General features: G+C 67.7%; 51 protein-coding genes and 1 pseudogene (1 of these 52 cut by a window edge). 34 read left to right on the top strand and 18 right to left on the bottom strand.

What is annotated here, in order from left to right; genetic code table 11:
* The 3 genes from F615_RS0108105 to F615_RS0108095 form a co-directional block, all read right to left on the bottom strand.
* Positions 1–552, bottom strand: partial view of a glutamate synthase subunit beta gene (locus F615_RS0108105; RefSeq protein WP_019560678.1) — the 5' end (the start) only. The gene continues 915 nt to the left of window position 1, outside the view; 552 of the gene's 1,467 nt are visible here — the first part of the coding sequence; the start codon lies at positions 550–552; its stop codon lies off the left edge, out of view.
* A 23-nt stretch (positions 553–575) separates the two neighbouring features.
* Complete coding sequence (locus F615_RS0108100; protein ID WP_019560677.1) at positions 576–5,327, bottom strand: glutamate synthase-related protein; 4,752 nt, start codon at positions 5,325–5,327, stop codon at positions 576–578.
* 133 nt (positions 5,328–5,460) lie between these two features.
* A complete protein-coding gene (locus tag F615_RS0108095) occupies positions 5,461–6,156 on the bottom strand; it encodes a transposase (protein WP_026330142.1) in 696 nt (231 codons plus the stop codon).
* Between the two features lie 112 nt (positions 6,157–6,268).
* Here F615_RS0108095 and F615_RS0108090 point away from each other — a divergent pair, with 112 nt between their 5' ends.
* Positions 6,269–7,441 carry an FAD-dependent monooxygenase gene (locus tag F615_RS0108090; RefSeq protein WP_019560675.1) on the top strand — a complete coding sequence of 391 codons (1,173 nt, stop codon included), beginning with the start codon at positions 6,269–6,271 and terminating at the stop codon, positions 7,439–7,441.
* Positions 7,442–7,512: 71 nt separating this feature from the next.
* Here the strand turns inward: F615_RS0108090 and F615_RS18005 are convergent, their stop codons facing one another.
* Positions 7,513–9,006, bottom strand: coding sequence for a sensor histidine kinase (locus F615_RS18005; protein WP_169452420.1), 1,494 nt, complete (start codon positions 9,004–9,006; stop codon positions 7,513–7,515).
* Positions 9,007–9,281: 275 nt separating this feature from the next.
* On the opposite strand from F615_RS18005, the gene F615_RS0108080 reads away from it, so the two are divergent.
* The 5 genes from F615_RS0108080 to F615_RS0108060 all read left to right on the top strand — a co-directional run bounded on the left by F615_RS0108080 (position 9,282) and on the right by F615_RS0108060 (position 11,982).
* Complete coding sequence (locus tag F615_RS0108080; RefSeq protein WP_019560673.1) at positions 9,282–9,920, top strand: response regulator; 639 nt, start codon at positions 9,282–9,284, stop codon at positions 9,918–9,920.
* Between the two features lie 124 nt (positions 9,921–10,044).
* Positions 10,045–10,473, top strand: a complete 429-nt coding sequence (locus F615_RS0108075; protein WP_083932424.1) for a response regulator — start codon at positions 10,045–10,047, stop codon at positions 10,471–10,473.
* 83 nt (positions 10,474–10,556) lie between these two features.
* Positions 10,557–10,949, top strand: a complete 393-nt coding sequence (locus F615_RS0108070; protein ID WP_019560671.1) for an ElaB/YgaM/YqjD family protein — start codon at positions 10,557–10,559, stop codon at positions 10,947–10,949.
* 17 nt (positions 10,950–10,966) lie between these two features.
* Complete coding sequence (locus tag F615_RS18000) at positions 10,967–11,455, top strand: phage holin family protein (RefSeq protein ID WP_019560670.1); 489 nt, start codon at positions 10,967–10,969, stop codon at positions 11,453–11,455.
* The gene (locus F615_RS0108060; protein ID WP_019560669.1) at positions 11,452–11,982 is read left to right on the top strand and encodes a hypothetical protein; all 531 of its coding nucleotides are present in this window, start codon (positions 11,452–11,454) and stop codon (positions 11,980–11,982) included. Before F615_RS18000 ends, F615_RS0108060 begins: the two co-directional genes overlap by 4 nt.
* Positions 11,983–12,017: 35 nt before the next feature.
* Here F615_RS0108060 and F615_RS0108055 read toward each other — a convergent pair whose 3' ends face one another.
* Complete coding sequence (locus tag F615_RS0108055; RefSeq protein WP_019560668.1) at positions 12,018–12,845, bottom strand: carbon-nitrogen hydrolase family protein; 828 nt, start codon at positions 12,843–12,845, stop codon at positions 12,018–12,020.
* A gap of 28 nt (positions 12,846–12,873) precedes the next feature.
* Complete coding sequence (locus F615_RS17995) at positions 12,874–16,974, bottom strand: YhdP family protein (protein WP_051090211.1); 4,101 nt, start codon at positions 16,972–16,974, stop codon at positions 12,874–12,876.
* Positions 16,975–17,090: 116 nt separating this feature from the next.
* Between F615_RS17995 and glnE the strand changes: the two genes are divergently transcribed.
* The 3 genes and pseudogenes from glnE to F615_RS19185 all read left to right on the top strand — a co-directional run bounded on the left by glnE (position 17,091) and on the right by F615_RS19185 (position 21,165).
* The gene (gene glnE, locus F615_RS0108045) at positions 17,091–19,841 is read left to right on the top strand and encodes a bifunctional [glutamate--ammonia ligase]-adenylyl-L-tyrosine phosphorylase/[glutamate--ammonia-ligase] adenylyltransferase (protein WP_019560665.1); all 2,751 of its coding nucleotides are present in this window, start codon (positions 17,091–17,093) and stop codon (positions 19,839–19,841) included.
* Positions 19,817–20,449 (top strand): rhombosortase, encoded by a 633-nt coding sequence (rrtA, locus tag F615_RS19390; RefSeq protein WP_019560664.1) that lies wholly within the window; start codon positions 19,817–19,819, stop codon positions 20,447–20,449. Before glnE ends, rrtA begins: the two co-directional genes overlap by 25 nt.
* A 57-nt stretch (positions 20,450–20,506) precedes the next feature.
* Positions 20,507–21,165, top strand: a pseudogene (locus F615_RS19185) (glutathione S-transferase family protein).
* A 4-nt stretch (positions 21,166–21,169) separates the two neighbouring features.
* On the opposite strand, the gene sugE reads toward F615_RS19185, so the two are convergent.
* Both sugE and F615_RS0108025 read right to left on the bottom strand, forming a co-directional pair.
* Positions 21,170–21,484: a quaternary ammonium compound efflux SMR transporter SugE gene (sugE, locus tag F615_RS0108030; RefSeq protein ID WP_019560663.1), complete on the bottom strand. Its 315-nt coding sequence runs from the start codon at positions 21,482–21,484 to the stop codon at positions 21,170–21,172.
* 107 nt (positions 21,485–21,591) lie between these two features.
* Complete coding sequence (locus F615_RS0108025; RefSeq protein WP_019560662.1) at positions 21,592–22,470, bottom strand: diiron oxygenase; 879 nt, start codon at positions 22,468–22,470, stop codon at positions 21,592–21,594.
* A gap of 821 nt (positions 22,471–23,291) precedes the next feature.
* Here F615_RS0108025 and F615_RS0108020 point away from each other — a divergent pair.
* The 9 genes from F615_RS0108020 to F615_RS0107980 are packed head-to-tail and all read left to right on the top strand — an operon-like array spanning position 23,292 to position 31,212.
* Complete coding sequence (locus tag F615_RS0108020) at positions 23,292–24,608, top strand: NAD(P)/FAD-dependent oxidoreductase (protein ID WP_019560661.1); 1,317 nt, start codon at positions 23,292–23,294, stop codon at positions 24,606–24,608.
* A complete protein-coding gene (locus F615_RS0108015) occupies positions 24,605–25,384 on the top strand; it encodes a DUF1365 domain-containing protein (RefSeq protein ID WP_026330140.1) in 780 nt (259 codons plus the stop codon). Before F615_RS0108020 ends, F615_RS0108015 begins: the two co-directional genes overlap by 4 nt.
* A complete protein-coding gene (locus tag F615_RS0108010) occupies positions 25,381–26,616 on the top strand; it encodes an SAM-dependent methyltransferase (protein ID WP_019560659.1) in 1,236 nt (411 codons plus the stop codon). Before F615_RS0108015 ends, F615_RS0108010 begins: the two co-directional genes overlap by 4 nt.
* Positions 26,613–27,170, top strand: coding sequence for a chalcone isomerase family protein (locus F615_RS0108005; RefSeq protein ID WP_019560658.1), 558 nt, complete (start codon positions 26,613–26,615; stop codon positions 27,168–27,170). The genes F615_RS0108010 and F615_RS0108005 overlap by 4 nt, the downstream gene beginning before the upstream one ends.
* A complete protein-coding gene (locus F615_RS0108000; protein WP_083932422.1) occupies positions 27,167–28,462 on the top strand; it encodes an MFS transporter in 1,296 nt (431 codons plus the stop codon). Before F615_RS0108005 ends, F615_RS0108000 begins: the two co-directional genes overlap by 4 nt.
* Positions 28,459–28,992 carry a DUF3833 domain-containing protein gene (locus F615_RS0107995; protein WP_019560656.1) on the top strand — a complete coding sequence of 178 codons (534 nt, stop codon included), beginning with the start codon at positions 28,459–28,461 and terminating at the stop codon, positions 28,990–28,992. The genes F615_RS0108000 and F615_RS0107995 overlap by 4 nt, the downstream gene beginning before the upstream one ends.
* A 9-nt stretch (positions 28,993–29,001) precedes the next feature.
* A complete protein-coding gene (locus tag F615_RS0107990; protein ID WP_019560655.1) occupies positions 29,002–29,775 on the top strand; it encodes an SDR family NAD(P)-dependent oxidoreductase in 774 nt (257 codons plus the stop codon).
* Positions 29,776–29,812: 37 nt separating this feature from the next.
* Positions 29,813–30,250, top strand: coding sequence for a nuclear transport factor 2 family protein (locus F615_RS0107985; protein ID WP_019560654.1), 438 nt, complete (start codon positions 29,813–29,815; stop codon positions 30,248–30,250).
* Positions 30,247–31,212: an NAD(P)/FAD-dependent oxidoreductase gene (locus tag F615_RS0107980; RefSeq protein WP_019560653.1), complete on the top strand. Its 966-nt coding sequence runs from the start codon at positions 30,247–30,249 to the stop codon at positions 31,210–31,212. Before F615_RS0107985 ends, F615_RS0107980 begins: the two co-directional genes overlap by 4 nt.
* 2 nt (positions 31,213–31,214) lie before the next feature.
* Here F615_RS0107980 and corA read toward each other — a convergent pair whose 3' ends face one another.
* From corA to F615_RS0107965, 3 genes are all read right to left on the bottom strand, one after another.
* Positions 31,215–32,177: a magnesium/cobalt transporter CorA gene (gene corA, locus F615_RS0107975; protein WP_019560652.1), complete on the bottom strand. Its 963-nt coding sequence runs from the start codon at positions 32,175–32,177 to the stop codon at positions 31,215–31,217.
* 229 nt (positions 32,178–32,406) lie between these two features.
* Complete coding sequence (locus F615_RS0107970; RefSeq protein ID WP_019560651.1) at positions 32,407–33,618, bottom strand: patatin-like phospholipase family protein; 1,212 nt, start codon at positions 33,616–33,618, stop codon at positions 32,407–32,409.
* Between the two features lie 61 nt (positions 33,619–33,679).
* Positions 33,680–34,291 (bottom strand): TetR/AcrR family transcriptional regulator, encoded by a 612-nt coding sequence (locus F615_RS0107965; RefSeq protein ID WP_019560650.1) that lies wholly within the window; start codon positions 34,289–34,291, stop codon positions 33,680–33,682.
* A 180-nt stretch (positions 34,292–34,471) separates the two neighbouring features.
* On the opposite strand from F615_RS0107965, the gene F615_RS0107960 reads away from it, so the two are divergent.
* Together F615_RS0107960 and htpX are read left to right on the top strand one after the other, a co-directional pair.
* A complete protein-coding gene (locus F615_RS0107960; RefSeq protein WP_019560649.1) occupies positions 34,472–34,918 on the top strand; it encodes an SH3 domain-containing protein in 447 nt (148 codons plus the stop codon).
* 80 nt (positions 34,919–34,998) lie between these two features.
* The gene (gene htpX, locus F615_RS0107955; protein WP_019560648.1) at positions 34,999–35,874 is read left to right on the top strand and encodes a protease HtpX; all 876 of its coding nucleotides are present in this window, start codon (positions 34,999–35,001) and stop codon (positions 35,872–35,874) included.
* 165 nt (positions 35,875–36,039) lie between these two features.
* On the opposite strand, the gene F615_RS19875 is transcribed toward htpX, so the two are convergent.
* Positions 36,040–36,165 carry a hypothetical protein gene (locus F615_RS19875; RefSeq protein ID WP_445662436.1) on the bottom strand — a complete coding sequence of 42 codons (126 nt, stop codon included), beginning with the start codon at positions 36,163–36,165 and terminating at the stop codon, positions 36,040–36,042.
* Between the two features lie 172 nt (positions 36,166–36,337).
* Between F615_RS19875 and F615_RS0107945 the strand changes: the two genes are divergently transcribed.
* From F615_RS0107945 to hprK, 4 genes are all read left to right on the top strand, one after another.
* A complete protein-coding gene (locus F615_RS0107945) occupies positions 36,338–38,158 on the top strand; it encodes an aminopeptidase P family protein (RefSeq protein ID WP_019560646.1) in 1,821 nt (606 codons plus the stop codon).
* A gap of 341 nt (positions 38,159–38,499) precedes the next feature.
* On the top strand, positions 38,500–38,853 hold the full coding sequence (gene hpf, locus F615_RS0107940; protein ID WP_019560645.1) for a ribosome hibernation-promoting factor, HPF/YfiA family: 354 nt from the start codon (positions 38,500–38,502) through the stop codon (positions 38,851–38,853).
* 227 nt (positions 38,854–39,080) lie between these two features.
* Positions 39,081–39,551, top strand: a complete 471-nt coding sequence (locus F615_RS0107935; RefSeq protein ID WP_019560644.1) for a PTS sugar transporter subunit IIA — start codon at positions 39,081–39,083, stop codon at positions 39,549–39,551.
* 83 nt (positions 39,552–39,634) lie between these two features.
* Positions 39,635–40,594, top strand: coding sequence for an HPr(Ser) kinase/phosphatase (gene hprK / locus F615_RS0107930; RefSeq protein ID WP_019560643.1), 960 nt, complete (start codon positions 39,635–39,637; stop codon positions 40,592–40,594).
* A 23-nt stretch (positions 40,595–40,617) separates the two neighbouring features.
* Here hprK and fur read toward each other — a convergent pair whose 3' ends face one another.
* Positions 40,618–41,052, bottom strand: a complete 435-nt coding sequence (fur, locus tag F615_RS0107925) for a ferric iron uptake transcriptional regulator (protein ID WP_026330138.1) — start codon at positions 41,050–41,052, stop codon at positions 40,618–40,620.
* A 121-nt stretch (positions 41,053–41,173) separates the two neighbouring features.
* Between fur and F615_RS0107920 the strand changes: the two genes are divergently transcribed.
* From F615_RS0107920 to holA, 5 genes are all read left to right on the top strand, one after another.
* Positions 41,174–41,707, top strand: a complete 534-nt coding sequence (locus F615_RS0107920) for an outer membrane protein assembly factor BamE (protein WP_019560641.1) — start codon at positions 41,174–41,176, stop codon at positions 41,705–41,707.
* Positions 41,708–41,768: 61 nt separating this feature from the next.
* A complete protein-coding gene (dapB, locus tag F615_RS0107915; protein ID WP_019560640.1) occupies positions 41,769–42,572 on the top strand; it encodes a 4-hydroxy-tetrahydrodipicolinate reductase in 804 nt (267 codons plus the stop codon).
* Positions 42,573–42,592: 20 nt separating this feature from the next.
* Positions 42,593–45,262 (top strand): leucine--tRNA ligase, encoded by a 2,670-nt coding sequence (leuS, locus tag F615_RS0107910; protein ID WP_019560639.1) that lies wholly within the window; start codon positions 42,593–42,595, stop codon positions 45,260–45,262.
* Positions 45,249–45,755: an LPS-assembly lipoprotein LptE gene (locus F615_RS0107905; RefSeq protein ID WP_083932421.1), complete on the top strand. Its 507-nt coding sequence runs from the start codon at positions 45,249–45,251 to the stop codon at positions 45,753–45,755. Before leuS ends, F615_RS0107905 begins: the two co-directional genes overlap by 14 nt.
* Before the next feature lie 9 nt (positions 45,756–45,764).
* Positions 45,765–46,895, top strand: coding sequence for a DNA polymerase III subunit delta (gene holA, locus F615_RS0107900; protein WP_026330137.1), 1,131 nt, complete (start codon positions 45,765–45,767; stop codon positions 46,893–46,895).
* A 27-nt stretch (positions 46,896–46,922) separates the two neighbouring features.
* On the opposite strand, the gene F615_RS0107895 is transcribed toward holA, so the two are convergent.
* Genes F615_RS0107895 through F615_RS17980 form a run of 5 tightly spaced genes read right to left on the bottom strand, consistent with a single transcriptional unit; the run spans position 46,923 to position 51,697 of the window.
* Positions 46,923–47,447 (bottom strand): CinA family protein, encoded by a 525-nt coding sequence (locus tag F615_RS0107895; RefSeq protein WP_019560636.1) that lies wholly within the window; start codon positions 47,445–47,447, stop codon positions 46,923–46,925.
* Entirely contained in the window at positions 47,447–48,007 is a 561-nt protein-coding gene (locus tag F615_RS0107890; RefSeq protein WP_019560635.1) for a phosphatidylglycerophosphatase A family protein, read from the bottom strand. The genes F615_RS0107895 and F615_RS0107890 overlap by 1 nt, the downstream gene beginning before the upstream one ends.
* Positions 48,004–48,963: a thiamine-phosphate kinase gene (gene thiL / locus F615_RS0107885; protein WP_019560634.1), complete on the bottom strand. Its 960-nt coding sequence runs from the start codon at positions 48,961–48,963 to the stop codon at positions 48,004–48,006. Before thiL ends, F615_RS0107890 begins: the two co-directional genes overlap by 4 nt.
* Positions 48,964–48,965: 2 nt before the next feature.
* Positions 48,966–49,634 (bottom strand): response regulator transcription factor, encoded by a 669-nt coding sequence (locus F615_RS0107880; protein WP_019560633.1) that lies wholly within the window; start codon positions 49,632–49,634, stop codon positions 48,966–48,968.
* Positions 49,631–51,697, bottom strand: coding sequence for a two-component system sensor histidine kinase NtrB (locus F615_RS17980; protein WP_019560632.1), 2,067 nt, complete (start codon positions 51,695–51,697; stop codon positions 49,631–49,633). The genes F615_RS0107880 and F615_RS17980 overlap by 4 nt, the downstream gene beginning before the upstream one ends.
* Positions 51,698–51,970: 273 nt before the next feature.
* Between F615_RS17980 and F615_RS0107870 the strand changes: the two genes are divergently transcribed.
* The 5 genes from F615_RS0107870 to F615_RS17975 all read left to right on the top strand — a co-directional run.
* Positions 51,971–54,268, top strand: a complete 2,298-nt coding sequence (locus tag F615_RS0107870) for an NADP-dependent malic enzyme (protein WP_019560631.1) — start codon at positions 51,971–51,973, stop codon at positions 54,266–54,268.
* 296 nt (positions 54,269–54,564) lie between these two features.
* On the top strand, positions 54,565–54,915 hold the full coding sequence (locus tag F615_RS0107865; protein WP_019560630.1) for a guanyl-specific ribonuclease: 351 nt from the start codon (positions 54,565–54,567) through the stop codon (positions 54,913–54,915).
* Positions 54,916–54,945: 30 nt separating this feature from the next.
* The gene (locus F615_RS0107860) at positions 54,946–55,341 is read left to right on the top strand and encodes a barstar family protein (protein WP_019560629.1); all 396 of its coding nucleotides are present in this window, start codon (positions 54,946–54,948) and stop codon (positions 55,339–55,341) included.
* Between the two features lie 41 nt (positions 55,342–55,382).
* Positions 55,383–55,511, top strand: a complete 129-nt coding sequence (locus tag F615_RS20645) for a hypothetical protein (protein WP_019560628.1) — start codon at positions 55,383–55,385, stop codon at positions 55,509–55,511.
* A 221-nt stretch (positions 55,512–55,732) separates the two neighbouring features.
* On the top strand, positions 55,733–55,972 hold a 240-nt coding region (locus tag F615_RS17975), incomplete at its 3' end, for a hypothetical protein (RefSeq protein WP_033371099.1).

Genomic DNA, 55,972 nt, shown 5'->3' with positions numbered 1-55,972 from the left:
GTAGCGCAGCAGGCCGCCGATGCGGTCGTTCTTCTCGAACACGGTCACGTCGTGGCCGGCGCGGGCCAGCTGCTGGGCTGCGGCCAGGCCGGCCGGCCCAGAGCCGACGATGGCCACTTTCTTGCCGGTGCGTCGCTGGGGCGGCTGAGGCACCACCCAGCCTTCGGCCCAGGCGCGGTCGATGATGGCATGTTCGATGGACTTGATGCCCACCGGGTCGTCATTCACGTTGAGCGTGCAGGCCGCCTCGCAGGGCGCCGGGCAGACACGGCCGGTGAACTCCGGAAAGTTGTTGGTCGAGTGCAGCACGTCCAGCGCTTGGCGCCATTGGCCGCGATAGACCAGATCGTTGAAGTCCGGAATGATGTTGTGGATCGGGCAGCCGTTGTTGCAAAACGGCGTGCCACAGTCCATGCAGCGCGCGCCCTGGATCTTGGCCTCGTCTTCCTTGAGGCCAATGACGAATTCCTTCCAGGTTTTCAGCCGCTTCTCGACCGGCTCATAGCCCTCTTCGAGGCGTTCGTACTCGAGGAACCCAGTGACTTTTCCCATGTGTTGAACTCCTGACGTGGGGCTCAGGCCTTGGCCTTGGCGGACTTCTTCGATGCATCGGCCGCCTTGGCACGCTCGATGGTGTGGGCCGCTTCGGTGCGCGCATGCAACTCACCCAGGGCCCGCTTGTATTCGTGCGGGAAGACCTTGACGAATTTCGCACGCGCTTCTTCCCAGTGGTCGAGGATGTCGCGCGCACGCTGCGATCCGGTCCAGCGGTTGTGGTCCTGCACCAGCTTCTTGAGCAGTTCCTCGTCGGTCTGCCCCTTGTGCCAGATCGCCGGATCGACCGTGGCGCGTTGCTCGGCCGCCGGCAGCACTTTCTCCAGGCTGACCATCGCCGTGTTGCAGCGCTTGGCGAATTGGCCATCCTCGTCATAGACGTAGGCGATGCCGCCGCTCATGCCGGCGGCAAAGTTGCGGCCGGTCTTGCCCAACACGACGACGGTGCCGCCGGTCATGTATTCGCAGCCATGGTCGCCCGTGCCCTCGACCACCGCCGTGGCCCCGGACAGACGCACCGCAAAGCGCTCGCCGGCCACGCCGCGGAAGAAAGCCTCACCGCTGGTGGCGCCGTACAACACCGTGTTGCCCACGATGATGTTGCGCGTGGCATCGCCGCGGAAGTCGATGCTGGGACGCACCACCACGCGGCCGCCCGACAAGCCCTTGCCGGTGTAGTCGTTGGCATCGCCGATGAGGTACAGCGTGATGCCCTTGGCCAGGAAGGCGCCGAAGCTCTGGCCGCCAGTGCCCTCCATTTGGATGTGGATGGTGTCATCGGGCAGGCCGTCGGGATGGCGGCGGATCAACTCGCCCGAGAGCATCGCGCCGACGGTGCGGTTGACATTGCGCGCGGTCTCGATGAACTGCACTTTCTCGCCTTTGTCCAGCGCGGGACGCGAACGCTCGATGAGGCGCACGTCCAGCGCGCGCTCCAGCCCATGGTCCTGGGACTCGACATGGTGGCGCGCCACCTCGGGTCCCACCTCAGGCTGGTGGAAGATGCGGCTGAAGTCCAAGCCGCGGGCCTTCCAGTGCTCGATGCCCCGACGCATGTCGAGCAAGTCGGAGCGACCGATCAGGTCGTCGAACTTGCGAATGCCCAGCTGGGCCATGATCGAGCGCACTTCTTCGGCCACGAAGAAGAAGTAGTTCACCACGTGCTCGGGCTTGCCGGCGAACTTGCGGCGCAGCACCGGGTCTTGCGTGGCCACGCCCACCGGGCAGGTGTTGAGGTGGCACTTGCGCATCATGATGCAGCCCTCGACCACCAGGGGCGCGGTGGCGAAGCCGAATTCGTCGGCCCCCAGCATCGCGCCGATGACCACGTCGCGGCCGGTCTTCATCTGACCATCGGCCTGCACGCGGATGCGTCCGCGCAAGCGGTTGAGCACCAGGGTCTGCTGGGTCTCGGCCAAGCCCAGCTCCCAGGGCGTGCCGGCATGCTTGATGGACGACCAAGGCGAGGCACCGGTGCCACCGTCATGGCCGGCGATCACGACATGGTCGGCCTTGGCCTTGGCCACACCAGCGGCGATCGTGCCCACACCGACTTCGGACACCAGCTTGACCGACACGTCGGCGCGCGGGTTGACATTCTTGAGGTCGTGGATGAGCTGGGCCAGGTCCTCGATCGAGTAGATGTCATGGTGCGGCGGCGGGCTGATGAGGCCCACGCCGGGCACCGAGTAGCGCAAAAAGCCGATGTACTCGGACACCTTGCCGCCCGGCAATTGGCCACCTTCGCCGGGCTTGGCGCCCTGCGCCATCTTGATCTGGATCTGGTCGGCGCTCACCAGGTACTCGGTGGTCACGCCGAAGCGGCCCGAGGCGACTTGCTTGATCTTCGAGCGCAGCGAGTCGCCGGCCTGCAGTTCGTAGTCGACCTCGATGACCTTGTGGCCCAAGACATCGGACACCTTGGTGCCGGCCTGGATGGGGATGCCTTTGAGCTCGTTGCGGTAGCGCGCCGGGTCCTCGCCGCCTTCACCCGTGTTGGACTTGCCGCCGATGCGGTTCATCGCGATGGCCAGCGTGGTGTGGGCCTCGGTGGAGATCGAGCCCAGCGACATCGCGCCGGTGGCAAAGCGCTTGACGATCTCGGCGGCGGGTTCGACCTCCTCGATGGGGATGGCCTTGCTCGGATCGAGCTTGAACTCGAACAAGCCGCGCAGGGTCATGTGGCGGCGCGACTGGTCGTTGATGATTTGCGCGTATTCCTTGTAAGTGTCGAAGCGGCCCGCGCGCGTGCTGTGCTGCAGCTTGGCGATGGCATCCGGCGTCCACATGTGCTCTTCGCCGCGCGCGCGCCAGGCGTATTCGCCGCCGACGTCGAGCATGTCGCGCAGCAGCGGGTCGTCACCGAAGGCAGCCATGTGCATGCGGATGGCTTCTTCGGCCACTTCGAACACGCCGATGCCGCCCACTTGCGAGGCCGTGCCGCGGAAGTACTTGTCCACCATTTCCTTCTTCAGGCCGATGGCTTCGAAGAGCTGCGCCCCGCAATAGGACATGTAGGTGGACACGCCCATCTTGGACATGATCTTCGACAAGCCCTTGCCGATGGCCTTGACGTAGTTGGAGATGGCTTTTTCGGCCGACAGCTCCCCCGGCAGCTCGGCATGCATGGCCGCCAGCGTCTCCATGGCCAGGTAGGGGTGCACGGCCTCGGCGCCATAGCCGGCCAACACGGCGAAGTGATGCACCTCGCGGGCCGAGCCGGTCTCCACCACCAAGCCGGCCGTGGTGCGCAGGCCTTCGCGCACCAAATGGTGATGCACGGCCGACAAGGCCAGCAAGGCCGGGATGGCCACCTGGGTGCGGCTCATGTAGCGGTCGGTGATGATGAGGATGTTGTGGCCGGTCTTGATGGCGTCCACGGCTTCGGCGCACAGCGAGGCGAGCTTGGCCTCCACCCCCTCACGCCCCCATTGCAGCGGATAGGTGATGTTCAGCTCGTAGCTCTTGAATTTGCCGCCGGTGTGGCGCTCGATCTGGCGCAGGCGCGCCATGTCGTCGAAGTCGAGAATGGGCTGCGAAACCTCCAGACGCATCGGCGGGTTCACCGCGTTGATGTCCAGCAGGTTGGGCTTGGGGCCGATGAAGGACACCAGCGACATCACGATGGCCTCGCGGATCGGGTCGATCGGCGGGTTCGTGACCTGGGCGAACAGCTGCTTGAAGTAGTTGTACAGCGGCTTGTTCTTGTCCGACAGCACGGCCAGTGGCGAGTCGTTGCCCATGGAGCCGATGCCCTCCTCGCCGGACTGCGCCATCGGACTCATCAGGAACTTCAGGTCTTCCTGCGTGTAGCCGAAGGCCTGCTGGCGGTCCAGCAGCGATTCGGTGAACTTCGGCGGCTCGCCCACCACGTCGATCGAGTCGAGCTTGATGCGCACGTTCTCGATCCACTGGCGGTACGGCTTGGCCGAGGCATAGAGGTTTTTCAGCTCCTCGTCATCGATGATGCGGCCCTGCTCGAAGTCGATCAGGAACATCTTGCCCGGCTGCAGGCGCCACTTCTTGACGATCTTGTTCTCGGGAATGGGCAGCACGCCCGACTCCGAGGCCATCACCACCAAGTCGTCGTCGGTGACGATGTAGCGCGCCGGACGCAGGCCGTTGCGGTCCAGCGTGGCGCCGATCTGACGGCCGTCGGTGAACACCATCGCGGCCGGACCGTCCCAGGGCTCCATCATCGCCGCGTGGTACTCGTAGAAGGCGCGGCGGCGCTCGTCCATCAGCGTGTGCTGCTCCCAGGCCTCCGGGATCATCATCATGGCGGCATGGGCCAGCGGATAGCCCGCCATGGTCAGCAGCTCCAGCGCATTGTCGAAGGTGGCCGTGTCGGATTGGCCTTCGAAGCTGATCGGATAGAGCTTTTGCAGATCGTCGCCGAGCACGGGCGATTTCATCACGCCTTCGCGGGCGCGCATCCAGTTGAAGTTGCCCTTGACGGTGTTGATCTCGCCGTTGTGGGCCACCATGCGGTAGGGGTGGGCCAGCGGCCACTCCGGGAAGGTGTTGGTCGAGAAGCGCTGATGCACCAGGGCCAGGGCCGAGACCACGCGCGGGTCGCGCAAGTCTTTGTAATAGGTGCCCACCTGGTTGGCCAACAGCAAGCCCTTGTAGATCACCGTGCGGCAGCTCATGCTGGGCACGTAGTACTCGCGCGAGTGCGTGAGCTTGAGACGCTGGATCGCGCTGGAGGCGGTCTTGCGGATGACGTAGAGCTTGCGCTCCAAGGCATCGGGCACGATGATGTCCGGGCCGCGGCCGATGAAGATCTGGCGGATCACCGGTTCTTTCTCGCGCACTGCCGGCGACATCGGCATGTCTTTGTCCACCGGCACATCGCGCCAGCCCAGCAGCACTTGCCCTTCGGCCTTGACGGCCCGCTCCAACTCCTGTTCGCAGGCCAGCCGCGAGGCATGCTCCTTGGGCAAGAAGATCATGCCCACGCCATATTCGCCCGGCGGCGGCAGCTCCACCCCCTGCTTGGCCATCTCGGCACGATAGAACTCGTCGGGGATCTGGATCAGGATGCCCGCACCGTCGCCCATCAGCTTGTCGGCCCCCACGGCGCCGCGATGGTCGAGGTTTTCGAGGATCTTCAAGCCCTGCTCGACGATGCTGTGAGCCTTGTGGCCTTTGATGTGGGCCACGAAGCCCACGCCGCAGGCATCACGCTCGTTGCGGGGGTCATACAGGCCCTGTTCGGCCAGGGCACGAATTTCTTCGGGGGTGGCTCCCCCCTGGGCGGCCTGTGGCATGGCGCACTCCGAGTCATCGTTAGGGATGACCCGAGCGTACTGCAGGCCCGACAGGACTTCAAGCGCAATTAAATGGGGTCAGACTCCAATTATTTTCATCACCAATACGGTGCACAAATTAATGGGGACAGTCTTATGGGGGCGGCGATTTGCGCGGCCGGCCGCGCGGGCGCGGTTGCAGCGGCCGCCCCGCCTTTTCGGCCAGGTCGGCCAGGAACTCCGCGCGCCCCAGCGCCCAGCCGCGCCCGCAGGCCGCCTCCAGCTCCTGGATGCGCCGGGCGCCCAGCCCCTCTTCGGTGCGCCGCGCGTAAGCGGCTTCGCGGTCGAAGGGGGTGTTGCCCAGGCGCCAGATCTCGGCGTGCTCGCTCAGCAAGGGGTCACGCTGCCGCCCCAGGTGGTGGGGCAGGCTGGACCAGGCCCAGTCGTGCGGCCGGGCGCACAGGCCCAGGCGCACTGGCAGGGCTTCGATGTATAGGCACAGGTCGATGAACCCGGTTTCGGGCTCGACGATGGTGACCCGATAGCGGCCGTCCCACAGGCTGCCGCTGCGCGCATGGCGACGGTTGAACCACGCACCATGGCGCCGACCGATGGACTGCATCATGCGGGACAAGCCCTCGGCGGTGTCGGGCACCACCAGGAGCTGCACTTCACGCGGCACCAAGACATAGGCATGCACGGCCACCCCGTGGGTGCGGGCTGCCTCGCGCAGGGCCTCGAGATAGGCGCGATGGTCGGCCTCGTCGCCGAACACCGGCTGTCCAGGGTGCGCTCGCTGGATCACATGGTGGGGCAGGCCGGGCAGGACGAGGCGGGGCAGTCGGGCCATGGGCAAGGCCAGGTCGGCGGGTGGGGTTGCGGCGATGATATCGGTGCAGGGCCGCCCTATCATCGCCATACCGGCAGGCTTCCGTGTCGCCCTGCCCCAGGTGTTGCTACCCATGTCCGCCGATCTGCACATTGCCGTGGTCGGCGCCGGCCCCTGCGGCTTGGCGCTGGCCTTGCTGGCCGCGCGCGAACTGCCGCACGCGCGCCTGACCGTCTTCGATGCCCGAGCGCCCGAGCATGACGTGGGGGCCGATCCCCGCACTTTGGCGCTGTCGCTGGGCAGCGTGCAGTTGCTGCAGCGCCTGAAGGTCTGGCCCGCGGCGGCGGCCGAGCCCATCCGGCGCGTGCATGTGTCGCAGCAGCAACCCTTGCTGCTGGTGCGCCGGCAGCCCGAGGTGGTGATCGATGCGCTGGAAGAAGGCGTGCCGATGCTGGGGGCGGTGCTGCGCTATGGCCGCTTGGTGGCCCCGCTGCAGCAGGCCTGGGCCGACGCCTGCGCCGCCCAGCCGCAGCGTCTGGCCCTGCGGCTGGGAACCCCGGTGCGCTCGCTGAAGACGCTGCACGGCGCCGTGGAGCTGGACGCCGACATCGCCGAACGCTTCGACTTGGCGGTGGTGGCCGAAGGCGGGGTGTTTGCCGCGCAGGCGCGCAAGGCGCTGCGCCACGACTATGCGCAAACCGCCTGGGTCGGCCAGGTCACGGTGCGTGGGTTGCCCGCCGGCACGGCCTATGAGCGTTTCACCGCCCACGGGCCGGTGGCCTTGCTGCCGCTGGGGGGCGAGGAGGCCGCGCTGGTGTGGTGTGTGCCGCAGCAGGACGATCCCGTGCAGCCCTTGAACGATGCGCAGCGCATCGCCGTGCTCAACCACGTGCTGCACCCAGACACCGGGCGCGTGGTGGCCATCAGTCCGCTGAAGGCGTTCGCACTGGGGCTCAATGCCGAACGCAGCTTGGTGCAGGGTCGCACGGTGCGCATTGGCAATGCGGCGCAAACACTGCACCCGGTGGCCGGCCAGGGCCTGAACCTGGGTCTGCGCGACGCCTTTGAACTGGTACGACGGCTGCGCCGCTCGGGCGGCGACGTGGACGCCGCACTGCGGCGCGCGGAATGGGCCCGCGCGGGGGACCGCTGGGGCACGATCGCCGTCACCGACTTCCTGGCGCGCAGTTTCGTGTGGAATCTGCCGGGCTTGGGGGCAGCCCGCGCGCTGGGGCTGGCTGCGCTGCAGCGGATGTCGCCGGCCAAGTCGCTGCTGGCGCGGCAGATGATGTTCGGCCGACGATAGGCCGCTGCCCCACGGCGCGCGGGCGCACCGACACGGCACTGCCGGCATGGCTGCCGCCGGCGGGCCGGCGTTCAGATGTCGGTGTCGTCCGCGGCCTCGGGCACGGGCGTCAAGGGAATTTCGACCGTCAGCACCGTGCCGCCGCCAGCCGCAGGCCCGATCTCGAAGCGGCCGCCAAAGGCATCGACCCGGTGTTTCATGCCGCGCAGTCCGTGGCTTTTGAGCTTGCGTGTCTGCGCCGGGTCCAACCCCACGCCATCGTCGCGCAAACGCAGCAGCAGGCGGTCGCCGCGGGTTTCGAGCACCAAGTCCACCCGGCTGGCGCGGGCGTGTTTTTGCACATTGGTCAGGGCCTCCTGCACGAGCCGAAACACCGCTAGGCTGCGTTCGCGGTCGAGCTCGAGGGCCTCGGGCAGATCGCGCTCGATGTGCAGCCCCGACTGGGCTTGCACCTCGTCGGCCAGGGTCTCCAGCGCAGCCACCAAGCCCAGGTGGCTGAGGGTCGAAGGCATCAACCCTTCGATGACACGGCGTTTGATCTGCACGCCTTGCTCGAGGTTGGATTGCACGCGCTGCAAGGCCTCGATCGCTTCTTGCGGCAGCTGCAAGCCGCGCCGCAGCAGCAGGCCGACCTCCATCTTGCTGGCCGTCAGCAGCGCTCCGAGCTCGTCGTGCAGCTCGCGCGCCAGCCGAGCCTTTTCCTGCTCGGCCACTTCCTGCAAGTGGGTGGCCAGCTCCGACAACTCACGCGTGCGCAGCCGCACCGCGCGCTCCAGCCGATCACGCTCCTGTTGCAAACGCTGGGCCATGCGCTGCTCCTCTTCGAACTCGCCGCGGTAGGCCTGAAAGAGCAGCACGAGCAGCATCAGGCCTGCGACCAGCGTGCCCAGCGAGACCCAGCGCTGACGCTGCAATTCGCCGGCCGCCTCGGCCTCGGCGCGTTCGAGCAAGGCACGCTCGCGCGCGACCATGCGGCCGATGGCTTGGCGCAGGCTGCCATCGGACACGGGACTGGGTTGCAGCACCGCGTCGATCTGTGCGGGCGTGGCGCTGGGCCCCAAGGCATCGAGCCGCGCCAGTTCTTCGCGCTCGGCGTCGATGTAGCGCAAGGCCACGGCCAGATCCTGCGGGTCGGCATGCGGCAGGCCGCCTTCGAGCAAAGGCTGGTACAGAGCGACGATCTGCTGCAAGGTGGAACGGTGGCGCCAGAGGCTGTCGGGCGTGCGTGTCAGCAGATACTCGGCCTGCGTGGCATCGGCCCGAGCCGCGAGGAAGGCCAGGCTGTCGAGGTTGGCGGAGAACACTCGTGAGCCTTTGAGTTCGGCATAAGTGTGGGCCAGCCGCTCATAGCCGCGCTCGGTGATCCACAGCATGCCCACCCCCAAGGCCAGGGCCAAGGGCAGCGCCAGCTTGAGCACGGCCAGCCGACGCAGCAGACGCGCCGGCACTTGGCCGGAGCGCGCCGCGGCGGCTTGCAGGTCCTGGTGAATCCGACGCAGTCGGCGCAGCACCTCGCGCCACACGCCGCGCAAGGACCAGGAGGACGGAGCAGAAAAAGGCCTCATCGATGTCAGCGGATTCCGACAGACCGCCCGGCATGCAGGATGACACCGGCCGTCGCCTCGCGTTTCTACCATGAGGGCATCGGTGGTGGCAGCTTGGGCCCGCAGCGGCCGCATCGCCACGGACCCCTCCGCCGGCTCATGTCCTTGGGGCTTGGCGGCTCGGTAGGGTGCGCCCTCCACTTTCTTGCCATTCAGAGGTCCACATGCCCCAGCCCGACTTGGCGAATCCCGCCGTGCTGTGCCAGACTGGGCATCCTGCGGCTTGGCACCTTCGCATGCAACGCAAACGCCTGTTGGTGGCCGACGATCATCAGATCGTGCGCGCCGGCCTGCGCCAGTTGATCGACGCCGAACCCGACCTGGTCGTCGGCGGGGAAGCCTCGACCAGCGCCGAGACCTTGGCCCTGTTGCGCCACAGCGGCTGGGACTTGGTGCTGCTGGACATCTCGCTGCCGGACCGCACGGGCGTGGACACGCTGCGCCTGATCCGCCACCATGTGGGCGAGGTGCCGGTGCTGATCGTCAGTGCCTTCCCGGAAGAGCAGTACGCCATCAATCTATTGCGCGCCGGCGCCAACGGCTACTTGAAAAAGGATGCCGATGGCGCAGAGATCTTGCGCGCCATCCGCGTGGTCTTGCAGGGGCGGCGCTATGTGAGCCCGGTGGTGGCCGACCTGATGACCGAGCGGATGGACCAGCCCGGGGCTGGGCCGGCCCACCAGGATTTGTCCGAACGCGAATTCCAGGTGCTGTGCAAGCTGGCCTCGGGCATGTCGGTGACGCAGATCGCCGACGAACTCTTCATCAGTGTCAAGACGGTGAGCACATACCGTGCGCGACTGCTGGCCAAGCTGCAATTGTCGAGCAATGCCGAGCTGACGTACTACGCGGTGAAGAACGGGTTGATCCAATAGCGAGCGTTCAATAGCCAGCGTTCAATAAGCAGCGTCCAAATCAGCAGCGCACGCGTCGCCGGGATGAGCACGTAGGCCCGCGCCTACAGACGTGCACGGGCTGCTGCGCTAGGCTCAGACCATCATGCATGCGAGCGCATCCACTGCCGCCCCTCCGCGCGTGCCCGAGCGCACGGTGTTGGTGATCGAGGACTCGGCCTTGATCCGCGAGCGCCTGGTCGAGTTGGTGCACAGCTGCGAGGGCTTCCGGGTGACGGCTCAGGCCGACACCGAAGCCGCCGCGTTGAGCGCGCTGCGCGAGCAGGCCTTCGATGTGGTGGTGGTGGATTTGCAGTTGCGCGAGGGCAGCGGCTTCGGGGTGTTGAGCGCGCTACAGCATCTGCAACCGCGGCCGCTGACGATGGTGTTGACGAACACGGCCTCGCGCGCGGTGCGCTTGCGCTGCTTGGCTCTGGGGGCCGAGCATTTCTTCGACAAGTCTTATGAATTCGACCGTGTGGCGCTGGCCCTGGACGCTTTGCGTGCGCAAGCCCCACCGCACAAGACCCCATGACGCGCTGCGGTGCCGCGCGTCGCGCCACCAACCCTGCCTAGAATGGGTTGGTCCTCCCTTTTCATTGACCACAGGAGAACGCCATGTCTGCCAATGCCCCCACCGAAGCCGCTGCCGCTGCCGCCGAACGCACTGAACAGGCCGCCCGCCGCGTGGCCCGCGGGGTGAGTCAGGCGGCGCAAGACAGCGCCAGCACCCTGGAGCGCGAATGGGCCGATCTGAAGGCCGATCTGGCCGAGCTGATGTCCAACCCGGCCGTGCGCGACCTGCCCGAGGTGCGAGCGCTGAAGGAAAAGCTGCAGGCCTCTTTGCATCGGGCCAGCGAGGCCGTGGCCGACGTCACGCATGACATCACCCAACGGGTGCGTCACACCGCGGCCATGGCCGATGAATACGCTCACGAGGAGCCCTGGAAGGTGGCTGGCATCGCCGCCTTGGCCGGCCTGCTGGTGGGTGTGTTGATCGCCCGCCGCTGACCCACCGAGTCAGCCCCATGCTGGCGCGGCTGTTCGCCCCCCAGATCGATGCGCTGATCGAGCGGCTACGGCGCGTCTTGGCGCTGGGCGTCGAGGTGGCGGTCGACCGGGTCACCCTGGCCCAGCTCGAATGGCAAGACGAAAAGCGGCGCCTGGCGCGGCTGTTCGTCAGCCTGCTGGCGGCAGTCTGGCTGGCCGGCCTGACCGTCAGCTTCCTCGGCGCGCTGGTCATCATCGCCTGCTGGGACACGCCCTGGCGCGTCGCAGCGGCCGCCGGCGTGGTGTTGGTCCTGGGCGTGGGCGCGGCATGGGCCATCTTCCAAGTGCGGCGCCTGCTCGAGCAAGGGGATCAGGCCTTTGCCTTGTTGCGCCGCGAGCTGGCGGCCGATCTGGAGACCCTGCGACGCTTGCATGAGGGCCAGGGGCCGGCGGTGGCCCGTCCTGCGCCCACGCCGCCCAGCGACGATGCCCGCCCTTGGACGCCTGAGAGTCCACCATCATCATGAGTGCGCCCCCGCCGAACCGAACGCCCGAACAAGAGCACCGTGATGCCCAGCGCGAGCTGTTGCTGTTGCGCATGGCGCGCCAGCGAGCGCAATTGCGTGCGCTGGTGGCACCGCGCGCAGCGGCCGCGCCCGGGCCTGCGAGGCCAGCCGGCGCCCCCGACCTCGGCCCGGGCGATGCCGATTGGCCGGCCCACCCGCGCTTGAGCCCGGCCTTCCCGCGCAGCCAAAGCCTGCGGTGGATCCTGGCCAACCCCAAGGCGGTGGCCGTCGCGGGCTTGGTGGCCGCCATGGCGCTGTGGGTCGGCCCGCGTCGTCTCGGGCAGACGCCCGTGTCGGTCACACGCGCGGCCGTGGGCTTTCTGCGAGGCATGCGCGAGGGCCTGGCATGGCTGCAACCGCTGCTGCCGCTGCTGGGCCTGTGGCTGAGCCGGCCGCGGCCCGCACGCCCGGCACGCCGCCCGCCGCCTTGGCCGCGCGAGCGCAGCCCCCATCGCCGGCCACCGGCCGACGATTCGCCGTTCTTCTAAAGGTCTAAAGGCCCTCGTGAACGACCGGCCCGGGATCACAGCCGGCGATGCGCCAAGGCCGGCAAGCGTTGACGCACTTGGGCGATGCGTGCGGGATCGAGCTCAGCGCAGGCCACCCCCTCCCCCTCTTCCACGCGCGCCAGCACCTCGCCCCAAGGGTCGATGATGAGCGTGTGTCCGAAGGTGCGGCGCCCGTTCTCGTGGCGCCCCCCTTGGGCCGGCGCCATCACATAGCACTGGTTCTCGATCGCCCGCGCACGCAGCAGCACCTCCCAGTGAGCCTGCCCGGTGGTATGGGTGAAGGCCGAGGGCACGGCGATCAAGTCGCACGGCGGGCGCATCAGCGCCCGGTACAGCTCGGGAAAGCGCAGGTCATAGCAGATGCTCAGCCCCAGGCGCAGCGCCACCCCCTGGCGCGACTGCAGGTCCACGGCCACGGGCTGGTCGCCGGCACGCAGCACCACGGCTTCGTCGTAGAGCTTGTGGCCCTCGGGACCATGTTCCTCATAGCGAAACAGATGGATCTTGTCGTAGCGCGCACGGCAGCGACCCTGGGGATCGAAGACGAGGGTGGTGTTGGTGACGCGCTGCGCCTGCTCGGTGCGCAGGGGCAGGCTGCCGCCGATCAGCCAGAGGCGGTGCTCGCGTGCAGCCTGCGCCAGCGCTTGCTGCCAAGGCCCGTGTCCCGGCGGCTCGGCCAGGGACAGCTTGTCGGTGTCGCTGTGGCCCATGAAGGCGAAATTCTCGGGCAGGCCCACGAGTTCGGCCCCTTGCGCCGCGGCCTGCGCGATGAGGTCGCGGGCACGTTCGAGGTTGTGGGCCGGGCGAGTGGAAGACACCATCTGGACCGCAGCAATGCGCATGGAGACTCCTTCCTTGGGGATCGGGGGTTCATCCCCCCGGCAGCGCAGGGCTGGGCGCCCCGCTGGTGGCCGCTGGCGCCGTCGACGAAGCGGCGCGGGGGACGGCCAACACCTGAGGGTCACTCCACGAGCCCGTGATGCGGAATTCACGGGTGTTGGCCTCGATCATGGGTTTGCGCAAGAAAAGCTGCGCCAGGAAGGTGCCCAGGCCCACGGCCGGATTGATCGCGGCATACACCAGCGAGGCGCCGCCGGCGTTGATCTCGGGCACCACGACCACGCGCAGGTCCTGGGTTTCGTGCCGCAGGTCGGCACGGCCTTCCATCAGCACCGCAGCGGCCACCCCCCGCATGCGCAGGTTGTCGGTGTGGGCCACGCCACGCTCGATGCGCACATCGCCGCCGAAGTCGTCAAAGGCGAAGCCTTCGCTGAAGACATCGCGGAAGTCGAGCATCAGCCGCCGAGGCAAGGCCTGCAGGCTCAGCACGCTGATGAGCCGCGCCGCGCCAGGGTCGGCTTTGAGGAAGCGGCCGCGTTCGACATCGACGCGCAGCTGTCCTTCCAGGCTGGCCAGGTCGGGAGCCAGGGGCGGACCCTGCCAGCCGATGCGACCGCTGGCGCGCCCTTGGCCGCCGCTGAGCACGCCGGCCTGCCCCCATTGCTCCAGCAGGCTGCCGCTGTCGGTCACGTCCAGCTCGAAGTCCAGTTCGGTGCGGGCCGTGGCCCCGCCGAGGCCATCGCGCACGGCCAGCCAAGCACCGCTGGCCCCGAAGCGAGCCACGGCGTTTTGCAGCGACAGTCGCCGCAGCCGCCATTCACGGAACTCGCCGGTGCGACGGCTCTCGGCCTGCACTTCCAGACGCCCCAAGGCACGCGAGCCCCAGCGGAAGTCCTCGACCTCGATGTCCAGGGCGGGTGCTGCACGGTCCGAGCCGAACGGCGTGGCCGCCGGTGTTCCATCGCCAGGATCGGCCTCGGGCCAATTCAGACGGGCCAGCCGGGCTCGGAGCTGGCCGCCGGCGGCCCCAGGCTGCCATTCGATGCGGCCTTCGAGCTGTTCGCTGCGGACCTGGCCACGCCAGCCTTCACCGGCGCGTTCGCCCGTCAGACGCACGGCCGTGAACCGCCGGCCCGCGGCCTGCACCGCCGCGCTGCGCAGCTCGATGCGATCGGGCGCATAGTCCGCCCCCGGCGCCTCGGCGCTGGCCAGACCGGCTTCGAAGCTTTCAGCCACGGCACGCCAGCGGTCCATGTCGAGCTGGGGCAAGGCCACCCGGGCACGCACGCCGCTGGCCGGCAGCGGCAGGGCCTCGCCCAGGCCGATGGCGCCGGCCAGCACGCGCGTGGGGGTGCCTTGGGTCGCGTCGCCCAGCGCCCGGCGGTAATGCACCCACAGCGATTGACCGAGCTGCACGCGCACCTGGTCGCGTGGTGTGCGGCCCGGCTGCAGGCTGTCGGCCTCGACGGTCTGCGTCACTCGCAAAGGCCAGGGCCGCGCCGCGGGCTTGTCCAGCGGGGCGGGCAGGGTCGAGGCCAGTCCGGTGAGGTCGCTGCTGAGGCTCAGCTCGGGCCAGCCTTGCACCAGACCGAACTGGAGCCGGTAGGCCGTCTGGCCTTGCAGGTGCTCGGCCAGATAGGGCAGCAGCCCCAGTTCACGCACTTCGCGCAGGCCAGCGGCGCTGGCCGTGCCTTGGCCTTCGAAGCGCACACTGCCATCGCGCATGGTGCCGCCTTCGAACTGCAGCTCCCCCCCCAACACCCGGGCCGAGGCGCCATGCACCGTGAAGCCCTCGTCGGAAAAACTCACCTCGCCGCGGGCGCGCGCCAGCACGGGCGTGTCGGGTCGCAGCCGCAGGTCGTTGCCGTCCAAACGGACGCGCCCCTGCACGCGAGCCTGCGACGGATCGTCCAGCGGCAGTTGCACCGACAAGCGCAGCTGCGCCAGGCCGCTGCCGCTGGCCTGGGCCAGCGCATGATGCGTCCACTGCCCCACCGGCGTGTCATTCACGAAACGCAAGGCATCGGCCAAAGGCCCGCTGCCACCTCCGCTCAAGCGCAGCACGGGCTGATGTGCCAAGTCCTCGATGCCGCCGTTGACGTCTTGCAGTTCGAAGCCGAAGAGCCGAGCCCGGGCCTGTCGAATTTGCATCGAGTGCCGATCGAACACGAGCTCGCCATGCACATGGGTGAAGGCCGGCCAGGGCGAGGCTTGCCCCTCCTGGCCGGGCACGTAAGCAAAACTGGCCTGCTCGATGCGCGAGGCAATGCGGAAAGTGCCGTCTTGGCCGGGTGCATAGGGGAAGTCCCACAAATCACCCTGCACGCGGAACTCCACCTCGCTGGCGCGGCCGGCCATCACGGCGCGACGCACATAGTCACGCACCGAGGCGGGCAGTTGGCGCGGCAGATACCGCCAGATGCGCGTGGCCTGGGCCTGGTCGAGGCGGCCCTGCAGATCGAGCACGCCGGGCAGCCGCGCCCCGCGGCCCACGCCGGCGGCCGCGCCGGTGCGCCATGTCCCAACGAAGCGCCCCTGGGCATCTGCATTGGCAAAGTGCGCGTCGCGCACCTGCACAGTCACGGCCGGGCCATCCTCGCCGGCCGTGAGGGTCCAGGCCAAGTCGGCCTGCAGCTCGTCCAGCGGCACGCGCGGATCGTCGAACACGCCCGGGAACACCAAGGCGCCTTGACGCATGTGCAACCGGGCCGAGCCCCCGGACTCATGGGCTTGGAAGGCCAAGTCGGCCCCTTGCAACCCGGGACGCCCCACCGTCGGCCCCGCGGCCTGCGCGGCCAGGCTCACGCCGAACAACTGGCCACTGACCCGGTACGCCCGTGGTGCACGCCAATCGCCCTGCCATTGCAGCGACAAGGGTTCAGCCCGACCGGCCGGCTGCACTTCGGCCAGTCCGGCACGCAAGCCCGCCGGCAGGGGCAGCCGTTGTGCCAACGCGGCCAAGGCGGCCACATCGGCGCGCGGCAGATGGAGCGACCCGTCCTCGGTGAGCCCTGGTGTGGACGCCGCACGCCACCGCAGCTCGAAGGACGGCGGCAGCCCTGCCCAAAGCGCCGCCTGCGCCGGGGCCGCGTGCGTGGCGGCCGTCGCGCTCAGCCCCTGCAAGGCCACGACTTGCTGCCCGCCCTCCTCCTCACGCCAGAGCAGGCGCGCGTGCAGGCCGCCCAGCTCCAGGGCCTGGTCGACCCCTTCGAAGCGGGCTTGCAGATCGATCAGATCGAGGTCGAGGGTCACACCGCTCCAGCGCCCGGCCTGCATGTCCGCCCACACCCTCAGCCCTCCGACGCCGCGCTGCAGCTGCAGCTCGGCCGGCAAGTGGCGGCGTAAAGCCTGCAAGTCCACCCGCGGCAGCTCGGCATAGGCCTGGCCGCTCCAGCGCGAACGATCGGATGGACGGGTCAGCAACGGCTGCGTGAACCGGCCCCGCAGCGACAGGCGCTCGCCCCAGCCGTCCACCGGGGTGGCATCGAGCCGGAACTCATGCCGACGCGGCGCCAGGGCGCTGTTGCGCATCACCACCTGCACGTCGCCAAGCTCCAGGGGCGGCAGGCCGCGCTGCTCGTCGATCCAGCGCAGCTGGCCCCCTCGCACGCGAAACTCCGGCAGCGAGAGGAACCAGTCCAGGGCCACCGGCGAGGCCGACGCACCGGCGCCGGTGTCCCCCACATCCAACCCGGCAATGAACAGCCGCCCCTGGGCATCGCGCCGCACGGCCAAGCGAGGGGCCTCGATGTCCAGGCGGCCCAATCGCATCTCGACATGCCACAGCGAGGCCCAAGACCATGTCCCGCTCAGGCGCGGCAGACGCAAGGCTTCATGCCCCTGGCTGTCGAACAGGCGCACCTCATCGAGCTCGAACACCGGCGTGCCGCCGTGAAATTCCGCACGGATGCGCCCAATCTGCACGGGCACCCCCAAGGCCCGGGTGGCGGCCTGCTCGATCGGCACACGCCAAGTGTCGATTCGCGGCAGAATCACCGTGTGCACGACCAGCCACACCAGCAGCATGAGGCCCAGCGCCGCCACCGTCATCCACTGCAACACGCGCACGATCTTGCCAACGGCCCGACGGGGCCATTGGAACCAGGCATGCGGCAAGACAGCAAGACTCATGGGGACGATGACGGCAGCCGCCACGGCTCGCGCAGCAACGCGCAAGCCATCGGCACCCTGCGCGATGAGGCCATCACAATCTAGCACAGGCATCTGATCAGACCCCAGGACGGGCCATGGGTTTCCACGAAGTTGTCAGCGGCGGTCGCTCCGCCACCGGCCCAGGGGTGAGGGCCGAGTATTCCCGCTTCGTGCAGCGGGTGCGTCGTCGCCATGGCGACATCTTGGGCTTGCTGCCCCCTGGGCTTCCCGACCCGCCCCGCATCGAAGCCCTGATCGATGCCTTGCTCGGTCGCGGTCGATCGCTGGCAGCGGCCTTGCGGCAGGCGCGTCAGCTCACGCTGGAGCGGCTGGCCGTGCTCGACATCGAAGGCGCCGCCAGCATGCCCGAGATCGGGCAGGCGATGACCGCGCTGGCCGAAGTGACGCTCGACCGTGCGCTCAGTGCGGCTTTGGCCGAACAAGACGAGCGCCACGGCGCACCGCTGAACGAAGCCGGCCAACGCATCGACTTCTGGGTCGTGGGCATGGGCAAGCTCGGCGGGCGCGAGCTCAACGTTTCCTCCGACATCGACCTGGTCTACGTGTACGAGGAAGCCGGCATGACCGCCGGCAACGCGCAAGGGGGCGGCCGCATCTCGGCACACGAATACTTCTCGCAGGTGGCGCGCAGCCTGTACACGCTCATCGGCGACACCACCGAGGATGGTTTCGTCTTCCGTGTCGATCTGGCCTTGCGACCCAATGGCATGTCCGGCCCGCCCGTGGTGAGCCTGGCCATGCTGGAGGAATATTTCCTCGTGCAAGGCCGCGAGTGGGAGCGCTTTGCCTGGCTCAAAAGCCGTGTGGTGGCCCCGCGCGCCTCGGTGGTCTCGGGACGGGCCTTGCAGTTGCGGGATGTGGTCATTCCCTTCGTCTTTCGCCGTTATCTCGACTACGGTGTGTTCGAGAGCCTGCGCAACCTGCATCGCAAGGTGCGCGAAGAGGCCGCGCGCCGCGCCGCCGGCCGGCCCGAGCGCGCCAATGACGTGAAGCTCTCGCGTGGTGGCATCCGAGAAATCGAGTTCATCGTGCAGCTGTTGCAGGTCGTGCGCGGCGGCCAGTTCCCCGAGATCCGCACCCGCTCGACGCTGCGCGCCCTCGAACGCCTGGCCCAGGTGGGCGTGATGAAGCCCGAGACGGCGCAGCAATTGGCCGAGGCCTATGTCTTTTTGCGCCGGGTCGAACACCGCATCCAGTACCTCGACGATCAGCAGACCCACCAGCTACCCACCCATGACGAGGATTTGCGCTGGATCGCCGGCAGCCTGGGCCTGGCCTGCCATCGCGATGCCTGCGAGTTGATGGACCGTCTGCTGCAAACCCGCGAATTCGTGGCGCTGGAGTTCGACGCCCTCTTGCACGATGGCCAATCCCCGCGCCCGGGTGGCTGCAAGGGCTGTGGCGAATCGCTGCCGGCGCTGGACAGCGAGGCCTTGCTCGAGCGGCTGCCGCTGGCTCTGGCCCAACGGGTCAAGCCTTGGGTGGCGCACCCGCGCATCGCCGCTTTGCGCGATGACACCAAGCAACGACTGGCCAAGCTGGTGTTGCGGTCGGCCCAGCGCGTGGCGCAAGGCGACATCCCCGACGAGGCGGCCTTGCGCTTCATCGACTGGCTCGACCCCCTGCTGCGCCGCGAGAGCTACCTTGCCATGCTGGTGGAGCGGCCCGAGGTTCACCAGCGTTTGCTGCGCCTGCTGGGCTTGGCGCGCTGGCCGATGCGCTATCTGATGCGCCACCCCGGCGTGATCGACGAGCTGGCCGACCCGCGCCTGATCTACACCCGCTTCGATGCCGCCAGCTTCGTGCACGACCTGGAGCAACGCCACGAAGCCTGGGCGCGCTCGGGCCAGGCCGACGAAGAAGCCCTGCTCGACACCCTGCGCCGCGCCCATCATGCCGAGGTGTTCCGCACCCTGGTGCGCGATGTCGAGGGGCACATCAGCGTCGAGCAAGTCGCCGACGATCTCTCCGCCCTGGCCGATGCCACCGTCGAATGCACCCTGCGCTGGGCCTGGCCGCACCTGCGTCAACGCCATGCCGAGCAACCGCGCTTTGCCGTCATCGCCTACGGCAAGCTCGGCGGCAAGGAACTGGGCTATGGGGGCGACCTCGACCTGGTCTTCCTGTTCGACGACGACGACGAGCGCGCGCCCGAGGCCTACGCCGCTTTCGCGCGCAAGCTCATCACTTGGCTGACCCTGCGCACCAGCGCCGGCGAACTGTTCGAAATCGATACCGCCTTGCGCCCCAACGGCAATTCCGGCTTGCTGGTGACCTCGCTGTCGGCCTTCGAGGCCTACCAGAAAGGCCGAGGCAGCAACACCGCCTGGACCTGGGAGCATCAGGCCATCACACGGGCGCGCTTTTGCGCCGGCGCAGCGGACATCGGCGCGCGCTTCGAACAAGTGCGCCGCGAGGTGATCGCCGCCCCGCGCGATGCACGGGCCGTGCGCGAGGAAATCCGCGCCATGCGCGCCAAGGTGCGCCAGGCCCATCCGGTCAAGGACGGGCTCTTCGACGTCAAGCACAGCGAAGGCGGCATGATGGATGCCGAGTTCGCCGTGCAATGCCTGGTGCTCGCCCATGGGGCCACCCACCCCGAGTTGCACGATGACGTGGGCAACATCGCCTTGATGCTGCGCGCCGAACACGCCGGCTTGCTCTCGGCCGGCACCGGCCAAGCCGCGGCCGAGGCCTATCGAGAGCTGCGCCGCGCCCAGCACCGCGCCCGCCTGGACGAGCGACCCACGCAGTTTCCGGCCGAACAACTCGCCGCGCCGCGCGACGCGGTGCGAGCCCTGTGGCGCGAGGTCTTCGGCGACTGAGCCAGCCCGGCGTCGCCTGGGTTGCGCTGGCCAGCACGGCAGCCTTGGGCTCGCTGCTGGTGGCCGTCGCCAGCTGGGCGGGGGCCCCGGCCCACGAGCCGCTCGTCTGGTGGCGCAGCGCCCCGCAGCAGATCTGGCGCTGCTGGAGCGCCGCCTTCGTCCATGGGACCCTCGGCCATCTCGGCGCCAACCTGGCCGGCTGCGCCCTGCTGGGCCTGCTGGGTTGGCAGGCCCGGCTGAGCCTGTCGGCCACAGTGGCCTGGGCGGCCGCCTGGCCGCTCACCCATGCCCTGCTGTGGCTGGCCGCGCAACCCGAGCGTTACCTGGGTCTGTCCGGCGTGCTGCATGCCGGCGTTGCCGTCACGGCCGTGATGCTCCTGTGGCGCCCCGGCGGCCGCTGGCGCGGGTTGGGCGCCGCCCTGGGGCTGGGGTTGGCCGCCAAGATCCTGCTGGAGTCCCCCTGGCACGGCGCCGTCCAGGTCAGGCCCGACTGGCCCTTTCCCGTGGCCGTGGGGGCCCATGCCACCGGCACCATCGCTGGGGCCTTGTGCGCCATCCTCTTGCAGCTGGCTCGGCCCCGGACGGACACGGTGTCGCCAAGGCGATAGCGCCCCACGCCCCGTTGGTTTGCACTGGCAGCTCCCACCGCTTCCAGGAGACCCCCCATGTTCGTGCTCTGCGGCTTTCCCCTGTCCAACTACTACAACAAGGTCAAGTTGGCCCTGTTGGAAAAAGGCGTCCCGTTCACCGAGGAAGACGTGGCCACTGGCGAACCCGCACGCGCGGCCGGCTCGCCGCTGGGCAAGGTGCCCTTTGCCCGCACCGAGCATGGCGTGCTCTGTGAAAGCGAAGCGCTGATGGACTATATCGAGACGCGCTGGCCCACCCCGGCGCTGCTGCCGGCCGATCCCTGGCAGCGCGCCAAGGTGCGTGAGCTGACGATCTTCCTCGACCTGCATCTGGAACTGGTGGCGCGCGAGCTCTACCCCCAGGCCTTCTTCGGCGGCACCGTGAGCGAGAAAAACCGCGAGCGCGTGCGCGCCCTGCTGAACAAGCACCTGGCCGGCTTCAAGCTCTTGGCGAAGTTTTCGCCCCATGTGGCCGGCGCGGACTTCACCCAAGCCGACTGCGCCGCCTATGTGCACCTGCCGCTGGTTGCCTTGTCACCTTGTCAACCCAATTGGTGCTGGGCGAAGACCTCGTGGCCACGCATGGCATCGACTGGAAGGCCTATGTGAAGCACGTGGGGCAGCGCCCCAGCGCCCAGAAAGTGACCGCCGACCGCAAGGCGGACCAGGCGCGGCGGACCGCCCGGCCGTCTTAGCGACTCAGCCCACCAGTTTGAGCCCGAGGATCCCGGCAATGATCAGGCCCACGCACAACAGGCGCAGCGCCGTGGCGCTGTCGCCAAACAGCACGATGCCCAGGATCACCGTGCCCACCGCGCCAATGCCCGTCCACACCGCATAGGCGGTGCCCACGGGCAGCTCGCGCATGGCCAAGCCCAGCAGCACGACACTGGCCACCATGGCCGTGACGGTGAAGGCCGAGGGCCAGAAACGGCTGAAGCCCTCGGTGTATTTCAGGCCGATGGCCCAGGCGACCTCACACAGGCCCGCGATGAACAGCAGGGTCCAGGACATTGATGACACTCTCGGCGGCAAGGCCGCCATGCTAGGAAAAAGCCGGAGCGCGGGCCGGCCGTGGCCTGCCAAGCACCCAGACGATGCAGGGTCGTCGATGCGGCGCCTCAGGCTCCAGCAGGCTGTGGCGCTTCGCCCCCGGGACGCGTGGCCGCAGCCAGTCGAGCCGACAATTCCTTGCGGAAGCGATTGAGCTCCTGCACGCTCTTGAAGCTGCGATCCATCAGCAAGCTCAGGTTGTGCAGAATGCGCTCGACCACCTTGTTCTCCCAGGTCGCATCGAACTTGATCTGCTGATCGAGCCAGCGCTCCAGCCACTCGGGATTGGGCAGGCGGCTTTGCACGGTGTCGCGCGGGTAGAGCTTGGCGTTGACGTGCAGATTCGTCGGATGCAGGGCCTGGGCCGTGCGCCGCGCACTGGCCATCAGCACGCCCACCTTGGCAAACGCGGCCTTGGCCTCGTCACCGAAGCGAGCGATGGCGCGCTTCATGTAGCGCAGGTAGGCGCCACCATGGCGAGCTTCATCGCGCGCCAAGGTCTCGTAGATCGCCTGGATGACCGGCTCGGTGTGCCATTGTGCCGCCCGCCGGTACCAATGGTTCAGACGAATCTCGCCACAGAAATGCAGCATCAGCGTCTCCAGCGCCGGAGCCGGGTCGAACTCGAAGCGCACCTCGTGCAGCTCCTGCTCGGTGGGCACCAACTCCGGCCGGAAGCGGCGCAGGTATTCCATCAGCACCAGCGAGTGCTTTTGCTCCTCGAAGAACCACACGCTCATGAAGGCCGAGAAGTCGCTGTCGTCGCGGTTGTCGCGCAAGAACATCTCGGTGGCCGGCAGCGCCGCCCACTCGGTGATGGCATTCATCTTGATGGTGTGCGCCTGCTCGTCGCTGAGTTTGGATGCATCGAACCGATCCCAGGGGATGTCGCGCTCCATGTTCCAGCGCACGGCTTCGAGTTGCTTGAAAAGCTCGGGGTACAGCATGTCGGTTCCTGTGGCGACGAAAGTGCAATGAGAGATCGACTCGATGCGAACTACGCCATGCCGGAGGCGTTGGACGCAAGCCCTGGAGGCCATCGAGGTTTTGCAACGGCCCTGGCGCGGCTTGGCGCAGAGCCTCCTGGCGCTCGGCCGGGCTCCCACGGCCCAGGCGCATCGTCACGGGCCACCGGCGGCCGCTCGGCCCGCCACGCCAAGCGGCCATTGTCCAAGAAGTTTCCCGACAACGTCGTGAAAGGGCCGGCACGCAGCCCGGTTTTCTCGCTCGGGCCGCATTCGCGCCATCGGCCTTGGCCAGCCATCGCGGGCCCGGCGGTCGCCCGGCTTCAGCCCCACCCGCCCTGAGACAGGGGCCCGCCCCTGGCATCGACCCATCCTGACCGGCGCCTCGGAACCCAGCCTGCGGCCCCGCCCCAAGGCCCCCCAAAATTTCGCTGGACAAATGAACCATACGATGCAAAATGATACTGCATAGTTCTATTTGAAACTGCAAAGTTCAATCATGACGCTGATGACGCCGCCCCTTGCCCCCGCCCGTGCCCGCATCGGCCCGCACCGCCATCACGGAACTTCCCGTGCGCCAGCGTCTCTGAGCCCACAGGGGTCTGCGCGTCGGCGTCTGCCGACCGACGGCCCCCCAGGTTCGGTTTTTGTGCTGCGAAGACGGCCGGCTGGGCTGGCTGCAATCCCGAGACGCCTCTCCTCCTCCTCCCTCCCTCCCTCCTTCGTCTCGGGGCGCTTCGCAGCACCTTTGTCTTGTGCCTGCGCTGCCGCGTGGCAGCCCCGGGTCGACTGAGGAGCGAGCCATGCGGCGCATCGCCATCGTCGGCTCGGGGATTGCGGGTCTGGCCGCCGCGCATCGGCTCGCACCGCACGCCCAGGTCACGCTCTTCGAAGCAGGCACTCACTTTGGGGGGCACACCCACACGGTCGAGCTGAGCCTGCCCGACCGGTCCGGCGATCCGGTGACCCACGGCGTGGATACCGGCTTCCTGGTCTTCAATCACCGCACCTATCCGGAACTGGTGCAGCTCTTTGCCGAGTTGCAGGTGGACACCGCGCCGTCGGACATGTCGTTTTCGGTGCAATTGCCGTCGGTGGGCCTCGAATGGAGCGGCAGCTCCCTGGACACGGTCTTTGCCCAACGCCGCAACCTGTGGCGCGCCGGCTTCTGGCGCATGCTGCGCGACTTGCTGCGCTTCAACCGACTGACGACCGCCCTGGCGCGGCAGGGGCATGACGCGGCCTTGGCCGAACCGATCGGCGCGTTCCTCGACCGGCATGCATTCGGTGCCGAGTTCCGCCAGTGGTATTTCCTGCCGATGGTGGCATGCATCTGGTCCTGCCCGGCCGATCAAATGCTGCGCTTTCCGATCGGCACGATGATCCGCTTCTGCCACAACCACGGGCTGTTGCAGATCACCGACCGGCCACAGTGGTACACCGTGCGAGGCGGCGCCAAGCACTACGTGGCCAAGATCCTGGCCGGTGTGGCCGATGCCCGGCTGAACACCCCGGTGCGCCAGGTGCGTCGCCTGGGGCCGGGTCCGGGCGACGGCGGGGTGATGGTCTGCACCGATCGGAGCAGCGAGCGGTATGACGAGGTGGTGCTGGCCTGCCACAGCGACCAGGCGCTGGCGCTGCTGGCCGAGCCGCTGCCACTGGAGCGCGAGCTGCTGGGGGCCATCGGCTACCACGCCAACGTGGCCGTGCTGCACACCGACACGGGCTTGCTGCCCCGCCGCCGCAAGGCCTGGGCGGCCTGGAACTACGAGCGGGCCCCAGACGCCGACCAGGAAGCCGGCGCCGTGTGCCTGCACTACTGGTTGAATCGACTGCAACCCTTGCCCTTCCGAGACGATGTGATCGTCTCGCTCAATCCGGTGCGCCCGCCTCGGGACGACAAGGTGCTGGGGCGCTACGAATACGCCCATCCGGTGTTCGACGGACCGGCGGTGGCCGCACAGCGCCGTCTGGACGAAATCCAGGGCGTGGGTCATGTGTGGTTTTGTGGGGCCTGGACCGGCTATGGCTTCCACGAGGACGGGCTGCGCTCGGGTCAAGCCGTGGCGCAGCGCCTGCTCGCGGCATGTCAGCGCGCCTCGGCCAGGGCAGCGGCATGAGGGCGACGACGGCGCAGGCGCTCATCGGCTTCGGGCAGGTGCGCCACACCCGCTTGCGCCCGGTGCGCCATGCATTCGCCTACCCGACCTACTTCCTCATGCTGCCACTGCGCAGCCTGGCACGAAGCCCCAAGACCGCCTTGCCGCGCAAGCGCTTCGGCCTGATCAGCTTCGACGACCGCGACCATGGCGACGGTCGCGCCGACGCACTGAGCTGGATCGACGACCTGCTGGCCAGCCAAGGCATCCACGATGCTACGGGCGAGATATGGCTGCACACCTATCCGCGCGTGCTGGGTTATGTGTTCAAGCCGGTGAGCTTTTGGTATTGCCACCGCGCGGACGGCACGCTGGCGGCCATCGTGGTCGAAGTGAACAACACCTTCGGCGAACGGCACTGTTACTTGCTCAGTGGCCCCCGGCTGGGCTGGGGCATCGAATTGCAGGCAGACAAGGTCTTTCATGTCTCGCCGTTTTGCAAGGTCGAAGGGCGTTACCGTTTCCGCTTCCTGCGCACCCAGCCCGAGGGCACGCATCCGGCACGCACCGTGGTGCGTATCGAGCATGACGATGCGCACGGCCCGCTGCTGCTGACCAGCGTGAGCGGGACGCTGGAGCCGCTGACGCGCGCCAGCATGCGCCGCGCCTTCTTCGCTCACCCGATGATGAGCCTGGGCGTCATCGCGCGCATCCACTGGCAAGCCCTGCGACTTTGGATCAAGCGGGTGCCATTCTTCACCAAGCCCGAACCGCCTGACTCCCTGGTGACGCGATGAACCACACCACGACCTCTTCCCCCCTCGAACAAGGACTGCGATCCTTGCCGTCGTCGGCCCCGGCGGCGGCACGCACCGTGCTGCGCATGCTCTCGCATCTGCGCCATGGGCAGTTGGACCTGCAACTGCCCGACGGCCACACCGCCCGCTTCGGCACGCCCGAGGGGCCACGCGCGGCCATGCGCTTGCACAACTGGAAGGTCTGCGCGCAGGCGCTGAAGTCCGGCGACATCGGCTTTGCCGAGAGTTTCATCGCCGGTGATTGGACCTCGCCCGACCTGACGGCCTTGATCCGTTTGTTCATCGCCAATCGCCAAGACATCGAATCGGTGATCTACGGCCACTGGTGGGGGCGGCTGCTGTATCGGTGGCGGCATCTGCTGCAGCGCAACTCACGCCGTGGCAGCCGCCGCAACATCCATGCCCATTACGACCTGGGCAACGAGTTCTACCGGCTCTGGCTCGACCCAGGCATGACCTATTCCAGCGGGTGGTTCGAAGGCCGCCATGACCGATCGCTGAGCGAAGCCCAAGACGCCAAGATTCGCCGCGCCTTGCGCGAATGCGGTCTGCGGCCTGGCCACCGCCTGCTGGAGATCGGCTGCGGCTGGGGCGGTCTGGCCGAAGTGGCCGCCGCGGACTTCGGCGCCCAAGTCACCGGCGTGACCTTGTCCACCGAGCAGCTGGCCTATGCCCGAGCCCGCCTGGACGCCCTGGGCCTGTCGGCGCAGGCCGACTTGCGCTTGCAAGACTACCGCGACATCGACGACGCGCCTTTCGATGCGATTTGCTCGATCGAGATGTTCGAGGCCGTCGGGCGCGAATACTGGCCGGCCTACTTCGCCACCGTGGCCCGCCTGCTCAAGCCCGGCGCTCATGCCTGCATCCAGAGCATCACGATCCGCGACGACCTGTTCGAGCGCTACGTGCGCGGCACCGACTTCATCCAGCAATACATCTTCCCCGGCGGCCTGCTGCCCAGCCCCAGCCAGTTCCGTGCCCAGGCGAGCCAGGCCGGACTGGAAGTGGTCAACGAGCTGGCCTTCGGGGCGGACTATGCCGAAACCCTGCGCCGCTGGCGTGAGCGCTTTCTGGCCGAAGAAACCCGCGTGCGTCGGCTGGGGTTCGACACCCGCTTCATGCGCACCTGGGAGTTTTACCTTGCCTATTGCGAAGCCGCCTTCGCGATGGGCAACACCGACGTCATCCAATTCACCTTGCGCAAACCATGAAACGAAGGGCCGCACTCGCACTGGGCAGCCTCGCATGGGTGCGAGTCGGCGCGGCTGCGCCCGCGCCGCCGCCCGAAGTGCTCGGGATCTGGCCCGCGGTGCGGCTGCAAGGCCAGGCCCGCATGACCTTTCTGGGGCTGCGCATCTACGACGCCCGGTTGTGGCTGCCCGCGCACGGCGAGGCGCTGCGCCGCTACGAAGACACCGCCTTCGCGCTGGCCTTGCATTACCTGCGCCGACTCCAGGGCGGCGCCATCGCCGAGCGGTCGATCGTGGAAATGCGCCGCATCGGCCCCTTCAGCGACACTCAGGCCCGTGCCTGGCTGGCGGCCATGCAGCGCGCGTTTCCCAACGTGAGCGATGGCGACCGGCTGGTGGGCCTGCACCTGCCCGGCCGCGGCGCGCGCTTCTTCTACAACGGCCAGCCCACGGCCGACATCGACGACCCCGAATTCGCCCGCCTGTTCTTTGGCATCTGGTTGTCCCCGCGCACCTCCGAGCCACGTCTGCGCGAGCAACTGCTGGGCCTGTCCGGCAGTCAAGGAGCCCCATGAGCGCGCGCGCGGCCATGCCCCCTCGGCCCATGGCCCCGAGCTGGACGGGCCATCCACTGCAAGGGCTGTCCTACGGCGCCTTGGGCCTGCCGCTGGCTTTCGTGGCCCTGCCCTTGTACGTGGTGCTGCCGGCTCATTACGCCACCGAATTCGGCGTGCCGCTGGCCTTGTTGGGCGCCGTGCTGCTGGGTGCGCGCCTGGCCGATGCGTTCATCGATCCGTGGATCGGCCGCCTCGTCGATGGACTCTTTCGCCATTCCGTGCGGCGTGCCTGGGCGCTGTCGGCCCTCATGGGGGCCGTGCTGGCCGCCGGCTTTGCGGCCCTGTTCTTTCCCCCGGTGCGCGGCACCCCCGCCTTGCTGACCTGGTGCGCAGCCCTGCTGCTCGTGACCTATTTCAGTTACAGCACCGTGAGCGTGACGCACCAAGCCTGGGGCGCGATGCTTGGCGGCGGCGCGGGTCAGCGCGCCGGCGTGGTGGCCTGGCGCGAAGGATGCGCGCTGGCCGGCGTGCTGGTGGCCAGCGTATTGCCCAGTCTGGCCGGCCTGGGCGTCACCGCCGCGGTCTTCGCCGTCTTGCTGGCCCTGGGGCTGGGGCTGCTGGCTCGCGCCCCGCAACCCGGCCGCGAGCCGGTGCTGCCGGACCCGCGCCCCATCCGCCCCTGGGACGTGCAGGGCTTTCGCCGGCTGCTGTTCATCTACCTGCTCAATGGCGTAGCCAGCGCCATTGCGGCCACCTTGGTGCTGTTTTTCATCCGCGACCGCCTGCAGGCCGCCGCCTTCGAACCGTTGTTTCTGGCGCTGTACTTCGCGGCCGCGGCGTTGGCCATGCCGCTGTGGGTGCGTGCCGTGGCCCACCTGGGCCTGGCCCGCAGCTGGCTGCTGGGCATGCTGCTGGCGGTGGCCGCCTTCGCCTGGGCCGCCATGCTGGGTGCCGGCGACGTGCTGGCTTACGCACTGGTGTGCGCCGCCAGCGGCATGGCCCTCGGTGCCGATCTGAGCTTGCCCCCGGCGATGTTGGCCGGGGTGATCCAGCGCGCCGGGCATCGCGGGCGTTTCGAGGGCGCCTACTTCGGCTGGTGGAACTTCGCCACCAAGCTCAACCTGGCCCTGGCCGCCGGTGCAGCGCTGCCGCTGCTGCAACTGGCCGGCTACGAACCCGGCACGCGCGAGCCCCAAGGCCTGCTGGCGCTGACGCTGGCCTACAGCCTGCTGCCCTGTGCACTCAAACTCACCGCCGCCGCCGCGCTGTACGGCCTGTGGCTGCGGCACCCCTCCGGAGAGGACCGATGAAACGACGTCTCGTGCTGATGGCTGGCGCGGCGGCTGCAGCCGGGCTGAGCGGCTGCGCCAGCCAAAACCTCGACACCTATGCCGGCCAGCGCCCCGAGCTGGACCTGCGCCGCTACTTCGAGGGCCGGCTCACCGCTTATGGTCTCTTTCAAGACCGCTCGGGCCAAGTGGTGCGCCGCTTCACGGTGGCCATGGAAGGCCGCTGGGACGGCGACCAGGGCGTGCTCGACGAGGTGTTCACCTACAGCGATGGTCGCACCGAGCGCCGCGTCTGGCGCCTCACCCGCTTGGCCGACGGACGCTACAGCGGCCGCGCCGACGACGTGGTCGGTGAAGCCCGCGGCCAGGTGCGTGGCAATGCCTTGCATTGGCGCTACACGCTGCGCCTGCCGGTCGATGGCCGCACCTATGACGTGCAGTTCGACGACTGGATGTACCTGATGGACGAGCGCGTCATGCTCAACAAAGCGGTGATGAGCAAATTCGGCATCCGCCTGGGCGAAGTCACGCTCACGTTTTTGAAACACTGAAAGACTCCCATGGCCCTCAATCCGACACTGACCGACTGGCCCGGCCGCATCGCCTGGCTGGTGGGTGCCTCCTCCGGCATCGGCCGCGCCGCGGCGGCCGCCTTGCATGCCCGCGGCGCCCGCGTCATCGTGTCTGCACGCAATGTGCAGGCCCTGGAGGAATTCACGGCCCAGCATCCGGGCAGCGAATTCATTCCCATGGACGTCACCGACCGCGCGGCCCTGCGCAACGCCGCCTTGGACCTGCGCCAGCGCTACGGCCGGCTGGATCTGGTGGTCTATTGCGCGGGGTATTACCGCCCCATGCGCGTGGCCGCCTTCGATCTGGAGGAGGCCTTGCGCCACCAGCAGATCAACTACGTGGGGGCGCTGCATCTGCTCGATGCCGTGTTGCCGCTGCTGCAAGCCCAACGCAGCGGCCACCTCAGCCTGGTGGCCAGCGTGGCAGGCTACCGCGGCCTGCCCCATGCGCTGGCCTACGGCCCGACCAAAGCGGCGCTGATCAACCTGGCCGAAGCGCTGTATCTCGACCTTCATCCCTTGGGCGTGGGCGTCTCGGTGATCAACCCCGGCTTCGTCGCCACCGCCCTGACGGCACAAAACCGCTTCCGCATGCCCGCCTTGCTCACCCCCGAACAGGCCGCCCAGGCCATGCTCGAGGGCTGGGCACGCGGGCGCTTCGAGATCCACTTCCCGCGCCGCTTCACGCTATGGCTCAAAGCCCTGCGTGCGCTGCGCGACGGCCTGTACTTTGCCGCCGTGCGTCGCGCCACCGGCTTGTGACGCCGCCACAGCGGCGACGGCTCTACACTGCCGCCCCATGATGACCCACGAGGACCCGCGCGTGCAGCGCGTGATCGATTTCTTCCACGCTTACAGCCCTGCCTCGGTGGCCGACTTCGGCCGCTACTACACCGAGGACTGCCACTTCAAGGATCCCTTCAACGAGGTGCGGGGCCTGGCCGAGGTGCAGCGCATCTTCCGCCACATGGACGAGGCCCTGCGCGAGCCTCGCTTCACGGTGACGGCCGCCGTCGCCCAGAAAGACCAGTGCTTCCTGACCTGGGATTTCTCGTTTCGCTTGCGCCGCTACCGCCATGCCCCTCAGGTGGTGCGTGGCGCCTCGCACCTGCGGTTTGCCCCCGATGGGCGCATCGCCGTGCACCGCGACTACTGGGATGCCGCCGAGGAGCTCTACGAAAAGCTGCCGGTGCTGGGCGGGCTGATGCGTTGGCTCAAACGCAGGGCCATGGCATGACCGTCTCGCGTGTGGCCCTCATCGGCGCCGGCCTGGCAGGACTGACCTGTGCGCGCGCACTCGCCGCCGCCGGCGTGCAAGTGCAGCTCTTCGACAAGAGCCGCGGCCCCGGCGGGCGCCTGTCCACCCGACACAGCCCGGCCGGCCCCTTCGACCATGGCGGCGCGGACTTCGCCGCCCACAGCAGCGACTTTGCGCAGCAAGTCCAACAGTGGAGCCAGGCCGGCTGGCTCGCGCGCGAGGGCGGCACCGGCTACACCGGTGTTGGCGAGATGAACGCCCTGCTGCGTGCGCTGGCGCAGGGCCTGCCGCTGCAACTGGACACCGAGATCGCCGCCATCGAGCCGGCCGGCGACGGACGATGGCAGCTGCGCGCTCACCAGCAGGCGCCCGCACTGGGCGATCGGCGGTTCGATGCGGTCGTGGTGGCCATGCCGGCCGAGCAGGCCGCCCCCTTGCTGGGCGCCAGCCCCGCACTGGCCCAGGCCATGCGATCCGTGCGCAGCCAGCCCACCTGGACGGTGATGGCCGCCTGGCCGCGGGCCCTGCCCGCCCGCGGCGAGCGCCTGCAGCCGGCGGCCGGCCCCTTGCGCGAGGCGCGCCGTGACGACACCCGCCCCGGGCGGCCGCGCATCGCCGGCGTGGGCTGTCGCTGGGTGCTGCACGCCAGTCCCCAGTGGAGCGCCCACAACCTCGATGCCCCGGCGGTGCAGGTCGTGCGCCGCCTGCTCGAGGCTTTCAGCGAAGCGCTGGGCGTGCAGCTGGCCCGACCGGTGTACGCCGAGGCCCACCTCTGGCGCCATGCCCAGGTGCCGTCGCCGCTGAGCGAACCCTGCGGCTGGGACGCCGCCTTGCGCATCGGCGCATGTGGCGATGCCTGGCACGGCGCCGATGGCATCGATGGCGTCGAACGTGCCTGGCTCAGCGCCCAAGCGCTGGCCCGCACGATGCGGGCTACTTGAGGCTACTTGAGCCAGCCCTTGCGCCGGAAGTACCAGAACGGGGCGATGACCGACATCGCCATCAGCGCCAGCGAAAACGGATAGCCGAACTTCCATTTCAGCTCGGGCATGTACTCGAAGTTCATGCCGTAGATGCTGGCCACCAAGGTCGGCGGCAGCAAAGCCACGCTGGCCACCGAGAAGATGCGGATGATCTTGTTCTGGTTGATGTTGATGAAGCCGACCGTGGCATCCATCAGGAAGTTGATCTTGTCGAACAAGAAGGCCGTGTGCGAATCGAGCGAATCGATGTCGCGCATGATCTGACGCGCCTCCTCGAACTGCTCGGCATTGAGCAGGCGCGAGCGCATCAAAAAGCTCACCGCGCGGCGCGTGTCCATCACATTGCGACGAATGCGGCCATTGAGGTCTTCCTCGCGGGCGATGGCCGCCAACGCCTCGGCCGCGGCCGTGTCGTTGACCTCCTCCTTGAGCACCAGCGCGCTGACTTTTTCCAGCGCGTCATAAATACCCTCCAGAGAATCGGCCGAGTACTCGGCATCGGCATCGTAGAGCTTGAGCAGCACGTCCTTGGCGTCCTCGATCAGCCCGGGCATGCGCCGCGCACGCAAGCGCAACAGACGGAACACCGGCAAGTCTCGGTCGTGGATCGAGAACAGGATGTTGCGGTGCAAGATGAACGCCACCCGCACGTTGCGCGACGTGTCATCCTCATCAATCAGGAAGTCCGAGCGGATGTGCAGCTCGCCGTTGTCTTCCTCGTAAAAACGGGCCGACTCCTCCAGGTCTTCATCCACCACGTCCTGGGGGATGTTCACGCCGAAGCGCCCGGCGATCCACCCCTTCTCCTCGGGCGTGGGCGCTTCGAGGTCCACCCACACGGGCTGCACCTGCGCCAGCGCCTCAGGACGATCGATTTCCTGCTGGACGAGCCGGCCATTGGCCAGCGTGAACACATTGAGCATGAACTCTCCAACCAGGGCGCCGCCGCAAGCACGGCGGCGCACATGTCTTTTGGGGTTGCGAACGGGTCGAAATCGGTCACCGTCTCACCCCAACGCCGCCTGCGGCGGCCACCGACCCGCCCTTACAACGCGCGGACCCGGGTTGGAGTGGACGGCCACCGAGGCTGGGGGCTGTCCAAGGAAGTCTCCGTGATGGAACCAGGGCCGATTATGGCACCGCTTCGTGAACTCAGGCGCCCGGCACGGGCCGGCCCTCGAAAAAAGCCTCCAGCTGCGCCCGCCGGGCCCACACATCGGCACGCCCCAGCTCGATGAGCGCCTGCACGAAAGGCGGCTCGAACAGCAAGTAGCTGGCCAAGGCCGCGCCTGCGGCCTGCGTGCCCCCCAACATCTTGAGCAAGCCAAACACCGCCTCCGGCAGGGCTCGCACGTGCGCCAAGGCCAATTCGTCCAAAGAACGCGAGGGCTGCATCGCCAGCACCTGCACGGCCCGGTAAGGCGCCATCCCGCCCTGCTGCGACCAACGCCGCAGTCCCGCATTCACGCGCTCGGCCTGCTCGACATCGGCTTCCAAGGTGTCGTGAAACACACTGGCCATGGCATGCGTGGCAATTTGCGCCAGCGAGGGATAGCTCCCGGGGGCCATGGAGCCGGCGCCCAGGGCGTTGCGTTCGGGCTGACCCACACCGATGGCCAAAATGCGCGTCGCTCCCAGATTGAACGCCGGCGACAGCGGCGCGATCTGGCGCATCGACCCATCGCCGAAATATTCGGTGCGCCCCTCCACCTCCAGCGGCACGGCCGGAAACAGAAACGGAATGGCCGCCGAGGCCAGCAGATGTTGCGGCCCGATGGCCTGCGCCACCGCCCGACGGCCGGGGCGCTGCCAGGCCGGACGATGCCAGCGCCGTGCGGCCTGGTAGAACGTCCAGTGCACGCCGGTGGTGTAGCTGGAGGCCGTCACCGCCCAAGCCTGCAAATGCCCCTGATCCAAGGCTTGCGCAATGCGCGCGGGGCGCACCACCCGGCCCAGCAGAGCCGTCAGCGGCGCGGGGTCCAGCAGCCAGCGCGGCAAGCGGCGCAACAACCACGCCGGCGAGAGCAGGCCGGCCCACCGCAGCCCGGGCGTCATCCGCCACGGCTGGACCCGGTAGACCTGATCGGCATGCAGCCCCATCCACAGCTGCGCCAGCCGCTCCACTGCCGCCGCGCCCACCGGTGCTTGGTCCACCAAACAAGCCGCGTTCAAGGCCCCGGCCGACGTGCCCACCACGATGTCGAACCAGCCGCCCGGACGGCGTCCCAAGAGGTGCGTCAACCCCAGCAACACGCCCACCTGATAAGCCGTGCGAGCCCCGCCGCCCATCAACACCAAGGCGGTGCGCGGCGCGGCCTCCTCTGGCGGATCGAGCAAAGAACCGAATGCAGTGCCCAAGGTCATGCCGGCGATTTTGCCGAGCCGCCCGCGCCAGCGAACACTCACATTCCCTTAGTGCGCCGCCTCAGGCGCGCTTGTACGTCGAAATCAAGCGCTGATAGGCCTCCCAGGTGCGCTGGGCCGCGCGGCGCTCGCGCAGGAAATGCAGGTCATGGAAGTAGCCCAGCATCAAGCTGTTCATCTCCCACACGAGTTGAGCCGGCTCGGTGTCGGGGCGCAAATGCCCCTCCTCGATGGCTTGCATGACCGTGCGCGCCAGCGTCTTGCGCCAGCGGGCCACCCCGGCACGCACCTTCTTGCGCAGAGGCGACTCCATCGGGTGCAGGTCGAAGGCCGCCACCGCATGCAACGAGCCGGCCATGGCCTTGCGGCCCACGCCACGGCCGATCCACAACTCCATGATGCGATCCAGCCGCGGCAGCCCCCGCGGGGCCTCCAAGGCGGGGAGAAACACATGCTCGGCAAAGAGCTGCTCATAGCGCGCCAGCACCAGGTCTTGCAGGTTCTCCACCGAGCCGGTGCGCACGAACACCCCGCTCTTGCTGATGCCCAGGCGTTTGGCCACTTCGCCCAGCGACATGCTGGACAGCCCTTGGGTCACCGCCAGCTCCAAGGCGGTATTGACGATGGCATTGAGCGTGCGCTCGCTCTTTTTCTTCGGAATGGGTTCAGTCATGGCATGGACGGGCCGGCCCCGGCCATGCCGGACTGCACAGCACCACGAGGCCCGGTGCAAAGCCGTGATGGTACGCGCCCGCCACGCGGCCGTGCAGCCGGCAGCCCCCCATTGCAGGGAACCTCCGAGGCCAAGGCAGGCACTATGCCAAGTCTTGACCCACCACAGGAGCTTGCCGAGATGAAGCGACTCTCGCCCCTTCTTCCGTGGCTGGCTGCCGCAGCCTTTGCCCTGCCGGCCGCTGCCCAGACCATGATCAGCATCGCTCGCCCCGAGGTGAACCTGCGCGCCGGCGCCGGCACCCAGCACGACGCACTGTGGGTCGTCAGCCAAGGCTATCCGCTGCAAGTCATCGGCCGTCAGGGCCAATGGCTCAAAGTGCGCGATTTCGAAAATGACGTGGCCTGGGTGTATCGACCACTGACTGGCCGCACGCCACACCATGTGGTCAAGGTGCAAACCGTCAACATCCGCAGCGCCCCCTCGACCGGCAGCCGCATCCTGGGCCAAGCCCAGTACGGCGAGGTCTTGCGCACGCTGGAAAAGCGCCCGTCCTGGGTGCGCGTGCACCACGAGGACGCCGGCGTGACCGGCTGGGTGGCCCGCCGCTTGCTTTGGGGCTGGTAGCACGAGCCCGGTCGCCAGGCCTCATGGCTTGACAGGATGCGCCCCTCAACCCTCGCCTCTGCCTCGAAGGAAATCGATCCATGAAACGCATCGTGCTATTCGTGACGACCAACCTGGCCGTGATCGTCGTGCTGGGCATGGCCGCCCATGTGCTGGGTCTCCAGCGCTTCCTCAGTGCCCAGGGCCTGGATCTGGCGGCGCTGCTGGGCTTTGCAGCCCTCATGGGCTTTGGCGGCGCGCTCATCTCCTTGCTCATCAGCAAGCCCATGGCCAAGTTCAGCACCGGCGCACGGGTGATCAACGACTCGCCCGACCCCACGCACCAGTGGATCGTGCACACGGTGCACCAGTTCGCCCAGCGCGCCGGCATCGGCATGCCCGAGGTGGCCCTCTACGACGGCCCGCCCAATGCCTTTGCCACCGGCGCCTTCAAGAACTCGGCCTTGGTGGCCGTCTCCACCGGATTGCTGCAAAGCATGACGCGCGAGGAAGTGGAAGCCGTCATCGGCCATGAGGTGGCGCACATCGCCAATGGCGACATGGTGACGATGACGCTCATCCAGGGCGTGATGAACACCTTCGTCGTCTTCATCTCGCGCGTGGTGGGTTATGTGGTCGATCGCGTGCTGCTGCGCAACAACAGCGATCACCCAGGCCTGGGCTACTACGCCACCACCATCGTGCTGGACCTGCTGTTGGGCATCTTGGCCGCCGTGATCGTGGCTTGGTTCTCACGCCAGCGCGAGTTCCGCGCCGACGCCGGCGCCGCACGGCTGATGGGCCGCAAACAACCCATGATCGATGCGCTGGCCCGACTGGGCCGGCTCGATCCGGGCGAAATGCCCAAGGCCCTGCAAACCATGGGCATCAGCTCGCGTCGCTCGGGCTTGCTGGCCCTGCTGGCGAGCCACCCGCCCATCGAGGAACGCATCCGCGCCTTGCAGCAGCAGCCCTGAGCGCGGCCACACGCGGCGTTTGCCTAGGAAAGGTCAGCACAACCGCCGCTGAAGCGGCTGTTGTCGGCTGATGTGTCAGATGACGATATCTCGGGCTGTTCGAGCGTCACATTCTCGTGGCGCCGTAGGCCATTTGGCCAAGCCTTTTCAGGCTTGCGGGCGCACTCATCCATGCGCCCCCATGTTCAACAGTCGTTTGCGCACCATCCACAGGTTGGACAGGGCAAACAACGTCATGAGGTTGGCGGTGTTCTTGGCTAGTGCACGGTGCTGGCTCGGTCGCATGGCCACGTGCTCTCGTCCAAGAACACGCGCTTGCGGGGGCGCTTGGTCTTGCGTTCGAATCCGGTGCTGCCAAGGCTCATCTGCTTCATGGCGTTACCGTCTCACATCCAAGGGGGTGCTGCACGGGGGGTTTGCAGATTTTCCCTAGAATGGAACCGCTCGCCTGAAAGGCTCTGCCATGGACACTCTCTCCCCGCCCCTGGCCGCCGTGCGCGAGCGCATCGCCCGACTGCGCGATGCGCTGGACCAGCACGGCGTGGATGCCGTGCTGGTGCCCTCGAGCGACCCGCATCTGTCGGAATACCTGCCCGAGCGCTGGAAAGCACGCGAGTGGTTGAGCGGCTTCACCGGCTCGATGGGCACCCTGGTGGTCACACGCGACCATGCCGGGCTGTGGGCCGACAGCCGCTACTGGGTGCAAGCCGAAGCCCAGCTGGCCGGCACCGGCATCGTGCTGATGAAGCTCACCAGCGGTGCGAGCACCCAGTACATCGACTGGTTGGCCACCCATCTGCGCGCAGGCCAAACCCTGGCCGTGGACGGCGAGATCCTGGCCTTGTCGGCCTCGCGCGCCTTGCGCGCTGCCTTGGAGCCCCGCGGTATCCGCGTGCGCACCGACTTGGACCTGCCCGGGCGCATCTGGCCGGAACGCCCCGCCCGTCCCACCCCACCGGTGTATGAGCACCGCGCCCCGCAAGCGCCCCTGAGCCGTCGCGACAAACTCGCCGCACTGCGGCGCAGCCTGCAAGCCCACGAGGCCCAGTGGCACGTACTGTCCACACTGGACGACATCGCCTACCTCTTCAACCTGCGCGGCGCCGACGTGTCCTACAACCCGGTCTTCATCGCCCATGCCCTGGTGGGATTGGAGACGGCCACGCTGTTCCTGGACCTGCCCAAAGTCGACGACGCCCTGCGCCGCACGCTCGAGGCCGACGGCGTGAGTGTGGCTCCTTATGAACAGGCCCGTGCCGCCCTGGCAGCGCTGCCGGCGGGCAGCACGGTGCTGATCGACCCGCGTCGCATCACTTTGGCCCTGCGCGAAGCCTTGCCGAGCACGGCGCGCGTGATCGAAGCCACCAACCCCACCACCTTGGCCAAGTCGCGCAAGACCCCGGCCGAAGCCGACTTCGTCCGCGCCACCATGGCACAAGACGGGGCCGCATTGGCCGAGTTCTTTGCCTGGTTTGAGCAGGCCCTGGCACGCGGTGAGCGCCTCACCGAGCTCGATATCGATGAACGGCTCACCGAGGCACGCGCCCGGCGCGAAGGCTTCGTCAGCCCGAGCTTTGCCACCATCGCAGGTTTCAATGCCAACGGCGCGATGCCGCACTACCGCGCCACGCCACAATCCCATGCGGTGATCGAGGGCTCCGGCTTGCTGCTGATCGACTCGGGCGGCCAGTACCTCGGCGGCACCACCGACGTCACCCGTGTCGTGCCGGTGGGCACGCCCACGCCAGCGCAGCGGCGCGACTTCACGCTCGTGCTCAAAGCCATGATGGCCCTGTCGCGCGCACGCTTCCCGCGCGGCATCCGCTCCCCGCTGCTGGATGCCATCGCCCGCGCGCCGCTGTGGGCCGAAGGGCTCGACTATGGCCACGGCACCGGCCACGGTGTGGGCTACTTCCTCAATGTGCACGAAGGCCCCCAAGTGCTCAGCGTGCACGCGCCAGCCGAGGCACACACCGCGATGGAGCCCGGCATGATCACCTCCATCGAGCCCGGGCTGTACCGGCCCGGCCAGTGGGGCATCCGCATCGAAAACCTCGCCTTGAACATCGAAGCCGGCCGCACCGAGTTCGGCGAATGGTTGGCCTTCGAGACGCTCACGCTGTGCCCCATCGACACCCGCTGCATCGAACCCTCGTTGCTGCGCGAAGACGAACGCGCATGGCTCGATGCCTACCACGCGACGGTGCGTGAGCGCGTAGGCCCGCTGGTGCAAGGCGCTGCAGCCCGCTGGCTGGCCGAGCGCACCCAGCCCTTGCCACGCTGAACGGCAACGGCCGCTCCCGCAAGCGCGACCGCCGCAAGCGCCACTCGCCACTCTTCCACGCGCCGATCGCAGCCACGCGCCGCCAGCGCCCCCCCCGCGGGCCTCTTGCTCCCGGCGGTCAGGCGCGGCATGCGGCGCGCCGGTGCCACGGCTTGGGGTGTCAAGCCTTGCATCATGCCCCAGGTTGGCCGATTTGGGGAGAGCGGCCGTGCCCCGACTTCGGGAATTGCGTCACCGTCTTGTCACGCCCGGCCCCGAGGAGCACACTGCCTCCAGGCATCCTCGCCTGGGCCGCCCCATCCCCGGGGCAGGGCTCTGACTCCCTTGGAAAGGAGGTTCGAATGAATCTGACGATCAGTGGACACCACCTGGAAGTGACGCCAGCGCTGCGCGAGTACGTACTCACCAAGCTCGACCGGGTCACCCGACATTTCGACCAGGTGGTGGACATCAACGTGCTGCTGACGGTCGAGAAACTCAAGGAAAAGGAACGACGCCAGAAAGCCGAGGTCAACCTGCACGTCAAAGGCAAGGACATCTTCTGCGAAACCTCCCATGAGGACCTGTACGCCGCCATCGACGAACTCATGGACAAGCTCGACCGCCAAGTCGTCAAGCACAAGGATCGTCTGCAAGACCATCACCATCGCTCGCCCAAGCGCCTCAATGGCGACATGGGAGGGCCAATCACCTAAGTGATCGCTTACACCACTTCCAATCCGGCGGCCGGGTGGCCGCCGTTTGCCATTTCACCGCAGGGCCGACATGACTTGCTGCAATGCAGCAAGCCGTGCACAATGCCTCAGCTCGTCGGGGAGCGCGCTCTGTACGCCACCGGGCCGCTTCCTATAATCCATTGTTTTGTCACGAAGACGCGTGGGCACAGGTTGACCCCAACCGCCAAGCCCGGCGCGGTGACCACATGAACCGTCTCGCAGCCATCCTCCCGGCCAGCAATGTGCTGGTGAACGTGGACGCCACCAGCAAAAAGCGGGTCTTCGAGCACGCCGGCCTGCTGTTCGAGAACCAGCACGCCATCGCCCGCGCCACCGTGACGGACAATCTCTTTGCCCGCGAGCGCCTGGGCTCGACCGGTTTGGGCCATGGCGTGGCCATCCCGCATGGCCGCATCAAGGGCTTGAAGAACCCGCTGGCGGCCGTCTTGCGCGTGCAGCAGCCCATCCCCTTCGATGCGCCGGACGACGAGCCCGTCAGCCTGCTGATCTTCCTGCTGGTGCCCGAAGCGGCCACCCAGCGCCACTTGGAAATCCTCTCCGAGATCGCCGAGCTGCTCAGCGACCGCGAACTGCGCGAGCGGCTCAAGACCGAAGCCGACCCGGCCAAGGTGCACGAGCTGATCTCCAACTGGGAACCGCTGAAATCGGTGGCCTGAACCCCGGCCTGGTCCGCACGGGGCCGGTGCCCCCACACCGCTTGGGGTGACAGCCCCCCGGAAAAGCTGTTACAACCCGCCCCATGAAACCCACCGTCATCAGTGCCGAGGCCCTGTTCGAGGCCCACCGAACCGCGCTCAAATGGCAGTGGATCGCCGGCCACGCCCACCCCGAGCGCCGCTTCGACGAAGTCGCCGTGCGCGATGCTCAGTCGGCGGCCGATCTCGTGGGCTACCTCAACTACATTCATCCGTATCGGGTGCAAATCGTCGGCCGGCGCGAGGTCGACTACCTGGCCAATGCTCAGCCCGAGGACCAGGCCCGCCGCATCGCCCGCATCGTGACCCTCGAGCCGCCGGCCCTGGTGGTGGCCGACGGCCAAACCCCGCCCGACCAACTCGTGGCCATGTGCGAGCGCGCCGAGATTCCGCTGTTCGTCACGCGGGAGTCGGCCGGCTTCGTCATTGACGTGCTGCGAAGCTACCTGTCGCTGCACTTCGCCGAACGCACCACCCGCCACGGCGTGTTCATGGACATCCTTGGCTTGGGGGTGTTGCTCACCGGAGAGTCCGGGCTGGGCAAAAGCGAGCTCGGCCTGGAGCTGATCTCGCGCGGCAACGGGCTGGTGGCCGACGATGCGGTGGATCTGTATCGCGTCTCGCAAACGGCCATCGAAGGCCGTTGCCCCGAGCTGCTGATGAACCTGCTGGAAGTGCGCGGCATCGGCCTGCTCGACATCAAAGCCATCTTCGGCGAGACCGCCGTGCGCCGCAAAATGCGCCTCAAGCTCATCGTGCACCTGGTGCGCAAGGAAACGATGGAGCGCGACTTCGAACGCCTTCCCTACGAACCGCTGTACGAAGAGGTGCTGGGCCTGCCGATACGCAAGGTGGTCATCGCCGTGGATGCCGGCCGCAACCTGGCCGTGCTGGTCGAAGCCGCCGTGCGCAACACCATCTTGCAGCTGCGCGGCATCGACACCTACAAGGAATTCATCGAACGCCACCAACGCGCCATGGCGCGCGACGACATGGGGAGCTGAGCGCCGAGCCCGGCGCGCCGCGCTCAGCGCTCGCCGTGTTGGCCCTTGCAGCCCTCGCGGCCGCACACCACATACAGGGCCAGCGAGTGGTCCTGCAGCTCGTAGCCTCGCTCTTGGGCGATTTGCTGCTGGCGACGCTCGATCTCGGGGTCGTAAAACTCTTCGACACGACCACACACCACGCACACCAGGTGGTCGTGGTGCTTGCCTTCGTTGAGCTCGAAGACGGCCTTGCCAGCCTCGAAATGATTGCGCGACAGCAAACCGGCCTGCTCGAACTGCATCAGCACCCGGTACACCGTGGCCAGACCGATGTCCGAGCCCTCGGCCAGCAAAGCCTTGTAAACATCCTCGGCCGTCATGTGGCGCATCGTGCCCTTGTGGAAGATCTCCAAGATCTTCATGCGGGGCAACGTGGCCTTCAGGCCGCTGCTTTTCAGTTCTTCCAAAGTCGACATGAAGCACTCCGCAGACTTGTGGACCTTCGGCGCGCTGCGAAGCGCCGGCATCGTGCTGAGTAGAATCTTTGCATCATATCGGGCTTGCCCGCACTCGTCCGCCCTCTCCTGAGAAACCCTGATGACCCAAGCTGTTCGTCCCGCCCTTGCCGCCCTTGCCCTGGTGTTGCTGGCCGGCTGCGCCACGCGCGACGAAGGCGCCTTGCTGGGCGTGTTCACCCCCTACCGCGTGGAAGTGGTGCAGGGCAACGTGGTCACCGCCGAGATGGCCCGCGCCGTGCGCCCCGGCATGAGCCGCACCCAGGTGCGCGAGATCCTGGGCTCGCCGCTGTTGACCGACCCCTTCCATGCCGACCGCTGGGACTACGTGTTCGCGATCCGCCGCCCTGGCACCGAGCCGCAGACACGCCGCGTCACCGCCTATTTCGAGGGCGAGCGCCTGGTGCGACTGGAAGCCGACGATCTGCCCACCGAGCAAGCCTTCGTCGCCTCGATCGACAACTTTCCCAAGCCGCGGCGCCTCCCGGTGCTGGAGCTCAGCGAGGAACAGCTGCGCCAGCTGACACCTCCGCGCCCGGCCGAAGCCGCCGCCCCCGCGCCGACGACCGAGCCGCCGGCACGCACCTACCCCCCGCTGGAGCCCGAGGTCCGTTGAGGCCTGCGGTCCCCGGCCTTGTGTCCCTGCCCCTTTGCCTTTTGTCCCGACGAGCCTTCCCATGACCCACCCCATCGCCATTGCCGGCAGCTCCGGCCGCATGGGCCGCATGCTCATCGAAGCGGTGCTGGCCAGCGACGACTGCCGCTTGGTCGGCGCCTTGGACCGCGCCGACAGCCCGGCCCTGGGCCACGACGCCGCCGCCTTCCTGGGCCGCAGCAGCGGCGTGCTCATCGGCGCGGATGTGCGCGCCGGCCTGAAAGATGCGCGCTACCTGATCGACTTCACCCGCCCGGAGGGCACGCTGGCGCACCTGCAGGTCTGCCGTGAACTGGGCGTCAAGGCCGTGATCGGCACCACGGGCTTTTCCGAGGCCGAGAAAGCCGAGATCGCGCGCATCGCGCAAGACATCGCCATCGTGATGGCGCCCAACATGAGCGTGGGCGTCAATGTCGTGCTCAAGCTGCTGGAGACTGCCGCCAAAGCGCTGGCGCAGGGCTACGACATCGAAATCATCGAAGCCCATCACCGTCACAAGGTGGACGCGCCCAGCGGCACGGCCTTGAAGATGGGCGAGGTGGTCGCCCGTGCCCTGGGCCGCGACCTGTCGCAATGTGCCGTCTACGGCCGCCAGGGCGTCACCGGCGAGCGCGACCCGTCCACCATCGGCTTTGCCACCGTGCGCGGCGGCGACATCGTGGGCGACCACACCGTGCTGTTTGCCGGCACGGGCGAGCGCATCGAAATCACGCACAAGTCCAGCAGCCGCGCCACCTATGCTCAGGGCAGCCTACGCGCCGTGCGCTTCCTGGCCACCCAGCAGCGCGGCCTGTTCGACATGGCCGACGTGCTGGGCCTTCAATGAGTACGCCGTCTTTCCGCACCATGAGCACCGAGACCACGCCTTACGATCCCCGCCAGGTCGAGGCCGCCGCCCAGGCCCACTGGCAAGCCCGCGACGCCTACCGCGTCACCGAGGACACGAGCCGCAAGAAGTTCTATGCCTGCTCGATGCTGCCCTACCCTTCGGGCAAGCTGCACATGGGCCACGTGCGCAACTACACGATCAACGACATGTTGACCCGCTACCTGCGCATGAAGGGCTACAACGTGCTCATGCCCATGGGCTGGGACGCCTTCGGGCTGCCGGCCGAAAACGCGGCCATCAAGAACAAGGTGCCGCCGGCGCAATGGACCTACGCCAACATCGCCTACATGAAGCGGCAGATGCAAGCCATGGGCTTGGCCATCGACTGGTCGCGTGAAATCGCCACCTGCTCGCCCGACTACTACAAGTGGAACCAGTGGCTTTTCCTGAAGATGCTGGAGGCGGGCATTGCCGAGCGCCGTACGCAGGTGGTCAACTGGGACCCGGTGGACCAGACCGTGCTGGCCAACGAGCAGGTGATCGACGGACGCGGCTGGCGCTCCGGCGCGCTGGTGGAAAAACGCGAGATCCCGGGCTACTACCTCAAGATCACGAACTATGCCGAAGAGCTGCTGGACCATGTGCAGCACCACCTGCCCGGCTGGCCCGAGCGCGTGCGGCTGATGCAGGAGAACTGGATCGGCAAGAGCGAAGGCGTGCGCTTTGCGTTTCCGCACGAGATCCGCGATGCCACGGGCGCGCTGATCCAAGACGGGCGGCTGTATGTGTTCACCACGCGCGCAGACACCATCATGGGCGTGACCTTTTGCGCCGTGGCCCCCGAGCATCCGCTGGCGGCCCATGCCGCAGCGAGCAATCCCGCGCTGGCGGCCTTCATCGAACGCTGCAAACAAGGCGGCACCACCGAGGCCGAGCTGGCCCTCAAAGAAAAAGAGGGCATGCCCACCGGCCTGACGGTGCAACATCCGCTCACTGGCGAGGCTGTGCCGGTGTGGGTCGGCAACTACGTGCTGATGAGCTATGGCGACGGCGCGGTCATGGGCGTGCCCGCGCACGACGAACGCGACTTCGCCTTTGCAAAGAAATACGGGCTGCCGATCAAGCCCGTCATCGCCGTCGAAGGCGAGACCTATTCCACCGAGGCCTGGGCCGAGTGGTATGCCGACAAGCAGCGCGGCCGCTGCATCGATTCGGGCGTGCTCGATGGCCTGCCCTACCAAGCCGCGGTGGACAAGGTGGCCGAGCTGTTGGCCGCCAAGGGCCTGGGCGAGAAAAAAACGACCTGGCGCTTGCGCGACTGGGGCATCAGCCGCCAGCGCTACTGGGGCACGCCGATTCCCATCATCCACTGCGAAGACTGCGGCGCCGTGCCAGTGCCGGAGAAAGACTTGCCCGTGGTGCTGCCCGAGGATCTGATCCCGGATGGCTCCGGCAACCCTCTCAACAAATGTGAAAGCTTCCTGAAGGTGGACTGCCCGCGCTGCGGCAAACCCGCGCGCCGCGAGACCGACACGATGGACACCTTCGTGGACAGCGCGTGGTACTTCATGCGTTACTGCGACCCGAAACGCGACGACCGCATGGTGGCCGAAGGCGCACAGTACTGGATGCCGATGGACCAGTACATCGGCGGCATCGAACACGCGATCCTGCACCTGCTGTACGCGCGCTTTTGGACCAAGGTGATGCGCGATCTGGGCCTGGTGAAGGTGGACGAACCCTTCACCAAGCTGCTCACGCAAGGCATGGTGCTCAACCACATCTACTCGCGCCGCACCGACAAGGGCGGCATCGAGTACTTCTGGCCACACGAGGTGGACAACGTCTACGACGAGCAAGGCCGCATCACTGGGGCCAAGCTCAAGCGCGACGGCTCGGCCGTGACCTACGAAGGCGTGGGCACGATGAGCAAGAGCAAGAACAACGGCGTGGACCCGCAGGACCTGATCGACCGCTATGGCGCCGACACCGCGCGTCTGTTCACGATGTTCGCCGCGCCCCCGGAAGCCACGCTGGAATGGAACGACGCCGGGGTGGAGGGGGCCCACCGCTTCCTGCGCCGCGTCTGGAACTATGCCCAGGCGCATCGCGACCTGCCCGCCAAGATGCTGATGCCAGGGCTGGCCACCGAGATCGTCTGGCATGCCGCCCCGGCCGAGGTGAAGAAGCTGCGCCTGGAAATGCACCGGCTGCTGCAGCAGGCCACCCACGACTATGAGCGCATGCAGTACAACACCGTGGTGTCGGCCTGCATGAAGATGCTCAATGCGTTGGAGGCTTTCGATGCCCGTGCCCATGCCGATGCCGACTATGCCGCCTGGGCCGTGGGCGAAGGGCTGGGCATTTTGCTGCGCGTGCTCTACCCGGCCTGCCCGCACCTGACCCACGCGTTGTGGAGCCAGCTCGGATACGCCCAGCGCTGGGGCGACCTGCTGGATGCCCCCTGGCCGTTGGTGGACGAAGCCGCCTTGGTGCAAGACGAAATCGAGCTCGTGCTGCAAATCAATGGCAAGCTGCGGGGGGCGATCAAGGTCGCCGCCGATGCCGACCAGGCGACCATCGAAGCCGCGGCGCTGGCCACGCCGGAGTTTGCCAAGTTCGGCCAGGGCAAGCCGGCCCGCAAGATCATCGTGGTGCCTGGGCGTCTGGTGAATGTGGTGGTCTGACTCCCCGGTGGCGCGCCGCTCGGCGCTGATGCTGGCGGCCGCCGGCTTGATGGCCGGCTGCGGGTTTCGGCTGCGCGGCGCCACCCGTCTGCCCTTTCGCAGCCTGCGCCTGGGCTTCGACCCGCTGTCGCCCATGGGCCAGGAGCTGCGCCGCCAGCTTGCGGCCGTGCCGGATGTGCGGCTGGTGGACGACCCACGCCAGGCCGAGGCGGTGTTCGAGGTGCTCGAAGATGGTTTCCGGCGCGGCGTGGGCAGCCGCACCGCGGCCGGCCAGGTGCGCGAACTGACGCTGCAAGTGCGGCTGCGCTTTCGCCTGCGTCGGGCCGACGGCGAGATTTGGCTGGACGAAACGCAGTTGTCGCTGGCCCAAACGATGAGCTACGACGAGACCGCCGCGCTGGCCAAAGAAAGCGAAGAGATGCAGCTGCTGCGCAGCATGCGCGAAGACCTCGCCGCCCAAGTGATCCGGCGCTTGGCCGCGCTGCAGCGCTGAGCCTCGATGATGGAAATCCGCCTCGATCGGCTGGCCGCGCACCTGCGTCAGGGCTTGCGCGGCTTGTACGTCCTGCATGGCGACGAGCCGCTGCAGATGCAGGAAGCCAGTGACGCGATCCGCGCAGCCGCCCGCGCGGCCGGCCATGGCGAGCGCCGCGTCTACACCGTGGTGGGGCCTCACTTCGACTGGTCGGAGCTGCTGGCCGGGGCCCAGGCGCTGTCGTTGTTTTCCGCCCGGCGCCTGGTGGAGATCCATCTTCCCAGCGGCAAGCCGGGCAAAGACGGCAGCCAGGCGCTGCAACGTTATGCCCAAGCCGTCGCCGAGGGCCAGTTCGGCGAAGACGTCGTCACGCTGGTGCTCCTGCCGCGGATGGACAAGACCACCCGGGCCAGCCCCTGGTTCAGCGCTTTGGAAGCCGCCGGGGTGAGCGTGCGCATCGACCCCATCGAGCGCCAGGCGCTGCCCCAGTGGATCGCGCAACGCTTGGCCGCCCAGGGCCAGCGGGTGCCCCCGGGCGAGGCCGGCCAGCGCACCTTGGCCTTCTTCGCCGACCAGGTGGAAGGCAATTTGCTGGCCGCTCACCAGGAAATCCAAAAGCTCGGTCTGTTGTACCCGAAGGGCGAACTCAGCTTCGAGCAGGTCGAGGCCGCCGTGCTCAACGTGGCGCGCTATGACGCGTTCAAATTCACCGAAGCGGTGTTGGCCGGACAGGTGGCCCGCGCGCTGCGCATGCTCGATGGCTTGCAGGCCGAAGGCAACGCCGCGGTGCAGGTGCACTGGGCTTTGGCCGAAGACATCCGCGCGCTCCAGCGGGTCAAGGCCGCCGTGGCGGCCGGGCGCCCGCTGCCCATGGCCTTGCGCGACAACCGGATCTGGAGCAGCGCGAAGGAAAAACTCTTCGAGCGCGTGCTGCCCATCCTGACCGACACGGTATTGCAGGGCTTGCTGCACGCCGCGCAGATTTGCGACGGGCTGACCAAAGGGCTGCCCCACCCCCACTGGCCTGCGGACCCCTGGCAAGCGCTGCGCCGGTTGACGCTGATGTTGGCCGAGTCCTGCGCGGGCGTCACCCGCCCGGCCACACCGGGCAGCACACGCGGCTTGGCGCTGCGCCCCTTGCAAGATCCAGGGCCGTGAGCCCCATGGGCCGGCGGCGACGGCGCCTCAAGACAGGGACTCCAGCAGCGCACGCACCCGCTGCAACGCATGCCGCGTGGCCGCTGCGCGCACCTGGGTGCGGTCGCCACTGAACCGCCGGCACTCGGTCTCGACCAAGTCTTGCCCGCAGGCCCAGGCAAACCACACCGTGCCCACGGGCTTGCCGGGACGGCCGCCGCCCGGGCCGGCGATGCCGGTGATGGCCACACCGACCTGGGCGCCCGAACACTGCAGGGCCCCCAACACCATGGCCATGGCCACCTCGCGGCTGACCGCGCCATGCCGCTCGATCAAGGCGGGCGGCACGCCCAGCGCGTCGCTCTTGGCCTGGTTGGAATAGGTCACATAGCCGCGCTCGAACCACTCGCTGGAGCCGGCCATCGAGGTGCAGGCCGCCGCCACGAGCCCCCCGGTGCAGGATTCGGCGGTCACCAGGCGCCAAGCCCGCTGCGTCAAGCCCTGGGCGAGCGCTTCCAGCAGGGATTCCAGGGCCTGCACTTCGACGAGCCGATCCAGTCCGAGGCTGTCCATCACGCGGTGACGAAAACCCACAGCGCAATCACCAGCAAGGTGCACAGCGCTGCAACGATGTCGTCCCACAGAATACCGAAGCCGCCACGCCAGCCGCCCCCCTTGAATGCGCGGTCGGCCCAGCCGATGGGGCCCACTTTGAGGGCATCGAAGGCCCGAAACAGGATGAACGCGGCCAAGTGACGCGACCACAGCGCCTCGCCCGAGGCGGGCGTGACCACCCACAGCACCGCCCAGAACGCGAGAATTTCGTCCCACACGATGCAGCCTGGGTCCTGGCTGCGCAGATGGCGCGCCGTGACGGTGCAGGCCCACCAGCCCACCAGGGCGCCCAGGACGAGCACGGCGGCCCAGTGCCGGTCGGACAGCCAAGGATCGAGCACGACGAAGCTCAGCCAAGCCCACAACGTCCCCACGGTGCCCGCCGCCCAGGGGCTGAGCCCGCTGCCAAAGCCCAGCGCGACCAGGTGCGCAGGATGCGACCACAGGAAGCGCACGGTCGGACGCACCGGGCCTGCCGGGGCGCCGGGGGGGGTCAAGTCGGTAGAAGCCAAGGTCACGATCGAAAATGGTCAAAAGAGGTCCACACATTGGGCACGGGCTGGCCCTGCGCATCCACCAGCCGCAGCCCGGGTTCGGGCTCGATGCGACCGATGCGGCTGACGGCCACGCCGGCGGCTCGTGAGGCCTGTGCCACGGCCTGCCGCTGCGCCGGCGCAGCCGTGAACAGCAGCTCGTAGTCATCGCCGCCGGCCAAGGTGCACAAGCGCTGCAGCGCCAGCGGCTGGGCGGCCAGCTCGGCGCTGCGCGGCACGGCATCGACCTCCAAGCAAGCGCCGCAGCCCGAGCGCTGCAACACGTGGCCGAAGTCCCCCAACAGCCCGTCGGACAGGTCGATCGCGCTGCTGGCCACGCCGCGCAAGGCCAAGCCCAGCGCCACCCGCGGCTGCGGGCATTCCATGGCCAGACGCACACGCTCGAAAGCCTCCCCCGGCACATTCGCAGTGCCGCGAAACACTTCCAGCGCCAGCCGCGCATCGCCCAAGCAACCGCTGACGTACACGTCATCGCCGGGCCGCGCCCCGCTGCGCAACAAAGCCTGACCGGCAGGCAGCTCGCCGAAGATGCTGATGTTGATCGCCAGTGGCCCGCGCGTGGTGTCGCCCCCGACCAGCTCACAGCCATGGGCGTCGGCCAGCGCGAACAGCCCGCGCGCGAAACCGGCCAGCCATTGCTCGTCGGCCTGCGGCAAGGCCAGGCTGAGCGTGAAGGCCAGCGGTCGCGCCCCACAGGCCGCCAAATCCGACAAGTTCACCGCCAGAGCCTTGTGCCCCAGGCGCTGCGGGTCCACCGTCGACAGGAAATGCCGCCCCTCGACCAACAAGTCGGTGGAGGTGGCCAGCTGCTGCCCCGGCGACAGCGACAGCAAGGCACAGTCGTCGCCCACGCCCAGCACGGCGCGACGCACCGGTCGCGCGAAATGGCGCGCAATCAGTTCGAATTCACCCAAAGACATGCTCAGGCCAGCGGAGGTGTCGGCAACTGGCGCAGCAGATTGGCCAGCTCGACGGCGGATTTCACCTCCATTTTCTCGAACACCCGGGCGCGATGGACCTCGACGGTGCGCACACTGATGTCCAGCTCGTCGGCGATGAGTTTGTTGGGCCGGCCCTCCACCACCAGGCGCATCACCTCGCGTTCGCGCTCGGTGAGTTCGGCCAGGCGGCGATGGATGCCTTGCACGGCGCGCAATTGCGCCAGCGCCTCGGCGCTGCGCGCCAGGGCCTGCTCGACCCGGTCGACCAGGGCATTGTCGGAAAAAGGCTTCTCGACGAAGTCGAACGCGCCGCGCTTGACCGCGGCCACGGCCGTGGGCACGTCGGCATGGCCCGTCAGAAAGATCACCGGCATGGCCTCCACCAAGCCCCGCTCGATCAGCCGGTCGAACAGCGCCAGGCCGCTCATGCCGGGCATGCGCACATCCAGCAGCAAGCAGCTCGGTTCCCGCAGATCCAGCGGACCGGAAATGCGCCGCTGGTCCAGAAAGGCCTCGAACTCTTCGGCCGAGGCATAGGCCTCGGACAGCAGTCGGCGCGAACGCAACAGCCAAGCCAGTGCGTCACGCAGCACGTCCTCGTCATCGACGAGGTAGACGGTCGGAATGCCGGCATCGGCAGATACGGTCATGGCGTGGGCTCCTGACGATAGGGAGGCTGAACACTCGCGCCGCGGCGCGAGGCCGCACGTTCGGCCGGCAAGGTGAAACGAAACTCGGTGCCGACTCCCTGCCCGAGATTTTCGAACACCAGCGCGCCGCCGTGCTGCTCGATCACCGTGCGGCACAGGCTCAAGCCCAGCCCCATGCCTTCGCTGCGCGTGGTGAAAAAGGGCGTGAACAAGCGCGCGGCCACTTCCGGGGCAATGCCTGGGCCCTGATCGATCACCGAAAATCGCACCCAGCGCGCATCGGTCTGACGCACTTGGATGCGCAAGACGCGGCGCTCCAGGGGCTCGGTCTCCATCGCTTGAATGGCGTTGCGCGTCAGGTTGAGCAACACCTGCTCGACCATGGTGCGGTCGCACACCACACGCGGCACGGGCGAGGGCCAATCCAGCTCGATGCGCGTGCCGCTCTTGCGAGCTTGCAGCCGCACCAGCGGCATGACCGCGTCGATCAGCTGATCCACGCGCAGCGCCTCGCGGATTTGCTCGCGACGGCGCACGAAATCATGCACGCTCTTGATCACCCGGCCCGCACGCTCGGCCTGCTCGGCAATGCGTTGCAGGGCCTGCAAAATCATGGCCTGCATGTCCGCATCGATCGGGCCGCTGCGCATCAGGTTCACCGACCCCGTGGCATAGCTGGAGATGGCCGCCAGCGGCTGATTGAGTTCGTGGCTGAGCAGCGAGGCCATCTCGCCCACCGTGGCCAGCCGCGCCGTGGCCTGCAGCCTTTCGTGCTGCTGACGCGACAGCTCCTCGACGCGTCGCTGGTCGCTCAGATCGACCACAGCGCCCATCCAGCCCGCTTGCCGGCCTTCGCGGTCGACCAACGGGGCTTCATAAACCATCACCGGGAAGCGCTCGCCATTGCGACGCATGAACGTGGTCTCGTAGCCCTCGCGCGGCGGCAACGTGCCCGATAGGCGCACCTGTTGGCGCTGCGTGTATTCCTGCACCATCTCCGGCGGCCAGTACGGCGGCGCGTCCGCGCCGACGGTTTTGCCAATGAGCTCATGCGGCTCGAAGCCCACCATCGCGCAAAAGGCCGGGTTGACATAGGTGATGCGACCGTCCAAATCCCGCGCGCGCAAGCCCGTCACCAAGGAATCCTCCATGGCCTTGCGAAAGGCCAGCGCCTCGGCCAGGTCCTGCTCGGCCCGCGCCCGCCGACGCACGTCGCGCGCCAACAGCACCACCACCACCGCCAAGGCCAACGACAAGCCCAGCACCAAGGCCACCGTCAGGTTGGGAATCAGCGCCGGACGGCCCGCCCCGCTGTCCAGGCGCAGTTGCAGCGTGGTGCCGGGCAGATCGATCAGGCGCTGAGCCACGAACACGCCTTGACCACGCGGACCCGCACCGGCCAGCGCCAGACGCGTGCCATCGCCTTCCACGAAGGTCAGCTCGTGGCCTTTGGCCGTCTCCGGTGACACAGCCTCCGACAGCAGGCTCTGCAGCGCATAAGAAGCCACCATGAAGCCCGCCAAGCGCCCCTGTTCCAGCACCGGCACGCACACATCCAGGATTTCCAGGCCCAAGCCGCCGGGCTGCGGCACGAAATAGCTGCGCGAATAGGCCGGCCCCGACAGCCGACGCGCGTTGGCGCAGGCCACATCGGCATCCACACGCAGCTCCTCGCGCGCAATCACGGTGAATACCGGCGCCCGATAGGGGCTGTCCACGCTCGACAGCAGACGGAAGTCCAGGTCGCGCCGCTCGATGCGCACCAACTCCCGGCGGGCCCGCAACAGCTCGGTCGCCCCGGTGCGCCATTGCGACAAGGCCGGTTCGTTCCAAGACAAGGCCTGCAGCGATTGCAGGTTGCGCGCCAAGCTTTGGCGCACCTCGCCGGCGGCCTCGACGGCCGCCCGCTCGACACGGTCTTGGGCACGGGCGGCTTCGTACTCGATCGTGAGCTTGACCAAGGCGGTCTGCGCCACCACCAGCAGCGTCACCAGCGCCCCCCACAGCAGGAGGCGACGCCAAGGACGCGTCCGGACATTGGGAGCCAACTCGGAGGACATCATTTGATTTTCGGTCCGGCTTGGACACGCCGCGAGCCACCGGCTCAGCGCCGTCCCAACTATCGCCGGGCACACGCCCGATCGATGTACGCACTTTCGCGAATCCGAGTCCGCGGCGAGCTTTGCCACACTGGTTGCGATGCGGCCTGTGCATCAGGCCATGCGACAAACGCACGCCGGCCGGCCGCCCCCCTCCTACAATCGTGGCCCACCGGGGCGGCCAACCGCGCCCCGCGGGGCTGCCCACGGATCCACCGAGCTCACAAGGGAATCACCATGTCGTCCGCCGAAGACAAACGCGTCGAACTGCGTCAGGCTGCCCTCGAGTACCACGAGTTCCCCTCGCCCGGCAAAGTCGCCATTGCCGCCACCAAGCAACTCATCAACCAGCGTGACCTGGCCCTGGCCTACTCGCCCGGGGTGGCGGCAGCCTGCGAAGAAATCGCCGCCGACCCGGCCAACGCCTTCCGCTACACCTCGCGCGGCAATCTGGTGGCCGTGGTCACCAATGGCACGGCCGTGCTGGGCCTGGGCGACATCGGCCCCCTGGCGGCCAAGCCGGTGATGGAAGGCAAGGCCGTGCTGTTCAAGAAGTTCGCCGGCATCGACGTCTTCGACATCGAAATCAACGAAAAGCACGACCTGGACAAACTGGTGGACATCATCGCCGCCTTGGAGCCCAGCTTCGGCGGCATCAACCTGGAAGACATCAAGGCGCCGGACTGCTTCTACGTCGAGCGCAAACTGCGCGAGCGCATGAAGATCCCGGTCTTCCACGACGACCAGCACGGCACGGCCATCGTCGTGGGAGCGGCCATCCTCAATGGTCTGAAAGTGGTCGGCAAGGATCTCAAGCAGGTCAAGCTGGTCACCTCCGGCGCCGGCGCGGCCGCGCTGGCCTGCCTGAATCTGCTGGTCAAGCTGGGCCTCCCGCGCGAGAACATCTGGGTCACCGACATCGCCGGCGTGGTCTACCAAGGCCGCACCGAGCTGATGGACCCCGATAAAGCGCAATTCGCCCAGCCCACCACGATGCGCAGCTTGGCCGAAGTGATCGAAGGCGCCGACATCTTCCTCGGCCTGTCCGCCGGCGGCGTGCTCAAGCCGGAGATGGTGGCCAAGATGGCGCCCAAGCCCCTGATCCTGGCGCTGGCCAACCCCACGCCCGAGATCCTGCCCGAAGAGGTCAAGGCCGTGCGCGACGATGCCGTCATGGCCACCGGCCGCACCGACTACCCCAACCAGGTCAACAACGTCCTGTGCTTTCCCTACATCTTCCGCGGAGCGCTGGACTGCGGGGCCACCACGATCACCGACGAGATGGAAATCGCCGCGGTGCACGCCATTGCCGAACTCGCTCAGGCCGAGCAAAGCGAGGTGGTGGCCGCCGCTTATGCCGGTGCCACGCTGAGCTTCGGGCCCGAGTACCTGATTCCCAAGCCCTTCGACCCGCGGCTGATGATGCGCATCGCGCCGGCCGTCGCTCAGGCTGCGGCCGCCTCTGGCGTGGCCACACGGCCCATTGCCGATCTCGATGCCTATCGCGAAAAGCTGCAAAGCTTCGTCTATGCCTCGGGCACCACGATGAAGCCCATCTTCAACGTTGCCAAACGGGCCAAGAACAAGCGCATCGTCTTCTGCGAAGGCGAGGAAGAGCGCGTGCTGCGTGCCGTGCAAGTCGTGGTGGACGAACACCTGGCCCGCCCCACGCTGATCGGCCGCCCCGAGGTGATCAAACAACGCATCGAGCGCTTCGGCCTGAGGCTGCAACAAGATCGCGACTACGACGTGGTCAATACCGAGTACGACCATCGCTACCGCGACTACTGGCAGACCTACCACCGCATGACCGAGCGCAAGGGCGTCACCCAGCAACTGGCCAAGATCGAGATGCGCCGGCGCCTCACGCTCATCGGCGCCATGCTGCTGCACAAAGGCGAAGTCGATGGCATGCTGTGCGGCACCTGGGGCACCACGGCCATGCATCTGCACTACATCGACCAAGTCATCGGTCGGCGCACCGGCGTCAACACCTATGCCTGCATGAACGCGCTGCTGCTGCCGGGCCGGCAGGTCTACTTGGTCGACACCCACGTCAACTACGACCCCACGGCCGAGCAACTCGCCGAAATCACCGTGCTGGCCGCCGAAGAAATGCTGCGCTTTGGCATCCAACCCAAGGCCGCGCTGCTGTCGCACTCCAACTTCGGCTCCAGCAACCAATCGTCGGCGGTGAAAATGCGCCAGGCCCTGGAGCTGATCCGCGCCCAGGCCCCCTGGCTCGAAATCGACGGCGAAATGCACGGCGACGTGGCGCTGGACGCTGCCGCCCGCAAGGCCCTGATGCCCAACAGCACGCTGTCGGGCGAAGCCAACTTGCTGGTGCTGCCCAACATCGATGCGGCCAACATCAGCTACAACCTGCTCAAAACCGCCGCCGGCGGCGGCATCGCCATCGGGCCGGTGCTGCTGGGCGCGGCCAAGCCGGTGCACATCCTCACCCCCTCGGCCACGGTGCGCCGCATCGTGAACATGACCGCCCTGGCGGTGGCCGATGCCAACGCGGGCCGCTGAGCGCCCCCGCGCCTGAAGCGGCCGAGCCCCCCGGCCCCGGCGCCGGCACGCCGGGGCCCCTCGGAAGCTTGGGGGGCAAGCATCCACAGGCCCAAATACGTCAGCGATCACTTACTTTTGTCAAGTCCAAAGCCCTCTAGATTTGCTGAAATTTGAGGCACAACCTTGTGGATTTTGGGCCGATTGGCTACGATAACGGCTTCAGGATTCAGGGAAAACCCGTGGCAACCGCTGCAAGGTCACTTCGGTGGCAGTCACTCCGAAAGTTAGGAGTCACTACCGCCGCAGTGCTGGCGATGGCCCTGGGTCACGGCGATGTCACGGCCCGGAACGCTGCGCCGGGCCTGAAAGCAGATACCGATGTGGTCGCCTTGAGCGACCTGCCCCGTCAAGCCCAGGACACCCACCGGCGCATTCTTGCCGGCGGCCCCTTCCCCTACGACAAGGACGGGACCGTGTTCCTCAATCGCGAGCGGTTGCTGCCGCCCAAGCCGCGCGGCCACTATCGCGAATACACGGTCAAGACCCCAGGGGTGAAGCATCGCGGAGCAAGGCGCATCGTCTGCGGTGGCCAGCCCCCCACGAAGCCTGAGGTCTGTTACTACACCGATGACCACTATGCGAGCTTTCGCCGGATCATCGAATGAAGCTCTTTTGAAGCAACGAGGATCGTGACCATGCTTTTGCAGACCGTCCGTCCGAACATCGTCCAATCCATCCGGGCCTTCCGGGTGGAGGATCTGATGCAGGCCGCCCGAGACACCGGTCAGCATTTCCTGTATGCCAACCTGGCCAAAGCCCAGACCAAGCAGGAAGTGCTGGAAGGCATCGCCGAGGCATTTCTGTTTCCGACGCACTTCGGCAAGAACTTCGATGCGCTCTACGACTGCATGACCGATCTGGTCAACAAGTCGGGGCCGCAGCCGGGCTTCATCGTGGTGCTCGAACAAATCCCCGACAACCCCCGTTTCGACCGTGAGGCGCGCGAGCAATTGCTCGACGTCTTCCGCGACGCTGCAGACTTCTGGGGCGATCGCAAAGTGCCTTTCAGGTGTTTCTATTCTTTTCTGTAGCCCGCTCCCAGGAAATTGGGTCATGGGAGCGGGCGAACGAGATGGCCCACAGCGAAATCGCCGTCAAGCCGGCGGCCAAGACCAGCAAGTCCTCCGGCCCCAGCTTCGGTCCGCACATGCCGCTGATGAGCAGCGCCTTCGACACCTCGGCCTGGTTGGCGGCGGCTTGAAGCCCCCCACCGGTGCACAGCAACGAGCGGCTCCTTGGGAGCCGCTCTTTTTTTCTGCCGGGGCCGGTTGAGCCCGACCTGCGCAGATCGTAACCGCCTGCAAACCGAGGCAACGGTTTGTAAAACCCTGAAAGGCGGGCTTTTCAAGCGGTCTGGGGTTTGTCCATACTGCGCGCCGCTTGCCCTGGCGAGCCGCACACCATCCACAGGGAGGATGATGAATGGACCCAACCCAGGCTGCCGCGGCGCAACGAGCCGCGCGGGCCCTCTTTGGCGTGCCCATCGAGCAAGACCGCCGCTTGCTGAGGCTGCACGCGCAAGCGCTGCCGGGGGTGGCCCCGGCGGGGCTGGTGGCGCAGCGCGTGCGCATCGAAGAAGGCCTCAGCCAACCCTTTCACATCGACATCGAAGCACTCAGCCCGGCCGCGGGGCTGCCCGTGCAGCACTGGGTGGGCCATGCG

Source organism: Caldimonas manganoxidans ATCC BAA-369, assembly GCF_000381125.1.
Taxonomy (GTDB): Bacteria; Pseudomonadota; Gammaproteobacteria; order Burkholderiales; family Burkholderiaceae_C; genus Caldimonas; species Caldimonas manganoxidans.
This window is presented reverse-complemented; position numbering and strand designations above follow the sequence as displayed.

Excerpts from the sequence above, each read along its gene's own strand:
- thiL (WP_019560634.1), bottom strand. The coding sequence starts at position 48,963 with ATGTCTTTGGGTGAATTCGAACTGATTGCGCGCCATTTCGCGCGACCG.
- F615_RS17995 (WP_051090211.1), bottom strand. The coding sequence starts at position 16,974 with ATGAGTCTTGCTGTCTTGCCGCATGCCTGGTTCCAATGGCCCCGTCGG.
- F615_RS0107905 (WP_083932421.1), top strand. The coding sequence starts at position 45,249 with ATGTGGTGGTCTGACTCCCCGGTGGCGCGCCGCTCGGCGCTGATGCTG.
- F615_RS0108005 (WP_019560658.1), top strand. The coding sequence starts at position 26,613 with ATGAAACGAAGGGCCGCACTCGCACTGGGCAGCCTCGCATGGGTGCGA.
- dapB (WP_019560640.1), top strand. The coding sequence starts at position 41,769 with ATGACCCACCCCATCGCCATTGCCGGCAGCTCCGGCCGCATGGGCCGC.
- F615_RS0107870 (WP_019560631.1), top strand. The coding sequence starts at position 51,971 with ATGTCGTCCGCCGAAGACAAACGCGTCGAACTGCGTCAGGCTGCCCTC.
- F615_RS17980 (WP_019560632.1), bottom strand. The coding sequence starts at position 51,697 with ATGATGTCCTCCGAGTTGGCTCCCAATGTCCGGACGCGTCCTTGGCGT.
- F615_RS0107860 (WP_019560629.1), top strand. The coding sequence starts at position 54,946 with ATGCTTTTGCAGACCGTCCGTCCGAACATCGTCCAATCCATCCGGGCC.
- F615_RS0107945 (WP_019560646.1), top strand. The coding sequence starts at position 36,338 with ATGGACACTCTCTCCCCGCCCCTGGCCGCCGTGCGCGAGCGCATCGCC.
- F615_RS0108010 (WP_019560659.1), top strand. The coding sequence starts at position 25,381 with ATGAACCACACCACGACCTCTTCCCCCCTCGAACAAGGACTGCGATCC.
- F615_RS0107895 (WP_019560636.1), bottom strand. The coding sequence starts at position 47,447 with ATGGACAGCCTCGGACTGGATCGGCTCGTCGAAGTGCAGGCCCTGGAA.
- htpX (WP_019560648.1), top strand. The coding sequence starts at position 34,999 with ATGAAACGCATCGTGCTATTCGTGACGACCAACCTGGCCGTGATCGTC.
- glnE (WP_019560665.1), top strand. The coding sequence starts at position 17,091 with ATGGGTTTCCACGAAGTTGTCAGCGGCGGTCGCTCCGCCACCGGCCCA.
- sugE (WP_019560663.1), bottom strand. The coding sequence starts at position 21,484 with ATGTCCTGGACCCTGCTGTTCATCGCGGGCCTGTGTGAGGTCGCCTGG.
- F615_RS0107865 (WP_019560630.1), top strand. The coding sequence starts at position 54,565 with ATGGCCCTGGGTCACGGCGATGTCACGGCCCGGAACGCTGCGCCGGGC.
- F615_RS0108015 (WP_026330140.1), top strand. The coding sequence starts at position 24,605 with ATGAGGGCGACGACGGCGCAGGCGCTCATCGGCTTCGGGCAGGTGCGC.
- F615_RS0108100 (WP_019560677.1), bottom strand. The coding sequence starts at position 5,327 with ATGCCACAGGCCGCCCAGGGGGGAGCCACCCCCGAAGAAATTCGTGCC.
- F615_RS18005 (WP_169452420.1), bottom strand. The coding sequence starts at position 9,006 with ATGAGGCCTTTTTCTGCTCCGTCCTCCTGGTCCTTGCGCGGCGTGTGG.
- F615_RS0107960 (WP_019560649.1), top strand. The coding sequence starts at position 34,472 with ATGAAGCGACTCTCGCCCCTTCTTCCGTGGCTGGCTGCCGCAGCCTTT.
- F615_RS0107980 (WP_019560653.1), top strand. The coding sequence starts at position 30,247 with ATGACCGTCTCGCGTGTGGCCCTCATCGGCGCCGGCCTGGCAGGACTG.
- F615_RS0108090 (WP_019560675.1), top strand. The coding sequence starts at position 6,269 with ATGTCCGCCGATCTGCACATTGCCGTGGTCGGCGCCGGCCCCTGCGGC.
- F615_RS0108000 (WP_083932422.1), top strand. The coding sequence starts at position 27,167 with ATGAGCGCGCGCGCGGCCATGCCCCCTCGGCCCATGGCCCCGAGCTGG.
- leuS (WP_019560639.1), top strand. The coding sequence starts at position 42,593 with ATGAGCACCGAGACCACGCCTTACGATCCCCGCCAGGTCGAGGCCGCC.
- F615_RS0107995 (WP_019560656.1), top strand. The coding sequence starts at position 28,459 with ATGAAACGACGTCTCGTGCTGATGGCTGGCGCGGCGGCTGCAGCCGGG.
- F615_RS0107920 (WP_019560641.1), top strand. The coding sequence starts at position 41,174 with ATGACCCAAGCTGTTCGTCCCGCCCTTGCCGCCCTTGCCCTGGTGTTG.
- F615_RS0108060 (WP_019560669.1), top strand. The coding sequence starts at position 11,452 with ATGAGTGCGCCCCCGCCGAACCGAACGCCCGAACAAGAGCACCGTGAT.
- F615_RS0107990 (WP_019560655.1), top strand. The coding sequence starts at position 29,002 with ATGGCCCTCAATCCGACACTGACCGACTGGCCCGGCCGCATCGCCTGG.
- F615_RS0107965 (WP_019560650.1), bottom strand. The coding sequence starts at position 34,291 with ATGACTGAACCCATTCCGAAGAAAAAGAGCGAGCGCACGCTCAATGCC.
- holA (WP_026330137.1), top strand. The coding sequence starts at position 45,765 with ATGGAAATCCGCCTCGATCGGCTGGCCGCGCACCTGCGTCAGGGCTTG.
- F615_RS20645 (WP_019560628.1), top strand. The coding sequence starts at position 55,383 with ATGGCCCACAGCGAAATCGCCGTCAAGCCGGCGGCCAAGACCAGCAAG.
- F615_RS0107970 (WP_019560651.1), bottom strand. The coding sequence starts at position 33,618 with ATGACCTTGGGCACTGCATTCGGTTCTTTGCTCGATCCGCCAGAGGAG.
- hprK (WP_019560643.1), top strand. The coding sequence starts at position 39,635 with ATGAAACCCACCGTCATCAGTGCCGAGGCCCTGTTCGAGGCCCACCGA.
- corA (WP_019560652.1), bottom strand. The coding sequence starts at position 32,177 with ATGCTCAATGTGTTCACGCTGGCCAATGGCCGGCTCGTCCAGCAGGAA.
- F615_RS18000 (WP_019560670.1), top strand. The coding sequence starts at position 10,967 with ATGCTGGCGCGGCTGTTCGCCCCCCAGATCGATGCGCTGATCGAGCGG.
- F615_RS0108025 (WP_019560662.1), bottom strand. The coding sequence starts at position 22,470 with ATGCTGTACCCCGAGCTTTTCAAGCAACTCGAAGCCGTGCGCTGGAAC.
- F615_RS0108075 (WP_083932424.1), top strand. The coding sequence starts at position 10,045 with ATGCATGCGAGCGCATCCACTGCCGCCCCTCCGCGCGTGCCCGAGCGC.
- F615_RS0107880 (WP_019560633.1), bottom strand. The coding sequence starts at position 49,634 with ATGACCGTATCTGCCGATGCCGGCATTCCGACCGTCTACCTCGTCGAT.
- F615_RS0107985 (WP_019560654.1), top strand. The coding sequence starts at position 29,813 with ATGATGACCCACGAGGACCCGCGCGTGCAGCGCGTGATCGATTTCTTC.
- F615_RS0108080 (WP_019560673.1), top strand. The coding sequence starts at position 9,282 with ATGCAACGCAAACGCCTGTTGGTGGCCGACGATCATCAGATCGTGCGC.
- F615_RS0108020 (WP_019560661.1), top strand. The coding sequence starts at position 23,292 with ATGCGGCGCATCGCCATCGTCGGCTCGGGGATTGCGGGTCTGGCCGCC.
- F615_RS0108095 (WP_026330142.1), bottom strand. The coding sequence starts at position 6,156 with ATGGCCCGACTGCCCCGCCTCGTCCTGCCCGGCCTGCCCCACCATGTG.
- fur (WP_026330138.1), bottom strand. The coding sequence starts at position 41,052 with ATGTCGACTTTGGAAGAACTGAAAAGCAGCGGCCTGAAGGCCACGTTG.
- F615_RS0108055 (WP_019560668.1), bottom strand. The coding sequence starts at position 12,845 with ATGCGCATTGCTGCGGTCCAGATGGTGTCTTCCACTCGCCCGGCCCAC.
- F615_RS0108070 (WP_019560671.1), top strand. The coding sequence starts at position 10,557 with ATGTCTGCCAATGCCCCCACCGAAGCCGCTGCCGCTGCCGCCGAACGC.
- hpf (WP_019560645.1), top strand. The coding sequence starts at position 38,500 with ATGAATCTGACGATCAGTGGACACCACCTGGAAGTGACGCCAGCGCTG.
- F615_RS0107935 (WP_019560644.1), top strand. The coding sequence starts at position 39,081 with ATGAACCGTCTCGCAGCCATCCTCCCGGCCAGCAATGTGCTGGTGAAC.